This is a genomic window from Flavobacterium sp. LS1P28 (assembly GCF_003970335.1).
In the GTDB taxonomy this organism is placed as follows: Bacteria; Bacteroidota; Bacteroidia; order Flavobacteriales; family Flavobacteriaceae; genus Flavobacterium.
The window spans coordinates 1-44,808 of sequence record NZ_RYDI01000023.1 but is presented as its reverse complement, the minus strand read 5'-3'; the positions used below and the strand labels follow the sequence as shown (position 1 = coordinate 44,808).

At 35.5% G+C, this 44,808-nt stretch carries 46 protein-coding genes, 2 pseudogenes and 1 riboswitch; of the genes and pseudogenes, 22 read left to right on the top strand and 26 right to left on the bottom strand.

The genetic code is table 11. The features are described 5' to 3' along the window. Window positions 1-265 precede the first annotated feature (265 nt). Window positions 266-1,549, top strand: a complete 1,284-nt coding sequence (gene rocD, locus EKL97_RS14150) for an ornithine--oxo-acid transaminase (protein WP_126556038.1) — start codon at window positions 266-268, stop codon at window positions 1,547-1,549. A gap of 11 nt (window positions 1,550-1,560) precedes the next feature. Next, window positions 1,561-2,523 (top strand): arginase, encoded by a 963-nt coding sequence (locus EKL97_RS14145; RefSeq protein WP_126556039.1) that lies wholly within the window; start codon window positions 1,561-1,563, stop codon window positions 2,521-2,523. Window positions 2,524-2,648: 125 nt separating this feature from the next. On the opposite strand, the pseudogene EKL97_RS16140 reads toward EKL97_RS14145, so the two are convergent. The 6 genes and pseudogenes from EKL97_RS16140 to EKL97_RS14115 form a co-directional block, all read right to left on the bottom strand. After that, window positions 2,649-2,771, bottom strand: a pseudogene (locus EKL97_RS16140) (FAD-dependent oxidoreductase); the annotation flags it as partial. Window positions 2,772-2,898: 127 nt separating this feature from the next. Then, window positions 2,899-3,993 (bottom strand): ACR3 family arsenite efflux transporter, encoded by a 1,095-nt coding sequence (gene arsB, locus EKL97_RS14135; RefSeq protein WP_126569134.1) that lies wholly within the window; start codon window positions 3,991-3,993, stop codon window positions 2,899-2,901. A gap of 2 nt (window positions 3,994-3,995) precedes the next feature. Next, complete coding sequence (locus tag EKL97_RS14130; protein WP_126569133.1) at window positions 3,996-4,628, bottom strand: low molecular weight phosphatase family protein; 633 nt, start codon at window positions 4,626-4,628, stop codon at window positions 3,996-3,998. Window positions 4,629-4,643: 15 nt separating this feature from the next. Next, entirely contained in the window at window positions 4,644-5,114 is a 471-nt protein-coding gene (locus EKL97_RS14125) for a DUF6428 family protein (RefSeq protein WP_126569132.1), read from the bottom strand. A 19-nt stretch (window positions 5,115-5,133) separates the two neighbouring features. After that, the gene (locus EKL97_RS14120; protein ID WP_126569131.1) at window positions 5,134-5,466 is read right to left on the bottom strand and encodes an ArsR/SmtB family transcription factor; all 333 of its coding nucleotides are present in this window, start codon (window positions 5,464-5,466) and stop codon (window positions 5,134-5,136) included. Window positions 5,467-5,569: 103 nt separating this feature from the next. Further along, complete coding sequence (locus EKL97_RS14115; protein ID WP_126460711.1) at window positions 5,570-5,830, bottom strand: heavy-metal-associated domain-containing protein; 261 nt, start codon at window positions 5,828-5,830, stop codon at window positions 5,570-5,572. Between the two features lie 1,003 nt (window positions 5,831-6,833). Between EKL97_RS14115 and EKL97_RS15620 the strand changes: the two genes are divergently transcribed. From EKL97_RS15620 to EKL97_RS14085, 7 genes are all read left to right on the top strand, one after another. After that, the gene (locus EKL97_RS15620) at window positions 6,834-6,971 is read left to right on the top strand and encodes a hypothetical protein (protein WP_158614851.1); all 138 of its coding nucleotides are present in this window, start codon (window positions 6,834-6,836) and stop codon (window positions 6,969-6,971) included. A 423-nt stretch (window positions 6,972-7,394) separates the two neighbouring features. Further along, on the top strand, window positions 7,395-8,294 hold the full coding sequence (locus EKL97_RS14110) for a MerR family transcriptional regulator (RefSeq protein WP_197037229.1): 900 nt from the start codon (window positions 7,395-7,397) through the stop codon (window positions 8,292-8,294). A 39-nt stretch (window positions 8,295-8,333) separates the two neighbouring features. Continuing rightward, window positions 8,334-9,815, top strand: coding sequence for a phytoene desaturase family protein (locus tag EKL97_RS14105; protein WP_126569130.1), 1,482 nt, complete (start codon window positions 8,334-8,336; stop codon window positions 9,813-9,815). Continuing rightward, window positions 9,812-10,651 carry a phytoene/squalene synthase family protein gene (locus EKL97_RS14100; RefSeq protein ID WP_126569129.1) on the top strand — a complete coding sequence of 280 codons (840 nt, stop codon included), beginning with the start codon at window positions 9,812-9,814 and terminating at the stop codon, window positions 10,649-10,651. The genes EKL97_RS14105 and EKL97_RS14100 overlap by 4 nt, the downstream gene beginning before the upstream one ends. Window positions 10,652-10,694: 43 nt before the next feature. Then, on the top strand, window positions 10,695-11,135 hold the full coding sequence (locus EKL97_RS14095) for a sterol desaturase family protein (protein WP_126455542.1): 441 nt from the start codon (window positions 10,695-10,697) through the stop codon (window positions 11,133-11,135). Between the two features lie 166 nt (window positions 11,136-11,301). Continuing rightward, window positions 11,302-11,763, top strand: coding sequence for an SRPBCC family protein (locus tag EKL97_RS14090; RefSeq protein ID WP_126561743.1), 462 nt, complete (start codon window positions 11,302-11,304; stop codon window positions 11,761-11,763). Then, entirely contained in the window at window positions 11,763-13,058 is a 1,296-nt protein-coding gene (locus tag EKL97_RS14085) for a cryptochrome/photolyase family protein (RefSeq protein ID WP_126569128.1), read from the top strand. Before EKL97_RS14090 ends, EKL97_RS14085 begins: the two co-directional genes overlap by 1 nt. Before the next feature lies 1 nt (window position 13,059). Here the strand turns inward: EKL97_RS14085 and EKL97_RS14080 are convergent, their stop codons facing one another. From EKL97_RS14080 to EKL97_RS14040, 9 genes are all read right to left on the bottom strand, one after another. Beyond that, entirely contained in the window at window positions 13,060-14,478 is a 1,419-nt protein-coding gene (locus EKL97_RS14080; protein ID WP_126569127.1) for an SDR family oxidoreductase, read from the bottom strand. A gap of 262 nt (window positions 14,479-14,740) precedes the next feature. Then, window positions 14,741-15,352 (bottom strand): GTP cyclohydrolase I FolE, encoded by a 612-nt coding sequence (folE, locus tag EKL97_RS14075; RefSeq protein ID WP_231507417.1) that lies wholly within the window; start codon window positions 15,350-15,352, stop codon window positions 14,741-14,743. Window positions 15,353-15,509: 157 nt separating this feature from the next. Next, on the bottom strand, window positions 15,510-16,193 hold the full coding sequence (locus EKL97_RS14070; protein WP_126563960.1) for an SDR family NAD(P)-dependent oxidoreductase: 684 nt from the start codon (window positions 16,191-16,193) through the stop codon (window positions 15,510-15,512). A 56-nt stretch (window positions 16,194-16,249) separates the two neighbouring features. Beyond that, window positions 16,250-16,534 carry a TIGR03643 family protein gene (locus EKL97_RS14065; RefSeq protein WP_255416352.1) on the bottom strand — a complete coding sequence of 95 codons (285 nt, stop codon included), beginning with the start codon at window positions 16,532-16,534 and terminating at the stop codon, window positions 16,250-16,252. A gap of 51 nt (window positions 16,535-16,585) precedes the next feature. Beyond that, window positions 16,586-18,070, bottom strand: coding sequence for a cryptochrome/deoxyribodipyrimidine photo-lyase family protein (locus EKL97_RS14060; protein WP_126569126.1), 1,485 nt, complete (start codon window positions 18,068-18,070; stop codon window positions 16,586-16,588). A 7-nt stretch (window positions 18,071-18,077) separates the two neighbouring features. After that, window positions 18,078-19,382, bottom strand: coding sequence for a DASH family cryptochrome (locus EKL97_RS14055; protein ID WP_126569125.1), 1,305 nt, complete (start codon window positions 19,380-19,382; stop codon window positions 18,078-18,080). Continuing rightward, window positions 19,358-19,492 carry a DUF2256 domain-containing protein gene (locus tag EKL97_RS14050; RefSeq protein ID WP_126455555.1) on the bottom strand — a complete coding sequence of 45 codons (135 nt, stop codon included), beginning with the start codon at window positions 19,490-19,492 and terminating at the stop codon, window positions 19,358-19,360. Before EKL97_RS14050 ends, EKL97_RS14055 begins: the two co-directional genes overlap by 25 nt. Then, on the bottom strand, window positions 19,492-20,799 hold the full coding sequence (locus tag EKL97_RS14045; RefSeq protein ID WP_126569124.1) for an ABC1 kinase family protein: 1,308 nt from the start codon (window positions 20,797-20,799) through the stop codon (window positions 19,492-19,494). The genes EKL97_RS14050 and EKL97_RS14045 overlap by 1 nt, the downstream gene beginning before the upstream one ends. Continuing rightward, on the bottom strand, window positions 20,799-21,458 hold the full coding sequence (locus EKL97_RS14040; protein ID WP_126515757.1) for a TetR family transcriptional regulator C-terminal domain-containing protein: 660 nt from the start codon (window positions 21,456-21,458) through the stop codon (window positions 20,799-20,801). The genes EKL97_RS14045 and EKL97_RS14040 overlap by 1 nt, the downstream gene beginning before the upstream one ends. Window positions 21,459-21,576: 118 nt before the next feature. Here EKL97_RS14040 and EKL97_RS14035 point away from each other — a divergent pair, with 118 nt between their 5' ends. Beyond that, window positions 21,577-22,491, top strand: a complete 915-nt coding sequence (locus EKL97_RS14035; RefSeq protein ID WP_126460760.1) for a TIGR01777 family oxidoreductase — start codon at window positions 21,577-21,579, stop codon at window positions 22,489-22,491. Window positions 22,492-22,493: 2 nt separating this feature from the next. Here EKL97_RS14035 and EKL97_RS14030 read toward each other — a convergent pair whose 3' ends face one another. The 5 genes from EKL97_RS14030 to EKL97_RS14010 all read right to left on the bottom strand — a co-directional run bounded on the left by EKL97_RS14030 (window position 22,494) and on the right by EKL97_RS14010 (window position 29,109). Continuing rightward, on the bottom strand, window positions 22,494-23,033 hold the full coding sequence (locus EKL97_RS14030; RefSeq protein ID WP_126561751.1) for a YceI family protein: 540 nt from the start codon (window positions 23,031-23,033) through the stop codon (window positions 22,494-22,496). 174 nt (window positions 23,034-23,207) lie between these two features. Further along, the gene (locus tag EKL97_RS14025; RefSeq protein WP_126455565.1) at window positions 23,208-23,753 is read right to left on the bottom strand and encodes an acyl-CoA thioesterase; all 546 of its coding nucleotides are present in this window, start codon (window positions 23,751-23,753) and stop codon (window positions 23,208-23,210) included. Then, on the bottom strand, window positions 23,754-24,119 hold the full coding sequence (locus EKL97_RS14020; RefSeq protein WP_126563964.1) for a 6-phosphogluconate dehydrogenase: 366 nt from the start codon (window positions 24,117-24,119) through the stop codon (window positions 23,754-23,756). Between the two features lie 23 nt (window positions 24,120-24,142). Continuing rightward, a complete protein-coding gene (gene rmuC, locus EKL97_RS14015; RefSeq protein ID WP_126569123.1) occupies window positions 24,143-25,495 on the bottom strand; it encodes a DNA recombination protein RmuC in 1,353 nt (450 codons plus the stop codon). A 200-nt stretch (window positions 25,496-25,695) separates the two neighbouring features. Continuing rightward, window positions 25,696-29,109, bottom strand: coding sequence for a T9SS-dependent choice-of-anchor J family protein (locus EKL97_RS14010; RefSeq protein WP_126569122.1), 3,414 nt, complete (start codon window positions 29,107-29,109; stop codon window positions 25,696-25,698). Between the two features lie 465 nt (window positions 29,110-29,574). Here EKL97_RS14010 and EKL97_RS14005 point away from each other — a divergent pair, with 465 nt between their 5' ends. Both EKL97_RS14005 and EKL97_RS14000 read left to right on the top strand, forming a co-directional pair. Further along, window positions 29,575-30,159 carry a pseudouridine synthase gene (locus EKL97_RS14005; protein ID WP_126561754.1) on the top strand — a complete coding sequence of 195 codons (585 nt, stop codon included), beginning with the start codon at window positions 29,575-29,577 and terminating at the stop codon, window positions 30,157-30,159. Window positions 30,160-30,182: 23 nt separating this feature from the next. Further along, the gene (locus tag EKL97_RS14000; RefSeq protein WP_126455575.1) at window positions 30,183-30,638 is read left to right on the top strand and encodes a tRNA (cytidine(34)-2'-O)-methyltransferase; all 456 of its coding nucleotides are present in this window, start codon (window positions 30,183-30,185) and stop codon (window positions 30,636-30,638) included. Here the strand turns inward: EKL97_RS14000 and EKL97_RS13995 are convergent. The 3 genes from EKL97_RS13995 to EKL97_RS13985 all read right to left on the bottom strand — a co-directional run bounded on the left by EKL97_RS13995 (window position 30,635) and on the right by EKL97_RS13985 (window position 33,676). Next, window positions 30,635-31,420 (bottom strand): ABC transporter ATP-binding protein, encoded by a 786-nt coding sequence (locus EKL97_RS13995; protein WP_126563967.1) that lies wholly within the window; start codon window positions 31,418-31,420, stop codon window positions 30,635-30,637. The two genes, EKL97_RS14000 and EKL97_RS13995, sit on opposite strands and share 4 nt — an antisense overlap. A gap of 80 nt (window positions 31,421-31,500) precedes the next feature. Next, entirely contained in the window at window positions 31,501-32,532 is a 1,032-nt protein-coding gene (locus EKL97_RS13990) for an iron ABC transporter permease (protein WP_126460775.1), read from the bottom strand. Window position 32,533: 1 nt separating this feature from the next. Further along, window positions 32,534-33,676 carry an ABC transporter substrate-binding protein gene (locus EKL97_RS13985; RefSeq protein ID WP_126569121.1) on the bottom strand — a complete coding sequence of 381 codons (1,143 nt, stop codon included), beginning with the start codon at window positions 33,674-33,676 and terminating at the stop codon, window positions 32,534-32,536. 94 nt (window positions 33,677-33,770) lie between these two features. Here EKL97_RS13985 and EKL97_RS13980 point away from each other — a divergent pair, with 94 nt between their 5' ends. The 7 genes from EKL97_RS13980 (at window position 33,771) to EKL97_RS13950 (ending at window position 40,263) form a co-directional block, all read left to right on the top strand. Beyond that, window positions 33,771-34,148 carry a DUF5522 domain-containing protein gene (locus tag EKL97_RS13980; protein WP_126455583.1) on the top strand — a complete coding sequence of 126 codons (378 nt, stop codon included), beginning with the start codon at window positions 33,771-33,773 and terminating at the stop codon, window positions 34,146-34,148. 1 nt (window position 34,149) lies between these two features. After that, entirely contained in the window at window positions 34,150-34,659 is a 510-nt protein-coding gene (locus EKL97_RS13975; protein WP_126455584.1) for a bifunctional adenosylcobinamide kinase/adenosylcobinamide-phosphate guanylyltransferase, read from the top strand. A gap of 3 nt (window positions 34,660-34,662) precedes the next feature. Continuing rightward, a complete protein-coding gene (locus EKL97_RS13970; RefSeq protein WP_126460781.1) occupies window positions 34,663-34,830 on the top strand; it encodes a hypothetical protein in 168 nt (55 codons plus the stop codon). 70 nt (window positions 34,831-34,900) lie between these two features. Further along, window positions 34,901-36,577 (top strand): nicotinate-nucleotide--dimethylbenzimidazole phosphoribosyltransferase, encoded by a 1,677-nt coding sequence (gene cobT, locus EKL97_RS13965; protein ID WP_126569120.1) that lies wholly within the window; start codon window positions 34,901-34,903, stop codon window positions 36,575-36,577. Window positions 36,578-36,643: 66 nt separating this feature from the next. Continuing rightward, window positions 36,644-37,420 carry an adenosylcobinamide-GDP ribazoletransferase gene (locus EKL97_RS13960; RefSeq protein WP_126569119.1) on the top strand — a complete coding sequence of 259 codons (777 nt, stop codon included), beginning with the start codon at window positions 36,644-36,646 and terminating at the stop codon, window positions 37,418-37,420. Next, window positions 37,405-37,929 carry an alpha-ribazole phosphatase gene (gene cobC / locus EKL97_RS13955; protein ID WP_126569118.1) on the top strand — a complete coding sequence of 175 codons (525 nt, stop codon included), beginning with the start codon at window positions 37,405-37,407 and terminating at the stop codon, window positions 37,927-37,929. Before EKL97_RS13960 ends, cobC begins: the two co-directional genes overlap by 16 nt. Window positions 37,930-37,969: 40 nt before the next feature. Continuing rightward, a riboswitch (cobalamin riboswitch) is annotated at window positions 37,970-38,239 on the top strand. A gap of 98 nt (window positions 38,240-38,337) precedes the next feature. After that, a complete protein-coding gene (locus EKL97_RS13950) occupies window positions 38,338-40,263 on the top strand; it encodes a TonB-dependent receptor plug domain-containing protein (protein ID WP_233588604.1) in 1,926 nt (641 codons plus the stop codon). A gap of 72 nt (window positions 40,264-40,335) precedes the next feature. Here EKL97_RS13950 and EKL97_RS13945 read toward each other — a convergent pair whose 3' ends face one another. Together EKL97_RS13945 and EKL97_RS13940 are read right to left on the bottom strand one after the other, a co-directional pair. Continuing rightward, window positions 40,336-40,956 (bottom strand): N-acetylmuramoyl-L-alanine amidase, encoded by a 621-nt coding sequence (locus tag EKL97_RS13945; protein ID WP_126460793.1) that lies wholly within the window; start codon window positions 40,954-40,956, stop codon window positions 40,336-40,338. A 66-nt stretch (window positions 40,957-41,022) separates the two neighbouring features. Further along, window positions 41,023-42,474 (bottom strand): S41 family peptidase, encoded by a 1,452-nt coding sequence (locus EKL97_RS13940; RefSeq protein WP_126569117.1) that lies wholly within the window; start codon window positions 42,472-42,474, stop codon window positions 41,023-41,025. 112 nt (window positions 42,475-42,586) lie between these two features. On the opposite strand from EKL97_RS13940, the pseudogene EKL97_RS15925 reads away from it, so the two are divergent. From EKL97_RS15925 to EKL97_RS13930, 3 genes and pseudogenes are all read left to right on the top strand, one after another. After that, a pseudogene (locus EKL97_RS15925) lies at window positions 42,587-42,688 on the top strand (RNA polymerase subunit sigma-70); the annotation flags it as partial. Beyond that, window positions 42,675-43,172 (top strand): hypothetical protein, encoded by a 498-nt coding sequence (locus EKL97_RS13935; RefSeq protein WP_126569116.1) that lies wholly within the window; start codon window positions 42,675-42,677, stop codon window positions 43,170-43,172. The pseudogene EKL97_RS15925 and the gene EKL97_RS13935, both read left to right, overlap by 14 nt. Window positions 43,173-43,213: 41 nt before the next feature. Then, on the top strand, window positions 43,214-43,780 hold the full coding sequence (locus EKL97_RS13930) for a DUF4252 domain-containing protein (protein ID WP_126569115.1): 567 nt from the start codon (window positions 43,214-43,216) through the stop codon (window positions 43,778-43,780). Window positions 43,781-43,952: 172 nt separating this feature from the next. On the opposite strand, the gene EKL97_RS13920 is transcribed toward EKL97_RS13930, so the two are convergent. Further along, window positions 43,953-44,459, bottom strand: a complete 507-nt coding sequence (locus EKL97_RS13920) for a tetratricopeptide repeat protein (protein WP_126460805.1) — start codon at window positions 44,457-44,459, stop codon at window positions 43,953-43,955. Window positions 44,460-44,808 lie beyond the last annotated feature (349 nt).

Below are 44,808 nucleotides of genomic sequence, written 5' to 3'. Positions count from 1 at the left end.
AAAGGTTTGCTAATCCATCTATTTGGAAAAATTGCAGCAGCTTTTATTAGCTTAATTTTTTAACCCTTGATTCGCATTACTTATTTTTATTTATATTGGAATAGTTCTATTATTTGAATTTTATATTTAAAAAATGACTTTTTTTAATGTAAATTAAGTAATTTATTTAAAATAATACTTTTAAAAAAGTCAAAATATTTATTTTTATTGTCAATTTAAAAAAAATCTGTAGTTTTGTACTTTGTAATATCAAAATAGGAATATCATGACACACACAGAACAAAACCTTTCTTCAAAATCGGAAGCGTTAATAGCTAAAGAAAATCAATACGGAGCACACAATTACCATCCTTTACCTGTGGTTTTAGAAAGAGGCGAAGGGGTTTATGTCTGGGATGTAGACGGAAAAAAATATTATGATTTTTTATCGGCCTATTCTGCCGTAAACCAAGGGCATTGTCATCCAAAAATTGTGGATGCAATGATAAAACAAGCACAAACATTGACCTTAACTTCACGTGCTTTTCATAATGATCAACTAGGACCTTTTGAGGAATATGTGACTAAGTATTTTGGTTTTGATAAAGTGTTGCCCATGAATACAGGTGCTGAAGCAGTGGAAACTGCTTTGAAATTGTGTAGAAAATGGGCCTATGAGGTAAAAGGAATTCCAGAAAATCAAGCACAAATCATTGTTTGTGAAAACAATTTTCACGGAAGAACAACAACAATCATTTCATTTTCGAATGATGAGAGTGCCCGTAAAAACTTTGGACCATTCACTGCTGGATTTATTAAAATTCCGTACGATGATGTTGACGCCCTAGAAAATGTATTAAAATCAACCCCAAATATTGCTGGATTTTTAGTGGAACCAATTCAAGGAGAAGCGGGAGTGTATGTTCCTGCCGAAGGATATTTAGCAAAAACAAAAGCGCTTTGTGAAGCACATAACGTTCTATTTATCGCAGATGAAGTGCAAACAGGAATTGCACGCACGGGAAGATTATTAGCAACTTGCGGAAATTGTGACTGTAAAAAAGGATGTGAAGGCAGACCGGAAGTAAAACCAGATATCCTTATTCTAGGAAAAGCTATTTCGGGCGGTGTGTACCCAGTTTCGGCAGTTTTAGCGAATGATCCCATTATGAATGTGATTAAACCAGGACAACACGGTTCCACTTTTGGAGGAAATCCTGTTGCAGCGGCTGTGGCTATTGCTGCACTGGAAGTAGTGAAAGAGGAAAATTTAGCACAAAATGCGGCGTACTTAGGCGAAGTTTTAAGAACAGGACTTAACGAAATTGCTTCCAGAAACCCATTAATTACGTTGGTCAGAGGAAAAGGATTACTGAACGCCATAGTTATCAACAGTGGTGAAGAATCTGATTTAGCCTGGAATATTTGTATGAAATTTAGAGATTATGGATTATTGGCAAAACCAACACACGGAAACAAAATTCGATTTGCACCACCATTAGTAATTTCAGAACCTCAAATACAGGAATGTTTGGGTATAATTGAGCGAGCTCTAAACGATTTCAAATAATTTTAAGTACAATGGGAAAATCTATAAAATTAATAAAGAACAGATCCGATATAGGTGCTGGTACACGAGGATCCGACTTAGGGATTGATGCTATCGAAATTGCGGCAATCAATCAAAACAGTGATTATTTTAATCAGTTTGAGTTTGAAGATGTCAAAACGCACAACGAATCCATATATGATAAAAACCGAAGTTCTTCGGCTAAACGAATTGAGCATGTAGTGGAGCAATGCACCAGAGTTTGTAATGCAGTACAGAAAAATTTAGCAGGAAATTATTTTCCAATTGTTTTATCAGGTGATCATTCTTCGGCATTAGGAACATTAAGTGGTATAAAAGCAGCTTTTCCGGAACAAAATATCGGGGTGTTTTGGATTGATGCCCATGCGGATTTGCATTCACCTTACACTTCGCCATCCGGTAATATTCATGGAATGCCACTATCTGCGGCTCTTGCGGATGATAATTTGAGTTGCCAGAATAACGAAGTGCCTCCGGAAACCCAACAGCACTGGGAAGACATGAAAAATATAGGTTGTAAGGGACCGAAAGTTTTGGCAGAAAACCTGGTATATTTTGGCGTTCGGGATACCGAAGAAGAGGAGGATAAGCAAATTGAAAAATTGCAAATCAAAAATTATAAAGTTGATGAAGTGCGGTATCGCGGTTTACGAAAGTGTGTCGCGGAAGCATTAACTAAACTATCGCATTGTGAAGTGCTATATGTTTCTTTTGATGTGGATTCTATGGATTGTGATATGATTTCTTACGGGACTGGAACACCGGTTTCCAAAGGTTTTGATCAGTATGAAGTAATAGCGATCATCAAACAAATTGTTCAAACCAAAAAAGTAGTTTGTATCGAATTTGTCGAGATTAACCCATTATTAGACACCAAAGGAAATAAAATGGCAGAAACTGCTTTTGAAGTTTTAGAAGCCATTACCTCAGAACTGGTTATTCCTGCAGAATAATTTTTTTTAGCGTGTATAAAAAAGCCCGAAATCAGTTTTAGATTTTTTGGCATCAACCAGCCGGGCAATGAATTGTGTTCGGCAGGAGAAAAAAGCGTTAGGCTATCCCCAACATGTTGCCAGGTACCACCGCATTTTTCTTCTTTATCCAGGAGAGAAACGTTTAATTTATTGCGTTTTAAATAATATCCGCAAGCCAATCCGCTTTGTCCGCCACCAATGATAATGACATTTTTAATTTCATTCATTCTGTTTTGAATCTGGATTAAATTCTATTTTAGTTTTTTAGATTACCACAGATTCACTGTTTTAAAACAAGTTTAAAACAAAAGAGAGTCTGTGATAAAATAGTTGAGTTCTCTAGTAGCGGAACATTTAAGAGGTTCCAGTTTTTGGGTCTAATTCGGGTTTTGTATAATATTTTTTTCTAAACCAAAAAGCGACGTTTACCAATGCAATTAGCGCCGGAACTTCAACCAGTGGGCCAATAACGCCGGCAAATGCTTGTCCGCTGTTGATTCCAAAAACGCCAATTGCAACTGCAATAGCCAATTCAAAATTGTTTCCGGTTGCCGTAAAAGCGATTGCGGTAGATTTAGAATAATCAGCACCAAAATACTTTCCGAGAAAAAAACTGATCACAAACATTAAGGTGAAATAAATGACAAGAGGAATAGCTATCCGAACTACATCCAGGGGGATTTGCACAATTAATGCGCCCTTCAGACTAAACATTAATATTATGGTAAATAACAAGGCCACTAAAGTAATAGGAGAAATAAAAGGTATATACTTGTTTTGAAACCAAGTTTCGCCTTTGAGTTTTATAAGACCATACCGGCTGATTATTCCCAAAGCAAATGGAATTCCTAAATAAATACCTACGCTTTCTGCAATTTGACCAATACTGATTGTCACATCAAAACCGGTATAGCCAAAATACGGTGGCAAAATGGTTATGAAAACATACGCATATACGCTGTAAAGCAATACCTGAAAAATACTATTCAAAGCGATTAATCCAGCGGCATATTCTCTATTACCGTCGGCCAGATCATTCCAAACCACTACCATCGCAATGCATCGGGCTAATCCGATCAAGATGACTCCAATCATGTATTCCGGATATCCATTTAGGAAAAGTAAGGCTAATGAAAACATGAGGATTGGGCCTACCACCCAATTCAGGAACAGGGAAGCACCCAATACTTTGGTGTTTTGGAATACGTCTCCCATTTTACTATAATTCACTTTGGCTAATGGCGGATACATCATTAAGATTAAACCAATGGCGAGTGGGATATTAGTTGTTCCGCTGGAAAAAGAGTTGATAAAATTCCCACTGGAAGGGATGAAATTCCCTACAGCAACACCAAGTGCCATTGCAAGGAAGATCCAAAGGGTTAAAAATCGATCTAGGAAACCTAGTTTTTTTCTTTCTGCTGCGGGAAAACAAGTAGATGCTGACATATTTATAATTTTATTTGGGAGAAGACATAAAACATTTCGGTGGCAATCTGTAAACTTCGCTCCTGATATTTTTCGGCTTGTTGTGGAGTGTTGTCAAATGCTTTTGGATCTTCAAAAGTAATTGGGATACGTTTTTCAGCACCAGCGATAAAAGGACAGCCTCCATCTGCTTGAGAGCAAGTCATAATCGCTGCAAATTCATTTTTCGGATTAAAATCATCATCGTAGGTCTTGGAAAAACCAATAATAGGAGGCTCATTTTCTCCATATTTTATGGTGTAAATGGGATTATTTCCTGCTGTGATTGCTTTGATTTTGAATCCTGATTGTACTAAAGTTTGGGCAACCATAGGAAATAAAGCAGTTGCTTCGGTCCCACCAGAATAGCAAAATACATTTTTTACATTGAAATGTGCTGCGGCTGTTTGTGCCCAAACTTGTGCCAGATGACTTCTTCTGGAATTGTGTGTGCAAATCAAATTCAATCTGATCTCTTGTTGATGGGCTACTTTTGTCTGAATAAAGTCAATTAGCGGTTGCAAAATAATTTTGCGTTCAACTGAAATATCTTCAAAACCAAAGGCAGTTATTTGTGTTTCTATTTCTGGAAACAAGTTTGTTTTGATTAATGTCATATCTTAGTTTTAAAATTAACAACAGCCACCACCAGGGGTGCAAGTATTGGTTTGACTTGGAATTTCGGATAATTTTACTTTTTGTTTCTCGGAAGGAATTCCGCATTGATCCTCTGCCAAACAAGCCGTTTGCTTGTTGATTAAGGTAAATGCTGTTCCGTTGAAACTAATGTCGTATTTCCCAATAGTTTCTGATTGGAATTCGACTTCTACTTCATAATCTTCAATGCCCAGTATTTTTTCTGAAAGCGCAATAATTTCTAAAAGTTTTTTTGGTTTTAGGCGGTGATCAAAGTCATTGGCATCCCATAATTGAAAATTTACCACAGTTTCTTTTCTAACTTTTCCACCGCAGTCAATAAAATTTTTAGTGATCAAACCCACTTCAGTTACATGGAAATGTTCAGGAACAAAGGTTCCGTTTGGTAATACAAAAGCAACATTGTCTAATGTGATCAACTCTTTTTTAATTTCGGATAGTTTCATTATTTTTGTAATTTAAAAATTAACAGCATTGATTTTTCTTGTTTTCTAAATAAGTATTGATGTGCTGAAAAAAGCCTTTTATTTTATTAAAGCCTTCTTCGTTTAGGCAATAACAAATTGCATTTCCTTCAAAATTGCCTTTTATGAGTCCGGCATTTTTAAGTTGCTTCAGGTGCTGCGAAACCGTAGGCTGGGCTAGAGGCAGTTCGTTTACAATATCACCGCACACACAACTATCTACCTTGATGAGGTGTTGAATAATAGCAATACGTGCAGGATGGCCTATGGCTTTGGCTAAAGTTGCCAATTCGTTTTGCTCGTCTGTGAAATGGTCTGATTTAGTAATTCCCATCGTTATATATTTATATTGCAATATTACGATATAGATTTGAAATAAACAAATGATATTGATTTTTTTAAAGATAGTGTTGATTTTTAAAAGTTACCTTTAAAAATTAAAGTTCAAATACTTCTTTTGGGATGGCGTGAAACCCCACTGATCGTACTTGATCTTGAATAACACTTACAGGAATCATCTTGGAGGTGTGTATTGTAAATTCTCTAGGGAAAAGATCAGTATTCAAAAGGACGTCTATTATTCCGTCTAACTTCAGCAGACTTGCTTTAATTTCTAATAAATCTAAATCTTTGATCGCATTGGTACCAAAAATTTTACCATGATTTCCTGGAATTACATTGTCAGTGAGTATGCTCATGATTTTGTGTTTTAAATTAGTTGTTTTTAGGTGTCTAAGTATTTTAAGATTAGTTGTTTATACTTTTTAAAACGAATAAACAATCATTTTTAAGTTTTAAAATGCAATAGGTTTACTAAGAAAAAATACGAATACACCGGAACGGTTTGAAAAAGGATATCGCTACTCTAGTGTTAAATAAATTTGCGTAAGATTACGCTTTATTCACCTGTCCGATTGTTATTTTATACTGAAATAAGCAGCATGAAAGATATATTGTCGCAATTATTAAAAAGAGTTTTGTCATAGATTTGAAGGTTTAAAACGATTTTTAAAGCTAAATGACGAATTAATTTGTGTTAATCTGTGAAATCGGTAGTAAAGAAATTTAGAGTTTTAATAAAATACGATATTAAATTGTAGCTATTATTTTTTAGTACATGACAAAAATATATTTTAATAAAAATCGATACAATAAATAATAATTAATCAGTAAAAACACTGAAATTTAGTATATTAAAGAATTATTACCAGATAATATTTCTAATGAGAAACATCAGTCTTGAGAGTAAAGATACAGCGTTAATTTCAGTTTTGCAAATTCATTTTAAAGTCAAACTCGATCTAGTTAGGGTCAGGGTCAAGCTTATTTGTTTATTTATAACCGCTTTTTGTCATGTAAGTAAGTCGAAAGTTTAAAAGTCGTAAAGTCAAAAGAATTAACTTTAAGTAAAACAGCTTTAAATCAGATTTTTACATGATTTTATCCTGATTTTAAAATACGACATTATACCATGGTGATTACTTATTTAAAATTGATTCAGTAGAATATTTTGATTCCGTGTCTTGTCCATTAGCTCCTGAAGGTCGAGGAAGTTACCTCGAATTAATAAGTACCACTCTGGATAATAATTTAGCTTCAAGTTGGGTAACTGCCACCGCTGACGGGCTCTTAACTCAATCCTATCACTACTATTTTGAAGATTCAGAGTATTACTCCCATCAGAGGCATTAAAGTATTAATATGTTAGGCGCTTTAGTTCAAGAGATCAAAGTAACTTTGGAAGCGGCAAGTATGGTTTTAAGTTCTTATTCTAGTGAGATGTATTTTATTACGGTCTATAATCAGGACGACATCACCCGAACAATCATAAAAAAATAAATTTAATAAATAATAGGAATCATTATTAAGAAAAGTTGCGAAAAAGGTCAGATTTTCACACGGCTTTTCTTATGTTTAAGAGAATAAAATGGAGCAGTAGTTTTTCTAAAGCTTTTTTTAGTGCTGTTTTTCTTTTGAAAATAGTTGAAAATCAGAAAGTAATTTTAAGTGCAGCCATTTAATAAGAAGGAAACTGCGGCTTATTATTATTAAAAGGGATTGATTATTTGCTATTCAATGTTTAATCCCAAAAAAAGTGTGTATTAGTTTTATAATCAGCTAGTAGCATTCGAGAAATAATCAGTTTCAGCAGTGTACCGTTTTATAGAATCTTGGGGTGTTTTGAGTTTAAAAAAAGTTTCGGTGTGATCATAAGAGTTTATAATTAAATTTATTTTACATTTGTTCATTAAATTTCGATAAATGATAAACAATGTAAAAAATGTGTTCAGTATAAAAGATCTTGAAAATCTTTCAGGTATAAAAGCGCACACCATACGAATCTGGGAAAAAAGATACAATATTTTGCAACCCATGCGTACCGACACTAATATTAGATTGTATGATTTAGTGAGTTTGCAAAAACTGTTAAATATTACATTGTTACACGATTATGGCTATAAAATCTCAAAAATAGCAACCTATCCTCAAGAAAAAATACCCTCTTTAGTACGTGAAATAATTTCGAGCAAAACAGCAAAAAGTCATGCCATAAGTGAATTTAAAATGGCCATGATGAATTTTGATCAGGAGCTGTTTTTTAATACTTATAATTGGTTAATTGCAGAAAAATCATTTAAGGAAGTATTTCATCAAGTCTTTATACCATTAATGAATGAACTGGGATTATTATGGCAATCGGACACGATAACTCCAGCCCACGAGCATTTTATCAGCTACTTAATTAAACAAAAATTATTAGTTAACACCGAAAAACTTCAAGTTTTAAAGCAAACAAAAGTAGATAAAGTTTTTGTCCTGTCACTTCCTATGAATGAAATTCATGAATTAGGTCTGATGTACCTGAATTATGAGATTTTATTGCATGGCTACAAAACTATTTATTTAGGAGAAAGTATGCCTATTGAAAATCTGAAAGACTTGAAAAAACATTTTGATTCCATTATTTTTGTTTCCTACCTTACAGTACAACCAGAAAGATGTCAACTCGATGGATACATTCAAAAAATGTCCGATGAGTTGGTGGATGATACGACTGAATTATGGTATATTGGTCGTATGATTGAGTTTATAAAAGAAGAGGAACTTTCAGATCGAATTACTCTTTTTAGTTCAATTACTGAATTGGTAGATTGGATCTAGTTGTTTTTTGTTTAAACATTTTGTATATTTGCTAAACAAATGAAGAATATAAAAAAAATTACAATTATAGGTTCTGGATTCTCGGCTTTAGCCGCTTCCTGCTATTTAGCAAAAAGTGGTCACGATGTGACTGTATATGAGAAAAATGCAACAACCGGAGGGAGAGCACGACAATTAAAAAAAGAAGGTTTCACCTTTGATATGGGCCCAAGTTGGTACTGGATGCCAGACGTATTCGATCGCTTCTTTGCTGATTTTGGAAAGAAAACCACTGATTATTACGAATTAATAAAATTAGCACCAGCCTATCGCGTGTACTATGGAGTTGATGATTTTATTACCATAGCAGATAATTTAACGGATATTACAATCGCTTTTGAAGCCATCGAAAAAGGAAGCGGCAGCCTGTTAAACGAATTTATGGCTGAGGCCAAAAGTAATTATGACATCGCCATCAAAGATTTAGTGTATCGCCCCGGGATTTCTCCACTGGAATTAATAACAGTAGAAACAGCCATGAAAGTGGGTCAGTTTTTTAGTACTATCAGTAAAGATGTTCGTAAGAAATTCAAAAACGAAAGATTGATTCAAATTCTGGAATTTCCGGTTTTATTTCTTGGAGCCAAGCCATCTGATACCCCGTCATTTTACAGTTTCATGAATTATGCTGATTTTGGTCTGGGAACTTGGCATCCTAAAACAGGAATGTTTGATGTAGTTCGGGGTATAGAAAGTTTAGCAAGAGAGTTGGGAGTGAAATTTCAAATGAATTCCAACATCGAAAAAATCATCGTAGTGCATAAAACAGCCAAATCAATTCAGGTAAATGGAGAAATCATTACCTCTGATGTAATTCTAAGCGGAGCCGATTACCATCACACGGAAACATTGTTGGATATGGAGCACCGTACTTATTCTGAAAAATATTGGGACAGTCGCGTTTTTGCACCATCATCATTATTGTTTTATGTTGGTTTCAATAAAAAAATAAAAAACATTTCACATCATGCCTTATTCTTTGATGTTGATTTTTATCAGCATGCCAAAGACATTTATGATGAACCACAGTGGCCAAAAGAACCCTTGTTTTATGCTAATTTTCCATCAGTGACAGATGAAACTGCAGCTCCGGAAGGAATGGAATCAGGGTTTTTTCTAATACCTTTAGCTCCCGGAATCAACGATACTGAAGCACTCCGAGAAGAATACTTTGAAAAAATAATGGATCGTTTCGAAACTTTAACACAACAAAAAGTACGCAATACTATACTATTTAAACAATCCTTTTGTAAAAATGATTTTGTATCAGAATACAATTCATACAAAGGAAATGCCTACGGAATGGCAAATACATTATTGCAAACTGCCTTTTTGAGACCTAAGTTAAAGAGCAAGAAAGTGAAAAATTTATATTTTACCGGTCAATTGACCGTACCCGGACCAGGTGTTCCACCAGCATTGATTTCCGGAAAATTAGTGTCGGAGTTAATTAATAAACAATTTTTAGCACAACAATTATGAAACAATTATTTGATGATGTATCTTTTAAATGTAGCAAATTAGTCACTAAAAACTACAGTACCTCTTTCTCTATGGCGGTTTATATGCTCTCGCCCAGTATTAGGGATGCCATTTATAGTATTTATGGTTTTGTCCGTTTTGCGGATGAAATTGTCGACACTTTTCATGGTTTTGACAAAGAAATTTTAATCACTGAGTTTGAGGATGAATACTACAAAGCGATTGACAGAGGGATTAGTTTAAATCCCATCTTAAATTCTTTTCAGCAAACGGTGAAGAAATACAACATCTCTGATGATCTCATTCAGGCGTTTTTGAAAAGCATGAAATTAGATTTAATCAAATCGGATTATCACAGTAAAGCAGAGTATGATGATTACATTTATGGATCGGCTGATGTGGTGGGTCTTATGTGTCTCAAGGTTTTTGTTGCCGGAGATCACAAACGATATGAGCAACTGAAAAACGAAGCCATGCGACTGGGATCTGCGTTCCAGAAAGTGAATTTTCTTCGGGATTTAAAAGACGATAATCTTGTCCTGAACCGGAATTATTTCCCAGGAGTCGATTTAAATTCTTTCGATGAAAATGCTAAATCGGCTATCATTAATGAAATTGAAGCAGATTTTAAAGTAGCATATGAAGGAATTGTAAAACTTCCTATTGAAGCTAAGTTTGGCGTATACACCGCTTTTGTGTACTACAAAAAACTATTAAAAAAGCTAGAAAACACTCCGTGCCATGAAATTGGAAGTGCGAGAATCCGAGTTTCTAACTATACCAAAGCCGGATTACTGGCAAAATCTTTTGTCTCTTATAAATTGAAGTTAGTTTAAGTTACAGCTTGTTTTAAATATTTTTAATTAAACATAAAATAAAATGATATTTTTTTTGATATTTATAGGTACTTTTTTAATAATGGAATGTGTCACCTGGTGTACCCATAAATTCGTTATGCATGGCTCAATGTGGTACTTTCATGCCGATCATCACCAACCAAAATACGCTAATGTTTTTGAACGAAACGATATTTTTTTTATCATTTTTGCCATCCCAAGCATCCTGCTTTTCTATTATGGTGTAGAAGGAGGATTGAATTATAAATTTTTTCTCGGACTGGGGATTATGTTTTACGGCTTTTGCTATTTCATGATACATGACGTCCTAATTCACCAACGTTTCAAATGGTTCAAAAACACAAACAACAAGTATTTAATAGGATTGCGAAAAGCCCATAAAGTACACCACAAACACTTAGGCAAAGAGCACGGAGAATGTTTTGGCATGCTGTTCGTTCCTTTCAAATACTACAAAATATAAATTTATTTTGGGCGTTACCGCGCTTTTAGTAGTGTTATGGCGGGGTCGGGCTATCCGTTCCCGCTTTTTTATACCAGACAAAAAAGCCAGCTACAAAAAGAGCTCCACTATTATCCCTCACACGAAAACAGTGTCCCATGAAGGCATTTATCTTTAAAATATAACCATGAAAATATACAAACAAGAAACCGTACAGCACGTGAATGCAACTGTTCAAGAATGTTGGACTTTTTTTTCCAATCCAAAAAATCTTCAAAAAATCACACCAGAAGGAATGGGTTTCCAAATCACAGATTTCGATAATAAATCTATGTATCCCGGGCAAATCATTCAATATAAAGTAACGCCACTTTTTGGGATTACCTTGTCGTGGATGACGGTAATTACACAAGTAAAGGAAAATGATTATTTTATTGATGAGCAGCGTTTTGGTCCCTATAGTTTCTGGCACCACAAACATTTCTTTGAGACCACACCAAATGGAACAAAAATGACCGATGTGGTCCATTACGGTTTACCACTTGGTATATTGGGACGAATCATGAACACCTTAATCGTGAAAAATAAATTGAAATCCATTTTTGCGTATCGTGTTGCAAAAGTGGACCAAATGTTTAATTCAAAGTAATGAGCAAGCAAGAAATTTCTGTTTTTTGGTTTAGACGCGATTTGCGTCTGGAAGATAACGTTGGATTGTTTCATGCTTTGAAGTCTGAATATCCGGTTATTCCGTTGTTTATTTTTGATGATTCCATCTTAGATACTTTACCTAAAAACGACGCTCGAGTCGGTTTTATTCACGAATCACTTTCTAAAATAAATAGACAATTACAGGAAATTGAAAGTTCACTTTTGGTTAAAAAAGGAAAAACTATCGCTGTTTGGCAATCTTTATTAAAAGAATTTGATGTCAAAGAAGTCTTCTTCAACAAAGATTACGAACCGTACGCGATACAACGTGACTCTGCAATTTGTGAATTTTTAGAAACTAATAAAACCATTTCTTATTCTTTTAAAGACCAAGTCATTTTTGAAGAAAAAGAAGTTACTAAAGCAGATGGATTGCCCTACACGGTGTATACACCGTTTAAAAATAAATGGCTGGAGAAATACAAGTCAATGACTCCAGTTCAAGAATATGATACTGCTGCTTATTTTGCTAATTTCTATAAAAACAGTTTTGCTTTTCCCACTTTGGAACAAATAGGTTTCGTAGAAAGTCTTATCAAAGTAAAACCACATAACCTTAAATTCATTGCAAATTACCAAGATATAAGAGATTTCCCAGCCTTAGATAAAACCTCTTATCTTTCGCCACATCTGCGCTTTGGAACGGTAAGTATCCGGAAATTAGTCAATTGGGCATTTAATAAAAATGATGTGTTTTTGAGTGAACTAATTTGGAGAGAATTTTTCATGCAAATCTTATTTAGTTTTCCAAAAGTCGGTACGCAAAACTTCAAATCAGCCTATAATGGGATTCAGTGGCGCAATAATGAAGAAGATTTCAAGAGCTGGTGTACCGGAACAACTGGCTATCCTATGGTTGATGCCGGAATGAGGCAACTCAATGAAACCGGGTATATGCACAACAGAGTTCGCATGGTTGTCGCGAGTTTTCTATGCAAGCATTTATTGATTCAGTGGCAATGGGGTGAAGCCTATTTTGCCGAAAAATTATTGGATTATGAGATGTCTGCCAATGTTGGCAATTGGCAATGGGCTGCAGGAACTGGCTGTGACGCTGCACCATATTTCCGAGTTTTCAATCCGGAGATCCAGCTAAAAAAATTCGATGAAAAAGGAATCTATATCCGCAAATGGATTAAAGAATTCGATTTAGGATACAAACAACCAATGGTAGAACATGCAATGGCTAGAGACAGAGCTATTGCGACGTACAAAGCCGGAATTCTGAAGTGATTTATTTTATTAATTTGTTCAGCATGCCATTAAATATAAACCCGTGAAACGGCAAAACAGAATACCAATATAAATTTCCCCAAATCCCTTTTGGGAGGAAAGTAGCCGATTGGTACAGCGTATTTCCTATTATTTTGAATTCCAGCCACGCTTCACCAGGTAGCTTCATTTCGGCAAATAAGATTAATTTTCCTTCTTGTTTATTGGCATATAGTACGCGCCAAAAATCCAAAGCATCACCAGAATGAATCTCGTGTCTGTTGGTTCTTCCTCTTCTACTACCTACACCTCCGTATAATTTATCAATAAAACCTCGTAAACTCCAAAGCCAATCGGCATAATACCAACCGGAATCTCCACCAATGGACCAGATTTTATTTATAGTGTATTCTCGGTCTATGATTTCCATTTTGCGTCGGTCTATAAAGCAATCTTTTTTTGGAACCTTCAAATATTCTGACATGTTACTGTTGAAACGGCCGCTAATGAGGGAATCTTTCCAGCTCGAAGCTACTTTGTCTTCATCTACTTTTATCAAAGCACGGGAAAGTGCCTTTTTGTAGGTCATTGGCGTAACATGCAATAACTCATTGATTTTATTATCACTGCAAACAACTTCTACTTTCATGCTGCTGACCAGTGCTGAAGCCAGTCGATAAGATGTTGAGGTTACAAAATACAACCAATAGGAAGATAATTTTGGCGTCATTATAGGAACAGTAAAGATCCATCGTTTTAGCTTTTTGGCTTCTGCAAAACCCAAAAGCATCTCTTTATACGTTAAAATATCAGGTCCGCCAATATCAAAACTTTGATTATAAGTAACGGGGTTTAATAATGATTTGGATAAAAATTCAAGAACATCCGGAATTGCAATGGGCTGGCATTTAGTATTCAGCCATTTTGGGGTAATCATTACAGGCAGTTTATTGATTAAATCCCGAATTATTTCGAACGAAGCACTTCCAGAACCTACAATAATTCCTGCTCTTAGAGTAGTAGTGGGAAAAGTACCGGTATTCAAAATTTCTTCTACTTTTTTTCGCGACGATAAATGTTTGGATAATGATTTATCGTTGATAATTCCACTCAAATAAATTACTTGTTTGGCTTTGGTTTTATTCAAGCGATGCACAAAATTTAGAGCCGATTCACTTTCCAATTCATCAAAATTAGCAGCTGAACCTGACATGGAATGAATCAGATAATACGCCGCATCAATAGTTTCTGGAATAGCTGTCAATGTTTCTTGATTTAGGAAATCTACCTCAATTATGGTAACATTTTTTTGATATTCGACCGGGCAATTAAATCTGTTTTTATCTCTTACACAACAGATTATATCGTGCCCTTGTCCTGATAATAGGGGTAAGAGTCGTTTCCCGATGTAACCTGTTGCGCCTGTTAAGAGAATTTTCATAAGTTTTTATATTTTGCCATCATATCGTAAAGATACTACCTTACCGCTTTAATTGATCCCATTTTAATCTTTTCAGGTTTAATTCCTTGAAGCTCTACTTCTATTTTTTTTTGCCACAGATTCACAGATTAAAAAGATTTTTGAAAATCTGAGACAGTTATTTAGTTAATACCTCTGGGGCTATGCACCGAGGTAGTTTATTTTGGGTTTTTGCACTTTTTTAGCCACTTTTAATATGTTTAATTAGTTGTAAAAATTAAATTTAACTAAGTTTAGTAGAAATCAAACTAATAAATTCTCTTCTGGTTTTATTTTTTTCGAACGCACCTGTAAAAGAGGAAGTGGTGGTCACTGAGTTTTGTTTTTGAATCCCTCTCATCTGCATACACATGTGTTGCGCTTCAATTACTACCGCTACTCCAAGCGGATTCAGAGCTTCCTGAATGCAATTTTTTATCTGATCTGTCAATCGTTCCTGCACTTGCATCCTTCTGGCAAAAGCATCTACCACTCTTGGTATTTTACTCAAACCAACAATTTTACCATTAGGGATATAAGCAACATGCGCTTTTCCAAAAAACGGCAACATGTGGTGTTCACACATCGAATATACTTCAATATCTTTTACCACAATCATTTGATGGTGGTCTTCACTAAATAATGCCGATTTTAATATTTCTAATGGATCTAGTCCGTAACCGTGCGTAAGGTATTGCATGGCTTTGGCTACACGTTCCGGTGTTTTTTCAAGTCCTTCTCTGGTTACATCTTCACCCAAATCACTAATTATGGTTTTATAATTTTCAGCTAATGCTTCGGTTATTTCTGCATCATATTGCTCGACTTTCTCGTAACTTCTCATTTCTTTTATCATGGTATACTGTATTTCAATTTTAATTTTGGCTATTTTTTTTTGGGATTCTTGTTTAAACAAACCATTTATAGATTTAAAAAAAACAATCATTCTTTATATATAAGCTTAATTTTTTAATGGTTAATTTTTCTTTTTTTTGTGGTTAATAATAACTTGTTTAGATTTTAAAAGTCACTATTCCGTAATCCATTTCGAATACCTGACCTGAAATTGATTTTGCATTTTCAGATATCAGGAAGTCTGCCATGTGTGCTACTTCTTGAGGTTTCAAATAGCCTTTCATCGGGTGGCGTTCTATCATATTCTCTTTCATACGGTCATTTCTCAAAATTCCTGCGGCTAGTGTCGTTTCCGTAATTGTGGGAGCAATGGCATTGATGCGCACTACTGAAGCTAGTTCTGCTCCTAATGATTTCACTAATCCTTCTACACCCGCTTTTGCAGTAGCAATGCTCGCATGAAACGGCATTCCTAATTTTGCAGCAACCGTACTGAACAAAATAATGGATGGATTGGTTCCTTTTTTCAAAACAGGCAAATATTTTTGGATCGCTTTTACGGCACCAATAACATTAATTTCAAAATCTGTTCTGAAATCGTCAATACTAAGACTTCCTATGGGTTTCAAGTTGATAGAACCCGGACAATAAATTAATGTATCTATCGCTTCAATTTCCGGAAGTGTATCTTGTAACACATTTACTGAAAAATGTTTCAGATTGGGATGTGTGATCTCTGGTGCATTTCTGCTGATGTTATACACCATGTTTGTCTCTAATTGCTGCAACAAAATGGCATTGCCAATTCCTTTGCTTCCGCCAATGATTACGATATTTTTCATGTTATTTGGTCAGTTATTTAAATTCTATTTTGATTTTGTCGTTTATTGAATCCAATTTATCGTTTGGAAATCTTATTGTTATTAATCTGTCTTTGCATGGTACATTTAAAGCGGCCTTCGCGAAAATCTCTTAATTTTTCATGTTTTGTTTTACGACCTTGCACTCTTTCGCGCCACATTCTAAAACTGGATGGTTTCATCTCGGTGCGCATCAGGTCAATTACTTCTTGCTCTTTTAATCCAAATTGCATTAAAATTGCATCAAAAGTCGTGCGGTCCTCCCAAGCCATTTCTATAATACGGTCTTTGTCTAAATTGGTAAGTTCTTTTTTTATATTCACAATATGTTATTTAAAAGTGGTATTGATTTCTTTGTGCTTATCGCTGAAAAATTATTCGCTATCGCCAATATCAGTCATGGTATGCAGTTTTAATATCCGGGAACTTTCCTCTTTTACTAATGGATTTTTCTTCATTTTCCATAATAAATCGCTAGCATATTTTCTTGTTCGTTCCATGTTTACAATTTGTTTTGGATAGTGAATGCCCACTTCAAACTCATTAAATTTTTGATCTAAATAGGTCATTTTATTTGGTTCGTGCATAAATGCCCTTGGTAAGTTTCGCAATTCTGGAACCCATTTTTTTATAAACTCACCATCAGGATCGTGCTCATAGCTGTTTTTTATGGGATTATAAATACGCAACATATTGATTCCGGTCTCGCCAGCCTGCATTTGCAATTGAGGAAAATGAATTCCGGGTTCAAAATCAAGGAACATTTGCGATAAATGTTCTGTAGCGTTCTGCCAAGGTTGCCATAAATTATGAGTAAAAAAGGAAACTAACATCGCACGCATTCTAAAGTTCAAATACCCTGTTTCGTTCAAACAACGCATGGAAGCATCGACTAATGGAAATCCGGTGTATCCCGTTTTCCAAGCTTTAATATAATTTTCATTCACTTTCTTTTGCAACGAATGGAATCCTTTATTCACACTTTCAAACTCCATGACTTCTTCCATTTCAAATTTTTGAATGAAATGTGCCTGCCAAGTCAGTCTGGATACAAACGAATCAATTTGTTTTTTGTCGCTGCAGTTTATTCGGAACGAAGCTGCCTTTTGCAAAACCTGTCTTGAAGATAGATTGCCCCATGCAATATATGGGGATAATCTACTGCAACTTTTTCGAGCTAGTAATGGTTTTGAAATATGAGAACTGTAATTGTGATACCGTTCCTCAAAAAATGTTTGTAAATACTTTCCAGCCATACTGCTACCTCCTTTTTGGAAAATAGTATCGGGAATGGTTTCGAGATTAGTTTTTTCTAGTGCTTTTTCAAGCTCAAGAATTGCTGCTGTATTAAGGAAATTCTCTTCTTTAGAATCAAATATAAATAGGGGTTCATTCATGTATTCTTCCCATTTAGAAACCCAGTTGGTCCTGTCTCTTAATGCCCTGAAAATTCCGTTATTGATATTTTCAACCCAATTAATCTGATTGTTTTTACAAAATCGTTTGAAGGTTTTGTCTCTTTCGTAAGTTATTTTTAACCCGGTTTCCTGGTGCGAAAAAACGGTGTCAATTTTGTATGTTTCTTCAAGGATATTGAAAACTTGCAGCACCTCTGAGGTTACTGCTAAAACCTGCGTGTTTGATTGTTCCAACTGTTTGTTGATGTCAACAAGCGATTGCTTGATGAAATTCCAATGTCTCGGGCTGTAATGTGAATCATTTTCTAATGACTTTTCAAACACATAAAGCAACAGAGTAGGTGTATCTGTTTTTGTGGCATTAAAGATTGCTTCGTTATCTTGCAAACGAAGATCTCTTTTTAACCAAACTACATTGATATTTTTTTTATTTGTATTCATTTATTTTTTATAATAATTGTTGTTGCAGCCATAATTTTTGAAATTTTGATTGTCCGTCGTAATTCGTGGCTTGTAATTTAATATTAAATTTTCGATCTCTGGGATCGTTGCCTACTCCTGAAACATACATCCAGTTTCCATAATTGCTGTGAACATCGTAATCAATAAGCATTGCTTCAAAGTATGCCGCTCCTATACGCCAGTCCAATAGCAGATCTTTTGCAAAATACGACGCTACATTTTGTCTGCCGCGATTGCTCATCCAACCTGTTTGTTGTAATTCAAGCATATTTGCATTTATAAAAGGTTCTTCAGTTGCACCATTTATCCATTTATTGACGGCATATTTGTTTCTTTTCCAATCGTATTTTTTGTTTAAAATTCCGCCAATCTTAAAAATTGAATTTCCATTTTTTAACGAAATATATTTAAAATAATCTCTCCAAATTAGTTCAAAAACCAACCAGTATGTTGAGTCATTCTTCTCGATTTGTTGTTCATATTTCAAAATTTCCCAATAAATAGTTTTTGCAGAAATTGATCCATTAGACAACCAAGGTGAAAATTTCGAACTAAAATCAGTTCCAATTAATCCGTTTCGAGTTACTTTATAAACGCTCAGTTTTTTGGTTTTCCAAAAATAATTTTGCAAACGTTTCATTGCTTCATCTTCACCACCACCAAAAGGAAATGCCGTTCTGGAATCTATTTCAAAATCAGTAAAACCTAAATTTTTTATCGTAGGAATAACAGTTTGGCCTATGGTGTAATTATCAATTGACAACGGTTGAACTGAAAACTCAGGTCTGACTTTTGTCGTTTTTTCACATTTATTTCTGAATTGTGTAAAAACATTTGGAACCGCTTCAATAGCAAACGGTATTTCTTCCGGATGAAATAAGAACTGATTATAACTACTTTTAAACGCTACTGAATTTGGAACCTGAGTTTTTATGTTATCGGAAACTATCATTTCCTCAGAAGTCCATTCTTCTTGAAAATAGATCGAACTAATTTCGTTTTGAATGACAATCGCTGGAATACAGTCTTCTGGCTTTTGGTGATAAACCAATAAAGAAACATTCAACTTTTTTAGATTTTGTTTTAAAGCCGCTACCGATTCCAATAGAAATTTAGCACGGAATTTTTCTGTTTTTTTGAAACCATATTCATTTTCTTCAAAATGTCGTGGGTCAAAGCAATAAATTGCAATTACATGGTCATTTTCTTCCACCGCAGTAGATAGAGACTCATTATCATGAACTCTAAGATCATTCCTAAACCAAATTAACCCTTTTTGTTTCTTTTGCATTTTTCACTACAATATTTAACTTCGTTCCAAACTTTTTCCCATTTTTTCCGCCAGCTGAATGGTCGGTTGCAGACCATACACATTTTTGAAGGCAGATTTTCTTTTTTCACTACTTGTATTTTTCAAATTCATTGACAACTATTTTCGCTTTTAAATCAAACATTAAATTGTACAATCCAAAAAAAGTTCTGTTCATATATATAAAATGTTTAGATCCACGATTTCCATTCATTTTACGAATATTGGTGTCTTTTGAAAATCGTTCCCCTAATTGTGCTATATTTTCAAAAAAACTTTCATCCGAGAAATCGAATATTTTCTCTTGAAAAGGTTTGGTAAACAACGATAATAAATCATGAAACAGTTCTGTGAAATAGGCTATTTCTGCATCAGAATCATCAGCACGTAAAATTTCTAATTCAAATAATTTTGAATTGAATATTTTAGTATCGTTAATTACATCTTTACTTACCAGCTCAAAATAGGGGGTGTAAAATTCTGTTGGAATTTGTTTCATACAACCAAAATCTAATGCTACTAATTGGTTTGCATCGTTGACTAAGAAATTTCCAGGATGTGGATCAGCGTGTACTTTTCTTAAAATATGAATTTGGTACATATAAAAGTCCCATAAAGCCTGACCAACTTTATCTGCTACTTCCTGATTGGTATTTGTTTTTGTAAATTCAGAGAGATGTTTGCCATTCATCCAGTCCATTGTGATGACTTTGTCAGTTGAAAAGGCAGGGTAATATTCCGGAAAAACCAGATTTTCTATTTTTTTGCAGGCTTCAACTACGTCTTGACTTTGTTTTAATTCTAAAACATAATTAGTTTCCTCAATCAATTTGTCTTCAACTTCCTTGAAATATTTATCAGAGTCTTTTCCTTGAAGGTTGAACATTCTGATGGCAATAGGTTTCACCATTGATAAGTCAGAGGAGATGCTGTTAGCCACTCCGGGATATTGAATTTTTACAGCTAGTTTTTTACCGTCTTTCATGGCAACATGTACCTGACCAATACTGGCGGCATTTTTCGATGTAGCATTGAATTCATCAAATATTTCATAAGGTGTTTTCCCAAAATTTGTTTTGAAGGTTTTCAGTACTAGCGGAGCTGAAAGTGGTGGGACAGAAAATTGGGATAGTGAAAATTTTTCTACATAAGCCTGAGGCAAAAAACTTTTATCCATACTCAACATTTGTGCTACTTTGAGCGCACTTCCTTTAAGGCTTTTGAGTCCGTCGTAAATATCCTCGGCATTATCTTCGTTTAATTTTTCACGAGTCAAATCAGAATTGACTATTTTTTCACCGTAATATTTTAGGTAATTTACGCCAACTTTAGCACCGGTTTGTACCAGCTTAGTTGCTCTTTCAATTTTTGATGTTGGAATATAATCTATAGTTTTCATTATTTGTTGTATATTTTTTCTTTGAAAATGAATTTTCCAAAGTCGATTAAACTGTCTATCGGTGCAATATTCATTAACTCAAAAGTTACTTTAACAGATTTTTCAATGTAAATGTCTGTTTTCTCAAAAGCAGCTGAGGCATCATCCAGCCAAAACTTTAGCGTTAATAAAAGTTGAATCCAGGAAGCTTCTTGAAAGGATTTCTCTTGAAAGTTTTGCAGTTTTTCCTGTTGTGTTCTAAATTCATCTGAGATTATTTCAGATAAATAATTTCTGAAACTGTTTCTGAGTCCAGAGAGTTGCATTAGTTTTTTCAACTGATTGTTGTGCTCCTTTAATACAAGAACAACGTAACTCCTGTTAGCAGTCAGGATCTCAAAAAATGTAAAGTAAAAACTTAACATTTTACTTTTCATGTCATACATTTCGTATTCCTTATTTTTGTTCAGTAAGTCAGTAGTTTTTTCTACAAACATTTTAAAAATTTCTTTCTCAATACTTTCAATTGTACCAAAAAAAGCATAGAATTCAGTTTCTGTAAAATCATTTATTTTTGTAAAATGATATACTGACTTTGGTTTCTCGCTGTATTCAAGAACGTAATTCATGTACAGTGAAACTATTTTGTCTTTTGTTACGGTTGTTTTTTTAGTTGCCATTTTTACGATGTTTCAAATTAGAGTATAAAGGTAGTGAATGTTTAAACATATATCAATAAAGTTAAACAAAATTTAATATAATTTTAGTATCAATATAAATCAGTAGCTTTACAGTATTATGAAAAAGAATGTTTTAATAAGCGGAGGTTCGGGATTTATCGGAAAAAATTTAACTGCTTTGTTGGTCGCAAAAGGGTATACAGTTTCCATTTTGAGTAGAAGTGAAAAGCGTAATACAGAAGCTGTGTTTTATTATAAGTGGGATGTAGTAAATCACACAATTGATGAAGCGGCAGTTTTGAACGCCGATTATATTGTACATTTAGCTGGCGAGAATATTGGGGAGAGGCGCTGGACGGCCAAACAAAAAGCGGCCATTATTGATAGCAGGGAGCAATCTGTTCAGTTGCTTTATACGGTTCTAAAAAAGCATGATAAAAAAGTAGAAGCGTTTATTTCCGCTTCGGCAGTAGGTATTTATGGTGCTGTCAATGGCGAAGAAATTTGTTCAGAAACCATGGCTCCTGCCAATGATTTTCTAGGATATACTTGCCAGAAATGGGAAGATGCCATAGACTTTATAGAGAATTTAAACATACGTACCGTAAAAATACGTACCGGATTAGTGTTAGGAAAAAATGATGGTTTTTTAATGAAACTCACTCCTTTATTCAAGTATCGATTGGGTTCTGGATTGGGATCGGGAGAGCAGTACATGCCTTGGATTCATATCGATGATTTGTGTGCGATCTACTTTCAGGCAATTGTCAATCCCAATATGGCTGGGCCGTATAATGCAGCGATTACTGATAATACTACAAACACCGTTTTTTCTAAAACCTTGGCATGTGTTTTTGGATATTCAATATGGTTGCCAAATGTACCTGCTTTTGTATTGAAATTAGCGATGGGGAAAATGGCGGTAATTGTACTAACGGGACGAAGGGTTTCTTCGGATAAAATAACTCAAACTGGGTTTAAATTTAAATTTAAAAATTTAGAAGGAGCTTTGAGAAATTGTTTAACAAAATAGATTTAATATAAGACACAAATGATTTTTGTGTTCACATTTTTGGATATTTTGCTGCGAACAATGAACGGAATTTTAATCTTGAAATCATCCGTATTTAGGGGAAATGTGGCATATAGCTCAATTCCCTGATCTACTTTTTTTAAGGTTCCGTTAAAAAGGAGCCTTTTAGTTCTTCCACGAATGGTTATTTTTCCATTTATTGGGTATTCTCCTATAGTAGTATTTATGTTTTTTAAATCGAATTTAGCAATTTTCCCTTTAAAAATGGCTGTTGGAAAACGGTTGCTCTCCATATAATTATTGTTAAAATGTTCTTGCATCATTTTTTTTTTGAACTTAAAATCTTTGATGCTAATCCAACAAATGATCTGACCTGTCTTAGTGATTAAAATACAGGTTGTTTTCTCGTTGATTGCGTTCACTTCTTCAAATAATGGGATTGAAGCCTCAAAATTAATGATTCCGGAATAGGATACCATTTTTTCTTGAGCAGTGGTTGCTATTACAGTAAAGAGCAGCATTATTTGTATAATTTTTTTCATAATGATTTATGAATTAAATTACTTAAAGTTACAAAATAAGCAGTAAATATAAAATTATTGTTTGCTTGAAATAACAACTGGATAAGTTAATTTATCTGTTCTTTTTTAATAAGAAATTAGAGGTTTATTGTCCAAAAGAACAGCTGGTCTTTTGGATAATAAGTGTTTGCAACATTATAATTCTACCCGAACATTATATTTTTTTATATTTTCTAGTGCTTTTTCTGAACGGTAATCAAACGCTTCTTTATGGAGATTTTTTTCTTCTTTTAACGCTATTAGTTTGATGCAATTATAAAAACGGCGTACTTCATTGAGATTCGTGAGGATCAATCTGGGAACAAGGGTACTGTTGCCTTCCTTATCTTTGGCAACCATTGTGAAATAGGAGGAATTACAATGTTTAATTTTTCCGGTTTGAATGTTTTCGGCTTCTACCCGAATGCCAATAATCATAGAGCTTTTCCCTACATAATTCACGTTGGCTTTCATGGTTACCAATTCACCCACTTCAATAGGTTTAAGAAAGTTAACCGTATCTACCGATGCCGTTACGCAGTAATTTCCTGAAAATTTTGAAGCACAGGCAAAAGCAATTTGATCCATTAGGGATAAGATATACCCACCATGAATCTTGCCACTGAAATTAGTGTTTGAGGGTAACATCAATTCTGAAATACTAATGTCAGATGATGCTACTGTTTTAAAAATGCTGTTCATTTATTTGATTTTAAAGGGAGAATTAACTTTCTTGACATTAGTAATAAAATAGTGTGAATCGCCCCACCATGGATATGTTCTATAACGTTCCATATAAGTTACTTGGACATATTGTCCTTCAAATTTCTTTAAATCCGTAATTACTTTTTCCGCACTGTCCATTACCGAAAAAGAAAAAATTTGCGCACCGGAAATGCCTTGACTAATTTCGCCCTCCCAAGTTTTGAATACAACTCCCTTGCGACTCACTTTTATTAATTCGCCGGAGCGAACTCCTTCACTGTACGTGGCATTGTATATAAAAGTGAAATAACCCGTAACAGTTACTACAAGCAATACGGAAAGGATTAGTATAAATTTTTTCATTAGGATTTAGTTTAAAGTTAATTTTAGTTTTTTTCGGCTCGGTTTATAATGCTTTCGGGAAGTGCTTTTTTCGCTTTAGCGCCCATTTTTTTTAATTTTTCGACACTCACAATTAGATTTCCTTTTCCTTCTACAAGTTTATTCATCGCACCGCTGTATTCTATTTTGCTCTCGTCTATTTTTTTTCCAATTTTGATTAGGTCTGCCACAAAACCTTCAAATTTATCATACAATGCGCCAGCTTGACGTGCAATTTCGAGTGCGTTTTCCTGTTGTTTTTGATTGGTCCACATGCTGTCAATTGTTCGCAGGGTAGCCAGAAGAGTTGCTGGAGTAACAATGACAATGTTTTTCTCGAACGCTTTGTTGTATAAAGACGTATCCTCATTGAGTGCCATGGCAAAAGCAGGTTCAATAGGAATAAATAACAACACAAAATCAGGACTTTCTATTTGGTACAAATCATGGTAGTTCTTATTGCCAAGTTGCTCTACGTGGCGTTTGATGGAACTGACATGCTCTTTTAGATAGGCAATTTTCAGTAGATCATCTTCTTCATTGATATATTTTTCATACGCCGTCAAAGAAACTTTAGAGTCAACTATCATTTTTTTACCCTCCGGCAGATTGATCACAACATCAGGAAAAACACGATTTCCATCTTCGGTTGTAAAGGCTTGTTGCACCTCATATTCACGGCCTTTCTCCAAACCTGATTTTTCAAGAACGCGTTCTAATACTAATTCGCCCCAATTTCCCTGCATCTTACTGTCTCCTTTCAAAGCCTTAGTTAGATTAATAGTTTCCCTGCTCATCTGGATATTCATTTCGCGTAAGCCCAGAATTTGTTGGCGTAATGCCGCATGATAATCAATACTTTCTTTGTGGGTGTCTTCAACTTTTTTTTCAAACAATTGAATTTTATCCTGTAATGGTGTCAGGATATTTTTCATGTTTTCCTTGTTCTGTTCCGTGAATTTATTGGACTTTTCTTCTAATATTTTATTGGCAAGATTCTCAAATTCCTTGGTGAATTTTTCTTGTAGTTTTTCCACTTCTTCTTTTTGTTCTTTGTTGCGTTCCCAAAGATTCTCAAAATCAACTTCTTTTTTTGAAAGCTGAATGGCTAAACTGTCTTTTTCGTTCCTGATGCTTTCTTTTTGGGAATGGGTGTTTTCCAGTTGCTTTTCAAAAGTTATTTTGTCTACAATTAGTTGTTCTTTCAGTTGATTGAATTGGGTGGAAAATGCAATCAGTTTTTCTTCTAAACTAATTTTTTCCGATTGAAATCGAGCAGAGAAAATGAGCTTGCCAATGAAAACACCAATCGCGAGCGCAACAATAAAAATCAATAAAAACGGAAACATATCTGACATAGAATTTCTTTTTGAAACGTTGTAAAAATAAACAAAAGTTTCCTGATTTTCTTTCGGAAATCAAAATACTAATGCAAGTTTTTTTATAGAAAGTTATTAATTTTGATGACTCAAACAGGCGGAGTTTTAAAAACATATTAGATAAAAAAGCCAGATTTCAAAAATGAAATCTGGCTTTTTTGAATACTGAAATTAGTCGTTTACTTTTTTACTAATTTATCTTTGAAAACTACTTTAGTACCATTGGAAAGGGTATAAATATAAATTCCTACCGGTAAATGAGCCACATCAATTCTTGTTGTGTTATCGCTGTTAAAACCTTTTAATTCAATTGGAACTCCCACCGATCTTCCTTGAATATCATAAATAGTTAGCTTCAGGTCTTTTGTGTTTCCGGAATTAATTACGATAGTAAAAGATTCTGAAGCAGGATTTGGATACGTAACTACTGTTGATTTAGTAATCGAAATCAAATCATTAGTTGATAAGGTGGTATTCGTTTTAAGTTGGAAACGCGCAATGACCGGCCCATGATCAGAGGTGGTGTTGACATAATTAGCCACATCTAGTCTCGGATCGTAAACTGTTGTTGAATTTTGCACATACTCTGCCATTAATTCATTTGAAATGATAATATGGTCTAAGAAACCTCCAGAAGACAGGTAGCTGAAAGCTCCCGCTTTGCTGATTTCTAAAGTCAAAGGGTTGTAACGGGCCGTATCCTCAACCATTTTTTGGTACGAGGATGGGTTACCTGCAATTACAGATTCGTCGACATCATCGTTATAATCTCCTAAGAGGATTAAATTGGCCTCTGGATAATTGACATCTAAACTGTCTTTCAACAATTCAGCGTCATATTTCCTCATATTGTATCGTGCGATATCGCTGCCACTATTTGCTCTGGCGTGAATGTTAATGATTTTTATGTCTTTTTTTACACCGCCAATATTAGTTTCAATTTCAACCATTTGCGGTAAGCGACCAGAGGAATAAAAACTAGCGCTATTTCCGCCCGGGTAATTGGGTAAAGTTGCATTTCCTGCACGAATATCATCAAAAAGTTTGCTGAACAGTACTCGACTTTTTTTTACTGAGCTTGTTTGAGTATTGTAAAGAACCACTAATTTTTGAGCAGGGAAGTCAGGTGTAGGCGCATTGAAAGAATAGGACCAAGCAGGAGAAATCACTTTGGCAAAAGTTTTTCCGTTGATGCTTATTTTTTGGATTAATGTCTCTAAAGCCGCATCATCAGAAACCTCTTGTACGGCATAAACATCAGCATTCAACGTATTCATGACTTTTGCTACATTTTCAATTTGTAACGGATCATCAGTTGGACCAAATTCAGTTCCCGTTGCACCGATTACATTGCTTCCAAAAAATTCTACGTTGTACGTTACGATGTCAAATGTTTCTGTTTTAGGTAATGAGGATCCTGATAAAGATCCAATTTCTTGATTTAATCCGGTTCCAACAGCGGTCAAACGACCTGAAATACTCAATGCTTTTGAGGAAGGGAAAAAACGTGCATAAATTATTTTCCCAGCAACTCCGTCAGCAGCTGAAACCGCTACACTGGATTGAAAATTACTGTTGTCAACAGACAACTGGTAATCAGCAGGAGCTGTAACAGTGATATCGCTATAACCACCAGCCATGAAAACAAACGACTGGCTTGTTGATGCGGTATTTGGTGCTACTTCTCCAAAATTAAAATTAGGATTTGAAGCTAAAAATGACGCTTCATTAGATATTTTCACATCATCAACAGTCCATTCGGCGCTATCCGTACCGCCGGAAGTTGCAGCCTCATATACCCAGGCCACATAAGTATGATTGGTTTTATAGGCCTCGAGATTGATATATTGCGATTGTTTGAAAGTTCCTGTAGTACTTGGAAAATCGCCTTCAAGAACCGTCCAAGTGGCTGTTTCCGGGGTGCTTTTGCCATCATAATCTACTGAGACCATTAATTTAAGCGGTGTTCCAGCGAAAAATTTACGCGAATAAAAAGACAATAATGGGAATTTATCAAAAGTGTCCAAACGTAAATTAGGAGAAATTAACCAATCTTTACTGGCCCCTGTTTCTGAATATCCATTCATTTGTACAGCAGCAGGAGAACTGTTGAAACGGGTAGTTGTGCTCACCCATTTACTCTTGCCTCCTGCCACACTATATTCTGTCCAACCACTGTTTGTAAGTACATTTACATCATTAAAATTTTGAAAATAAGGATTTATTCCTGTTCCTGATAAAGACACCGTCTTTGTAGAAGCGCCAGTAGATTCATGAGTGATTTGACCTGAAAAAAGACCAGTTGCAGTAGGTGTAAATCGTACATAAACTGTAGGTGTTGTATTGTTATTGAAATCTTGGGAAGCAAAAACCAATGCCGTTTGAAAACCAGTACTTTGATTTTTAGAAATGATAAAGTTTCCGGATGTTGTCAGGGTTACTGCTCCAGTAAGATTAAGCGCTTCAATCTGGTAGTTTATTGCCGTTGAACTGAAATTTTGCTCCACAAAATTAAAATCTAATGCAGCTTTAGTAGTCGACAAAGAGGGAACAAGAACGCTGGAAGTTGTTATGTTTAATAGATTGCTTTCAGTTTGAGTATTACCAGTTGCATCTTCAGATATAGAATATAAAACATAATCAGTGCCTAACGATAATCCCGTTATGGTTTTTACAGACTCAATCGCGGCGTCCTTAATTTCCAGGATACCGGATTGTAAAGCGGGTGCATTGGTCGCATTTGTTCCTGCTTTTATTTGTGCACCGCTTGGGGTTGCACTTCCTGAAGGCAATAGCACAAAATAGGTTTTTCCGGGCTCGTCTAGTTTAGTCGAAAAATCAAATCCATCAGAAAGAATGCTGCTTATTTTTGGATATCCCACGGCATTTACAGGAGCTGTAACATCATTTATCACACTAATGTCATCAATGGCAAATGAGGGACGGGAACCACCGCCTGAAACTTGTCTTGAAATCCATCGGATCTGAACTACGTCTTTATTGTCGCATTCTATTGGCAGTACAACTTTTATTTTTTGAATGTTTTGCCCTATTGTTCCTGAAGTTTGTCCTGTTGTACCGCTCGAATACACCGTTGGGGATAAAGTAATAAAAGCATCAGCGGTGCCCACTCTGTATTGCAGGACGAACTCGTTGATCCGCGTATTAGAAGTTCCGTTATAGGGATTACGAATCACCATGGCATCATATTCTACGGTAATTCTAGATTTACCAAGTGTTTTGAAAGCAAATCCTAAAGTTAAATCCAATGAACCGGTATTTAGAAAACCAATTTTTCCATTGTAATTATGGAAATTCCCGCTCGTTGTTGCAGCGGTACTACTGGCCACTAATGGTTTGTCTGCAACAACTGCAGCTGCGGTATTAAATGTACTTCCCGGTGCTGTACTGGCTGTCCAGCCCTGAAATCCGGCGGGATATGTAGCAGAGGCTGCATCTAAAGTTGAAAAATCCTGTAAAAAAAGTAAATCTTGAGGAGCTGGCGCAGTTCCTTGGGCAAAAACAGAGGCCGTAAAGCAATAAAAAAAACTTAAAAAAGCCAGGATATGGCACAAATGGTACTTGTTTTTCATAGGTTTACGATTGAATTAGGAGTCAAAAATAACATTTCTTACGTTAACAGAATATTATAAATTCGTACTTCAGATTGTTTTTAAAGGAATTTATTATAAAAGAAAAGAGCTTAAGTAAAACGCAATTGTTCGCTTTTTTTCAATACGATGAATTCTTATTTTATCCAGTTTTATATTTCCTTCGATTTCAAAAGCTATACTTCAGAATTTATATTTTTGGGTGGATTTTAACTACTACTGCATACTTCATCTGTCAGTCGGCTTTTTCAAACCTAAAGCAGTTGTTTTTCTGCAATCTGTATTTTTAAAGTTAAGATAGCAACTTGTTGTAACAGTTCATCATTTATCCAAAGTAATTCTATTCGTTAATAAAATATTTAGTTTACACCAATAAATGTTTTCGGTTTTACTTTTTTAAACCCATTAAAAACTAAGCTATCTTTGTGCCAAAACAGAAAGTATAACATGTCTCATTCGCACTTTATCATACACAAACCATACGGCTATCTGAGCCAGTTTATTTATGAGCTCAAAAGGAAAAAGAAACTGCTGGGTGAATTGTACGATTTTCCCAAAGGAACGATGGCAATAGGACGTCTTGACGAAGATTCAGAAGGGTTATTGTTGCTGACCACGGACGGAATGATGAGCGAAATCATTAGAAGCAAAAAAGTCGACAAGGAATATTATGTACAAGTTGATGGTATTATTAATCAGGATGCCATTCAGCAATTGCAAAAAGGAGTCGAAATTGGTTTTAATGGCACTAAATACATCACTAAACCGTGTACTGCTTTTTTGATAAATGAAGTTCCCGCTTTTGGTGCCAGAGGGAAAAAAATACGGGACGAACGCCATGGTCCAACTTCCTGGGCTTCAATTACTGTCAATGAAGGAAAGTTTCGCCAAGTACGAAAAATGACCGCAGCGGTTGGGTTTCCTACCTTGCGATTGGTTCGAGTGCGGATAGGAAATGTTTTTTTACATGATTTACAGGCGGGAGAAGTTGTGGAAGTGTCTGATTTTGCAGTCCTTTCAAATGAAAAATAACAATAAAAAATACAATAGTTACAATGTTAAATATCGTTTTAGTAGAACCCGAAATACCAAATAATACCGGAAATATTGGCCGATTGTGCGTAGGAACCGAAAGCCGGTTGCATCTAATTCATCCTTTTGGTTTTGTGATCAATGATAAAAATCTAAAGCGTTCTGGACTCGATTATTGGGTGCATCTTGACGTTACCGAATATCAAAATATAGCCGAATGGAAAGTGCAGATTCCGGATTTGTCCCGCGTTTTTCTGATGAGTTCCCATTCTAAAAAATCGTATTTAGAAAATGATTTTCAAGAGGGTGACTGGTTGGTTTTTGGCAAAGAAAGCAAAGGGTTGAGTGAAGCTGTTTTAAACGAATTCCCCAATCATCTGACAATTCCTATGGCACCGCTGATCCGGAGTTTCAATATTGCTAATTCCGTGGCTTTTGTCATTGGCGAAGCAAAAAGACAAATAGGATTGCAGATTTAAGAAATAATAAACTTCCCTTTTTCAGCATCAAAAACAATATGCTCATCTTTGAACAGCGTATTGAAAGTTCCTTTCATAATCAAATTACAAGGTTGGTCCTGAACGACGGTTTCCGGAGTCATAATGATCATTTCATCACTTAATTGTATGGCCATTTCAATATCATGTGTAGAAAAAAGAATGCATTTTTGAGTTTCCGCTGTAAGTTTTTTTAGGAGTTTAAACAACACCACTTTGTGTAATAAATCTAAATGGGTCGTGGGTTCATCCAGAATGATTAACGGTGTGTCTTGTGCTAAAGCCCTTGCGATCAGAACGATTTGTAACTGTCCGTCACTGATTTCGTAATGTTTTTTTGAGACCAAATGACCAATTTGTGTGAGTGCAATTGCTTGGTTAATTTTAGCAATATCAGTGTCGGTTAATTTTCCAATCCAATTGGTGTACGGTTGCCTTCCTAAAGCGATGAGTTCCCAAACGGTCAAATTACTGGGCGGTAATTTTTCAGTTAAAACGATGCTTAAATTTTGTGCCAAGGTTAACGTATCCAGCTCTTGAATATTTTTGTTATTCAGCAAAGCAGTTCCTGAAAGGGGTTTCTGAATTCCGGTTATGGTTCGTAAAAGTGTAGATTTTCCAATTCCGTTAGCGCCTATTAAGGTAATGAGTTTTCCTTTATCTAAGTTTAAGTTGAGGTTTTCGGCAATACAAATAGCCGCACTTTTAGTTTTGTAACCAATGCTCAAATTGTTTGTTGAAAGGATGTTCTTAGTGGTACTCATTTTTCTTTTTTTGGAAAATTTAAACGTCGATTATATCGATTTTAAAAACAAATATAAATATAGGCACGCAATTTTTAATATTATCCCATCATTTTTCGTTTTCGGACAATCAGCCAGATAACTATAGGCGCTCCTAGTAAGGAAGTGATGGCATTTATTGGCAATGTGATATTCGTACCTGGCATTTGGGAAATTGCATCGCAAATGAGCATTATTGCTGCTCCTAAAAGGAGGGTGCTCCAGTACAATATAGAATGGTTGCTGGTTTGAAACAGTAATTTTGCTATATGTGGTACGGCTAAACCAATGAAAGCAATAGGTCCAGCATACGCAGTAATGCTTCCCGCCAAAATACTCGTTGCAATAATGATAATCAATCGTGTTCTTTTGAAATTCAGTCCCATACTTTGGGCATAATTCTCTCCTAAAAGCAAGGCATTAAGTGGTTTTACGCTGAATAGGCTTAATAATAATCCTATAACTACGCACACTGTCAAAATCAAAATCGAGGACCAAGAAAGGTTCCCTAAAGATCCCATAGACCAGAAAGTGAATTTTTGCAATTGTTCTGCCGAGCTAAAATAGGTCAGTACGCCCACCACAGCACTTGTAAAACTACCAAACATCAAGCCTACAATCAGTATGGTCATCGTGTCCCGCAAGCGTCTGGAAATTACTAAAATGGCAAGTAGAACGATAGAACTGCCAAGGGTAGAGGCAAGGACGACTCCGTAAGACGACAGTAAAATACCACTTAGAAATGGAGGTAATAATCCCGCACCCAAAATTACAAAGGCAACTCCCAGACTCGCTCCTGAACTCAACCCTAAAACATAGGGACCAGCCAGCGGGTTTCTAAAAAGGGTTTGCATTAATAATCCGCTGATCGAAAGTCCCATTCCCACTAAAACCGCAGTGATAGCCTTAGGTAAGCGGTAGTTGATGATAATGTATTCCCAAGTTGATCTGCTGGACTGACCACCGGTTAAACTCGTGTACACCTCCCGAAAAGGAATTCGTATCGAACCCAAACTGATGTTCAGAAAAAACAAGAAAAGAAGCCCTAAAGCAAGAGCGGAAAATAAAAGGATATTTCGGTTTTTATTGGCCAACTTAGTTCAGTTTTTGTGCAAAAGTAAAAGTATAATTTGGAAGCAATTCAGGGTGAAAAATTTTGATGTAGTCTTTTAAAATCAAATCCGGTCTGCTCGGTCCTGTTTCATAATAAATGGTTCCTCCTGTTGCTCCTAATTTGCTTTCGAAAGTATAAATATTTTTGGTAGAAAAAGCGTTAAACTGACTGTAATGGGGATTGCTTTTTTCTAATTCTGACAGGTTTTTAAATGACCCGGAAGCAATCCAGTGAGTCGCATTTTTTGCTTTATACAATACCTGTTCAAAAGAAAGTGCCTGGCTTCCTGTTCCTTCCAGATTTGCCCAGAGATACGTTGCTTTTGCATCTTTCATGAATTGTGCCACCCAGCTGTTTCCCTTGGCAACAAACCATTGATCTTGATACATTGAGCCATACAATACAGTAGATTCAGGCTGTTTGTCTGCAACTAATTGTACCGCTTCCTTGTAGTCTTTTGTAATCTGGTCAAAAAGTATTTTAGCTTCTTTTTCTTTGCCAAAAAGAGCGCCATAAAGTTTGAGCCATTCTGCTTTTCCAAGAGGAGATTGTTCCATCCAGTCGCCTTGAATCATGATTTTCAATCCGCTTTTTTGTAAGTTTTCAATCATCGGGTTGTTATTGTCGATGCCAAAAGTGACAATCAGGTCAGGAGCGATATCGATGAGTTGTTCCATGTTTAGCTTTTCATTTTGCCCCACATTTTTGACGGAACCCTTGTCAATTAAACGACGGGTTTTTTCAGAAGATACGTAATCAGTATGCGGAAAACCAACTAATTTGTTTTCGGCACCAATCATTTCCAGGAAAGGAATATTGGTTGTTGAGGTAACCACAATCGTTTCTAACGGCACTTGAATTATGAGGTTTTTTTGTAAAGTATCGGGAATAACAGCTCCTTTTTCTTTTAAGATGTAAGTGAAGTCTGTAGCAGCATTTGGCCATGGATTACTCACTTTTACCAGCGAGTACCCTTGATATTTGTAAATAGCCAGACCACTTGCATATTCAATTTCGTTGTTAGCGTTACTTATTTTTAGTGTTGCAGGGTTTTCGTTTTTTTTGCAACTGACGAATGATAAAAGTGCCACCGCAAAAAGGATTTTATAAAGATAAATTTTCATGATTCCATTTTCAATACAGGCAAAGGTAGGCCATTTATAAAATTTATTGTTTAATTTTTATAGTAAAAATTTCAACAAATACTATCTTTGACAAATGGATAGCCTAAAGATTAAAAACTGCTCCAGTTGTACAAAACCTTTTAACTGCGGGGACGATTTTCAAGGTAATAGCTGTTGGTGTGCTGATTTTCCTCCTGTTTTTTCTCCTTTAGATGGTGTGGATTGCCTTTGTCCCAGCTGTTTTGCTACGGCTTGTTCGATTAAAATTGAGGAGTATGTGGGCACAATAACCCCGGAAACGGCTAAAGGAAATAAAGCAGCAACTTTGCCTAAAACGGATCAGCTAATCGAAGGGATCGATTATTATATTGCACAAGGCAATTACGTTTTTAAGGCTTGGTTTCATTTAAAAAGAGGACATTGTTGTACTAATGGTTGCCGCCATTGTCCCTATGGATTTAAAAAAAAGTAGCATGATATATTTGATAACAGGTGGAGAACGCTCCGGAAAAAGCAGGTATGCACAGGATCTGGCAATGGAACTTTCGGCCAGACCCATGTATGTGGCAACCGCCAGAAAATGGGATGGTGATTTTCAAAAGCGAATTGATCGTCACCAACAAGAACGTGACGAGCGCTGGATAAATATCGAAAAAGAAAAACAGTGGAGCGAGATCGATTTTTCCGGTAAAGTAGCCGTGATTGATTGTGTGACCCTTTGGTTGACTAATTTTTTTGTAGACACTAAAAATGATGTCGCTTTATGTTTGGAACAAGCCAAAGCCGAATTTGAACAAGTGGCCAATCAGGAAAATACAACCGTTATTATTATCACTAATGAGATAGGCATGGGCGTACATGCTGAAACTCAAATTGGCAGAAAATTTACCGAATTACAAGGTTGGATGAATCAATATTTAGCTAAAAATGCGGATAAGGTGATTTTGATGATTTCTGGAATTCCGGTTACTATAAAACAATAAAAGATGAATTTTGTAAGTTCTTGGAGCGGAGGAAAAGACAGCTGTTATGCTGTGATGAAAGCTAGTCAAAACGGTTTTATTCCAAAGGGATTACTCAATATGATGAATGAAAACGGGAAAGTTTCCCGCTCACACGGATTGCCGTTGTCTGTTTTGAAGCAGCAAGCCTAAAAAATGCAGGTGGCTATTGAATCACTGTTTGTCCAAACTTTAAAAGTACTCAAAAACATCGTATTTCAAGATGAAAAACTTAGATGAAATTATAAAATCGCGCCGAGATACCCGTCATTTTACCTCGGAACCAGTCCCTGAATCTGTTATTGAAAAAGCATTGCAGGCCGGTCATTATGCTCCTTCTGTTGGATTGACGGATGCTACAAAATATTACCTCATTAAATCAGATGTCATAAAAAAAGCCATAAAAAATTTATTTTTGGATTTTGATAAAAAAGCAGCGAATCAAACTGACACGGCAGCACAAAAAACGCAGTATCAAGCTTTAAAATTAGAGGCAATAGAGGAAGCACCGCTTGGATTGGTGATTTGTTATGATCGTTCGGTTTTGAATAATTTTACCATCGGCACCGTGGGAAGTAATGAAGCCATCAAATTTAGTGCGGTTTGTGCTGCGCAAAATATTTGGCTTTCCCTAACCGAACAAGGGTATTCCATGGGCTGGGTTTCTATTTTGAATTATAGTCAGTTCAAGGAATTATTGGGTTTGGGAGAAAACATGGAGCCTTTAGGGTATTTCTGTGTGGGAAAACCAGCTACTGATTACGACAACCAACCCATGTTACAGCAATTGAATTGGAAACAAAAATCAGAAAGTCCATCTGTCGAAGAAATTACGAAAGTGCATCAAAAAGATAAAATTTCGGTGCCGGAATTTAAGACTGCAATTCTAGATACAATCCATTTATCTGAAGCACTGCAGTATAAAATCGATCAGAAGACCAAGCCAACAGGTTCATTGGGTGTTTTGGAAGTTTTAGCCAAACAAATTGGCGAAGTTTTTCAAACATTGGAACCAAAAATTTTAGAACCTACACTTGTTGTTTTTGCTGCAGATCACGGAATTGCTGCCCACGGTGTTAGCGCTTATCCACAAGATGTTACCAGACAAATGGTGGCTAATTTTCTGGACGGTGGAGCTGCAATAAATGTGTTTTGTAAACAAAATTCCATCAAATTAGCCATAGTTGATGCAGGAGTAAATTATGATTTTTCGATGACGAGTACTTTGATTTCGGCCAAAATTGCCAAAGGAACCCAGTCGTTTCTGCAGGGTCCTGCAATGAGTCTTACCGAATTGCAGCACTGTTATACCAAGGGGAATGAAATTGTTACTGCTATTGCCAAAACGGGAAGTAATTGTATTGGTTTTGGAGAAATGGGTATTGGGAATACATCAACTGCTTCAGTTTTGATGAGTGTAATTACTGGAATTGCAATTGAAGATTGTATCGGAAAAGGAACGGGAGTTAGCGATGAAAGACTACTTCAAAAACACCGCTTACTCAAAAAAGCTATTGAGGATTATCAAGGCTCGCCAACATTAGAAGATAAGTTAGCTCATTTTGGTGGCTTTGAAATTATGCAAATGGCTTCTGGAATGCTCACAGCGTATCAAAACAAAATGCTGCTTCTCGTAGATGGATTTATTTGCAGTGTGGCTTTTTTGATTGCCTATAAAAAAAATCCACTGATTCTAAAAAATGCTGTTTTCTGTCATTGTTCTGCAGAACAGGCGCATGCTAAATTATTGGATTATTTAGGTGTAAAAGCCCTGCTCCAACTTGACTTGCGCTTGGGCGAAGGAACGGGTTGTGCGGTGGCTTTTCCAATTATTCAATCGGCAGTTGCTTTTTTGAATGAAATGGCCAGTTTTGACAGTGCCGGTGTGAGTACAAAATAATAATTTTTTCAGTCCAAATTCATAAATAGAGCACTAAAAACGACATAAAATCCAGATTGCATTCACATGAAAAAAGAACTACACATATTTTTTACCGCATTGATGTTTTACACCCGAATTCCCTGTCCTAAAAACATCGATCATAACCCAGATTATTTAAACAAGGCATCTCGTTATTTTCCTTTAATTGGTTGGATTGTAGGTACTATTAGTTTTATAGTCTATGATGTATCGGTTGGTGTTTTTACCCCTGAAATAGCGATTGTTCTCTCGATGATTGCTGGAATCCTTACTACCGGTGCTTTTCATGAAGATGGTTTTGCTGATGTTTGTGATGGTTTTGGTGGGGGTTGGACCAAAGAAAAAATCTTGGTGATAATGAAAGATAGTGCCATTGGAGCTTATGGCGCCATAGGTTTGGTACTGCTGTTTTTATTGAAGTTTCAGGCTGTTTCGGAGGTACTTACTACTTCTTCATTACAGAATTTATTGCTTTTTGTTGCAGCACATTCCGTGAGTCGTCTGGCAGCCATTTCTATTGTTTTTACGCATCAGTATTCCCGTGAAGATGCTTCGAGTAAAAGCAAGCCCATTGCACAAAGTTATTCCTGGCGTGAGGTGATTGGGGCGTTCTTTTTTGGGTTGTTACCGCTTATTGTTTTGTCTTTTTTTCATTGGCAAATGCTGTTGGTGTTAGTGCCGGTTTTTATCACCCGCTTTTTTCTGGCTCGTTATTTTCAAAAATGGTTAGATGGCTATACGGGGGACTGTCTTGGTGCTACACAGCAAGTTTGTGAAATTATAATCTATTTATCTTGTATTGCTTTATGGAAGTTTATTTAGTACGCCATACTGAAACCGTTTGTGAAAAAGGAATTTGCTACGGGCAAGCTGATGTGGCATTGTTGGAACCTTATATACAACAATTTGAAGCTATAAAAGCACAAATTCCTGCTGAAAGTCTCGTGTACTCTAGTCCGTTAAATCGATGTGTGGAGTTGGCACACTATCTGTCAGTAGCAAAAATACAAATAGACTCCCGGTTAATGGAAATGAATTTTGGCGATTGGGAATTAAAAAATTGGGATAGCGTTCCGGTTATCGATTTGACCCATTGGATGAATGATTTCGTTCATGTTCGTGTACCAAATGGGGAGTCTTTTACAGACCTCCATGATAGAGTTAGCGATTTTTTAGATCATGAACTTCCTAAAAAGACCATTAAACCTATTGTGATCGTGACCCATGCCGGAGTGATTCGAAGTGTTTTGTGTAAAATTACAAAGTTGCCACTACGAGATGCGTTTCAAAATAAAGTGAACTTTGGAGCGGTGATTAAAATTGAAATATAAAATTGAGAATAGTGTAGGATAATAACGTAATATAATTTTATCTTTGCCGCCGTAATGAGGTTGCTGTTTTGTTTTTCATACCAGCATTAAAAGGGAATCAGGTAAGCGATTACAGATTTCAGTATTCAGATTAGAGAGTTTACATCCTAAATCAAGAATCCTAAATCAAGAATCAAAAATCCTGGGCTGTACCCGCAACTGTAAGCTATAAAGCTTGTTGTTATCTACAAAACCACTGTTCGTCTTTGCGAATGGGAAGGTAAACAACAAGACGCGAGCCAGGAGACCTGCCTGTTACATCGAGTATCAAACTTTCGGGAAAAAAGGTTTGGGTATGGGTAATTCTATGCTTTTCTCCCATTTATAGTCATGTGGCAGTACCATAAAACTGCTATTAAATGTTTCAAAATGAACAAGAAAATCGTTCGTATTAGTGCGCTCTGCGTGCTGATGACTTCGTGTGCTTTCGCACAACAAAAAGACACCATTGCATCCACAAATCAATTGGATGAGGTCGTAATTTCCGATTCTAAATTTGCTTTGCCAAAAGAAAAGTCCGGAAAAGTAATCGTAAAAATTACAGCCGAAGATTTAAAGAGAAGACAAGGGCAAACTGTAGCTACCATTTTGAGTTCAGTAGCCGGAATTGAAATCAACGGAAACCAAAGCCGGAATGGAAAGGATTTAGGGGTTTACATTCGTGGGGGACGAAATCATCAAGTGCTAATTCTTATTGATGGTGTTCCGGTTACCGATGCTTCTGGAATTAGCTTATCGTATGATTTGCGCTTGCTGCCCGTTGAACAAATAGAAAGTATTGAGGTGATGAAAGGCGCTTCAAGTACTTTATACGGATCGGGTGCCGCTGCCGGAGTTATTAATATTACGTTGAAAAAAGCTTCCAAAAAAGCGATTGCAGCAAATGCATACCTTAATGTGGGCACCCAAACGATTGCCAATCAGGAAAATTATAGTATAAATGACTACAGCCAAGGGGTTGCTTTGAACGGAAGCGCTGAAAAAATTAATTATTATGCTTCCTTAAACAGCACCGAAACCACGGGAATTTCTGAGGCAAAATCACCTAATGACGCTGTTTTATTTGAAGCTGATCGTTTTTCCAGAGTGAACTCAGTGGTGAAAATTGGTTTCAAGCCAACAGCTAAATTAGATTTGGATTTCTTTGCAAACTACGATAAAATAAAAAGCGATTTTGATGCAGGATCTTTTGCGGATAACGATGAAAACGGCAGTGCCTCTGAACAATTTAGAGTTGGGTTTTCACCAAAATACAAATATAAAAAAGGAGAATTTGTAATCAATTCAAGTGCTAATTTAATTACAAGATCCATTTTTAATTATGGAACAATGTTGGATTATAAATCCAGAAGCGTCAATGCAGATGCGTTTAATAAATATGAAATTTCACCTGAATTGTTCCTGGTAACAGGTGCTCAATTTCAATTTCATGAAATGTCTAATGAAAGTCCGTATGAGGCCATTGCAAATGAATTGGCCAAATTTAATATGATTGATCCCTATGTGACGGCGGTTTACAGCTCTGAATTTGGGTTAAACCTGAATTTGGGAGCTCGTTATAACATGCACAGTAAATACGGAAATAATTTAGTTTACAATGTAAATCCTTCTTTTTCATTTCCTAATTTACCATTGAAACTACTAGCTTCTTACAGTACGGCTTTTGTAGCCCCTAGCTTGTATCAATTGTATTCTCCTTATGGTGATTTGAATTTATCCTCAGAGAAAGATAAAACATTTGAATTGGGTTTTGAAACAACGATGATTGATAAAAAATTGGTTCTGAATGCTTTGGTTTTTCAAAGAGAGGAAGAAAATGCGATTGGGTTTGATTTAGTGTCTTACAAGTATTTTAATGTTGCGGGTCTAAATAAAGCCAAAGGTTTTGAGACCATGATTTCGTATGCTTTGACGGCTAAAATAAATTTGACTGCCAATTATGCGTTTACAGAATTAGAAAAACAATCACGAGTGCTGAATCCAAAACACAAAGCGAACGCCGCAGTTGATCTGCAAGCAACGCCTCGTTTGGCTTTTAATGCAACATATCAATTTGTTTCGGATCGTTATTTTGAGTATACAACATATCCGGCACCCACTTTTGATCCAGTATTGAATTCTGAAATACTGAAAGATTACCAGCTGATCAACATGAATGTACGGTATGAGTTGATCAAAAATCGAATGAATATTTTTGCAGCAGCAGATAATATTTTAGATAAGGATTTTGTTGAAACAAGAGGGTTTAGTACCAGAGGACGAAATTTCAAAGTAGGTTTGAATATCAAAATGTAATACCATTGCATTATTCCATAAAAAAAAGAGGCTTTCATCACTGAAAGCCTCTTTTTAGTTTATAAAATATTGTTACTTCAATTCTGAAATGAATGCTACGATAGTTGCGGCAATTTTATTTTGTTCCACATCATTGGTTAAATATTCTCGGTCACCAAGGTTAGACATATAACCCAATTCAACAAGTACAGCCGGGACTTCTGATTTTTTTAAAATGTAGAAGGGAGCTTTCTTTATTTCTGATGATTTTATAGTAGTATTGCGGATAAATTTGTTGCGAAGTTCCACCGCAATCTCATTTGACCTTTCATTCGCAATTGATTCTGTGGCAATATAAAATTCCATTCCTGATTTTGATAGATTTAAATTTTGATTGACATGAAGTGATAAAACTAAATCGGGTTTGATCTTGTTGATCAACGCAGAACGGTCACTCAAAGAAAGAAATTGGTCTCCAATTCTTGTAAGGTGTATGGTCACTTTCTCATTTTTGTTCAAAAATTTGATTTTGTCTGTGATTTTCGCTACAATTTGTTTTTCAGTAGCACTACTGGAAGTTGCTCCAAAATCAGATCCACCATGTCCGGCATCAATAACAATATTTATTTGTTCGGATGGGATAGTATTCGGAATTACAAATGCAAAAGAGACGACGGTGGCAAGAGTTAGAAATAACGAAATTGCTTTTTTCATGTGGTTTTGTTTAATTTGTTATTCAATTGTAACTTATAAAAATAAGAATTATTGTGTAACTTTATTCTATTCCAAAGCTCTCAAAAGACCTTCTGGTGCTTTCTCAATGTACATTTGGTTTTGGATTCCTTTTATTGATTTGGCATCCGTGAAAAACTCAAAATCTTGTCCGGGACTTTGTCGCAATACGCGACCAGTTCCAGTAATTTTGCGAATGGCTGTACTTAATAACGGTTCTGTAGAATCGCCAAGGATTCCCAGATTGCTCAATGTTTCTTTTTGTAGAAAATCAGGTTGTAACCCACTGAAGTAATCCCCAAAACCCACTGAATTGACAATTTTTAACACGATTGGCTGCATGGCATATCTGTGATTGGGATTCCTGCTTTGAGCTCCAAAAGTCGGGGAGTCATAAAGCGTTACGGATCCTACGTTTTTTCCTACTGTAACATCCCCAATTTGTATAACTTGAATGTGAGGTTCTAGCCCGTTGATTACTAACTCGCTTGCTGATGCAGAGCTTTTCGTAGTTAAAATATAAATTTTAGTCAATCCTAAACTATTGATGGCTGTGCTTCCTATTTTATCGGTAAAATAATTGAATAATGCTTCGGGATTTTCAGCCTCGAAATAAGCATTAATTTTTGCATTCCATTGTTGTTTAGCAAAGACTTTTCCTTTAAATTGTCCGGTAATCATACTTGCCAATCGTGTAGCCGTTTGTACAGAACCACCGCCATTGTAACGTAAATCTAAAACCAAGTCCGTAACTACTTGTGATTTTAGAGATGCAAAAGCATCGTTTAATTGAGTGTCAAAATTAGCATAAAAGCCATTGTACATCAAATAGCCTATTTTGTGAGAGCCGGAGGTGATTACTTTATTGATTAAAATTGGATTTTCGGATAGGACTGTTTTTGTCAATGCCACTGATTTACCGTTGCTGACAATTGTAGTTCCGTTAAAATCAGCAAGATTTAGTGTGTAATTTTCGTTTGAACCAAAAAGTAACGATTCATAATTGCTTAAAGTCAGCTGTGTACCATTTACGGCAGTAAAAAAATCACCACGTTTTATAGCTTTACTGGAGGCGTCTGAGTTTGCAATAATATAACGAACGTAACCAAATATTTCAGTTGTACTACCCGGTTTATAACTTAAACCAAAATCGATACCATTGTTTTTAGTAGTGCCCTGAAGCGTTCCTTCAAGTTCTAAATAATCGCTTACAATCCAACTAAATCGATCCGTAGAAGGAGTAACCCGCAACGCATCAAATAAATCCTCAGGCACCGGATATTCTCTTAAAAAAGAGTTTAGTGCAGTTTGATCCGCGAATCGGTTATCGGCTAAATTTGGAACATCAGCTTGCCACAAATAGTACAGATTCATTCCTTTCCAAATAAAATCCTGAATCTCCAGACTTGCAGGTGGTGTCACGTCATCATTGTCCTGACAGCTTTGTAAAGTGAAAGTAGCTATGAAAAATAAAAGTGTAAATTTGAATACTGTTCTCATAATTGTATTTTAATACTTTATTAACGTAAAAATACTAACTTTAGTTTTATTTTATGTTTTTTTGTTGCAAAAATAAATAGGATTCATCTTAATAGTATAACTCGTTTGATTTTTAATGGATATGAAAGAGTACGCAATCCGGGTGTCACTTTCCCGGGCACGAAAAACGATTAAAGAATTTATGATACAAATACACAATTATGGAATCAAATAAAGTCGAGGGTTTATTAGAAAAACACTTTCAGGGAGCGACCACTTTAGTCCAAGAAAAAGAGTTACGGGATTATTTTTCGTCTCAGGATGTTGCTTCGCATTTACAACAGTATGCTTCATTATTTGACTGTTTTGCTGTTGCAAAAGAGCAGCAGAATATGAATAAAACTCCAGTATTTGAAGTTGTTATGGCTAAAAACAAGAATAAAAAAGGGAATTTAGGCTGGGTTTCTATTGCAGCTTCAGTTGTTGTTTTGATGGGAATAGCAACGTATGTCCTTTTTGATTTGGATGCTACAAAAGAAAACACAAATTTAGGAACCTATGAAGATCCTGAAGCCGCTTTTAGGGCCACTCAAAAAGCATTGTCATTATTATCCAAGAATGTGAATATTGGCATAAAAAGTGTACAATACATTGAAGAATATCAAACCGTTAAAAACAGGGTTTTTGTAAGCGCTAAAAAAGAGTGGAAAAGATCCTAAAAATCAAACTAAGAATACTAACAATAAAATAATTAAATAAAATGAAAGCAACCATTCAAAAAAGTATCAATAGGAGTTTTAGCAAAAAGTGTCTGATCACTTTAGTATTTCTAGTTATTTCGAGTCCATTTTTTGCGCAAGCAGTCTTTGACAAATTTGACGGACAAGATGATGTTACGTCCATTATAGTCAATAAAAAAATGTTCGACTTGATGAGTAAGGTCAAAGTAGATGCTTCTGATAAAGAAACGCAACAGTACCTGAGTTTGATAAAAAAATTGGACAACCTAAAAGTTTTTACTACAAAAAGTACCAGAGCAGAGGGAGAAATGAAAGCTGCTGCAGAGAAGTACATCAAAACAGCGGGATTAGAAGAGTTGATGCGCGTGAATGAAAACGGAAGGAATATAAAAATTCTGGTAAAATCAGGAACATCAGATTCTCAAATTAGAGAATTGCTGATGTTTATTGAAGGAGCTAAAAATGAGGATACAGTGCTGATGTCATTGACAGGAAATTTTGATTTGAATGAAATTTCAGTTCTTACCGATAAGATGCGAATTCCAGGAGGTGATGACTTAAAAAAAGCAACTAAAGACAGAAAATAAGAGGAATCCAACCAGCGTAATGATTATGATGAGCGTATTGCACCAATCGAACATTGATTTAGAACAATTGAAGCCGCTATAGCAGTTCATGAAATAAACAGAGTTATATCTATAAAAAAAAGCGTCTTGATGTTGTAATCGAGACGCTTTTTTTATGCCTATTTCAAGAATATTATTTGCAAAACATTTTTTTGTTTTTAACGGCACTTTGGCTTCCTAATTTAATGGCTTTGGTGAAATCAGCGCACGCATTTTTTTTATTTTGAATGTGAATATTAGATAACCCTCTAAGATTATAGGCAATGTAGTCTTTAGGATTTAACGTGATAGATATCGTGCAATCTTCAATGGCTCCCGTATAATTTTTAGCCTTGTAATTGATGTCAGCCCTGGTGGTATAAGCATCTCCTTTTTTAGGTTCAATGAGGATGGTTTTATTGACATCATCTAACGCCCCTTTTATATCGCCTGATTTTTGTTTCAAAAGGGCTCTGTTTAAGTAGGCTTCAGCAAACAATGGATCAGCTCGTATGGCTTTAGTATAATCAGCAATAGCGCCTTTTAGATTGCCTGTTTCTGCTTTTTTTAAAGCTTGGTCAAAAAAATCGTAGGCAATTGGACTCTGACTCCAGCCAGTTAAGGAACTTAATAATAATGCAAGAAAAATTAATTTTTTCATAAAAATAGATTGCAGGGTATTGGGCTTGTTAAGAACTCGGGTAAAGAATAAAATTGCACTATAAAGGTACTATTTTTTAGTTAGATATTAAATTAACGCATTTAAATGTAATTTATTTTACAAAATGAAACCAATAAAAAATCACCAATGGACTTGCTAACTTTACCCGCATAAAAAGTTAAGAATAAAAACCTTAATTTTAAATTATAAAAAAGAATCGAAAAATTTTAAAAATGTTGATTAACTAATACTGCAGGATTTATTTGCATATCCAAATCCCTCTTTAGTTTGAATATAGGTGATATCAGAAACCCAAACTTTTGAAGGCATTTTGACAACAAACTCCCTA

Excerpts from the sequence above, each read along its gene's own strand:
- EKL97_RS14125 (WP_126569132.1), bottom strand. The coding sequence starts at position 5,114 with ATGAAACTATCCGAAATTAAAAAAGAGTTGATCACATTAGACAATGTT.
- EKL97_RS14130 (WP_126569133.1), bottom strand. The coding sequence starts at position 4,628 with ATGACATTAATCAAAACAAACTTGTTTCCAGAAATAGAAACACAAATA.
- EKL97_RS13930 (WP_126569115.1), top strand. The coding sequence starts at position 43,214 with ATGAAAGCAACCATTCAAAAAAGTATCAATAGGAGTTTTAGCAAAAAG.
- EKL97_RS14010 (WP_126569122.1), bottom strand. The coding sequence starts at position 29,109 with ATGAAAAACAAGTACCATTTGTGCCATATCCTGGCTTTTTTAAGTTTT.
- EKL97_RS13960 (WP_126569119.1), top strand. The coding sequence starts at position 36,644 with ATGAAAAAAGAACTACACATATTTTTTACCGCATTGATGTTTTACACC.
- EKL97_RS14080 (WP_126569127.1), bottom strand. The coding sequence starts at position 14,478 with ATGAAAATTCTCTTAACAGGCGCAACAGGTTACATCGGGAAACGACTC.
- cobC (WP_126569118.1), top strand. The coding sequence starts at position 37,405 with ATGGAAGTTTATTTAGTACGCCATACTGAAACCGTTTGTGAAAAAGGA.
- EKL97_RS13920 (WP_126460805.1), bottom strand. The coding sequence starts at position 44,459 with ATGAAAAAATTAATTTTTCTTGCATTATTATTAAGTTCCTTAACTGGC.
- EKL97_RS13970 (WP_126460781.1), top strand. The coding sequence starts at position 34,663 with ATGAATTTTGTAAGTTCTTGGAGCGGAGGAAAAGACAGCTGTTATGCT.
- EKL97_RS13945 (WP_126460793.1), bottom strand. The coding sequence starts at position 40,956 with ATGAAAAAAGCAATTTCGTTATTTCTAACTCTTGCCACCGTCGTCTCT.
- EKL97_RS14145 (WP_126556039.1), top strand. The coding sequence starts at position 1,561 with ATGGGAAAATCTATAAAATTAATAAAGAACAGATCCGATATAGGTGCT.
- EKL97_RS14115 (WP_126460711.1), bottom strand. The coding sequence starts at position 5,830 with ATGAGCATACTCACTGACAATGTAATTCCAGGAAATCATGGTAAAATT.
- arsB (WP_126569134.1), bottom strand. The coding sequence starts at position 3,993 with ATGTCAGCATCTACTTGTTTTCCCGCAGCAGAAAGAAAAAAACTAGGT.
- folE (WP_231507417.1), bottom strand. The coding sequence starts at position 15,352 with ATGATAAAAGAAATGAGAAGTTACGAGAAAGTCGAGCAATATGATGCA.
- EKL97_RS13975 (WP_126455584.1), top strand. The coding sequence starts at position 34,150 with ATGATATATTTGATAACAGGTGGAGAACGCTCCGGAAAAAGCAGGTAT.
- rmuC (WP_126569123.1), bottom strand. The coding sequence starts at position 25,495 with ATGTCAGATATGTTTCCGTTTTTATTGATTTTTATTGTTGCGCTCGCG.
- EKL97_RS14120 (WP_126569131.1), bottom strand. The coding sequence starts at position 5,466 with ATGGGAATTACTAAATCAGACCATTTCACAGACGAGCAAAACGAATTG.
- EKL97_RS14110 (WP_197037229.1), top strand. The coding sequence starts at position 7,395 with ATGATAAACAATGTAAAAAATGTGTTCAGTATAAAAGATCTTGAAAAT.
- EKL97_RS14005 (WP_126561754.1), top strand. The coding sequence starts at position 29,575 with ATGTCTCATTCGCACTTTATCATACACAAACCATACGGCTATCTGAGC.
- EKL97_RS14085 (WP_126569128.1), top strand. The coding sequence starts at position 11,763 with ATGAGCAAGCAAGAAATTTCTGTTTTTTGGTTTAGACGCGATTTGCGT.
- EKL97_RS14040 (WP_126515757.1), bottom strand. The coding sequence starts at position 21,458 with ATGGCAACTAAAAAAACAACCGTAACAAAAGACAAAATAGTTTCACTG.
- EKL97_RS14030 (WP_126561751.1), bottom strand. The coding sequence starts at position 23,033 with ATGAAAAAAATTATACAAATAATGCTGCTCTTTACTGTAATAGCAACC.
- EKL97_RS14100 (WP_126569129.1), top strand. The coding sequence starts at position 9,812 with ATGAAACAATTATTTGATGATGTATCTTTTAAATGTAGCAAATTAGTC.
- rocD (WP_126556038.1), top strand. The coding sequence starts at position 266 with ATGACACACACAGAACAAAACCTTTCTTCAAAATCGGAAGCGTTAATA.
- EKL97_RS14000 (WP_126455575.1), top strand. The coding sequence starts at position 30,183 with ATGTTAAATATCGTTTTAGTAGAACCCGAAATACCAAATAATACCGGA.
- EKL97_RS14105 (WP_126569130.1), top strand. The coding sequence starts at position 8,334 with ATGAAGAATATAAAAAAAATTACAATTATAGGTTCTGGATTCTCGGCT.
- EKL97_RS13940 (WP_126569117.1), bottom strand. The coding sequence starts at position 42,474 with ATGAGAACAGTATTCAAATTTACACTTTTATTTTTCATAGCTACTTTC.
- EKL97_RS14070 (WP_126563960.1), bottom strand. The coding sequence starts at position 16,193 with ATGAAAAATATCGTAATCATTGGCGGAAGCAAAGGAATTGGCAATGCC.
- cobT (WP_126569120.1), top strand. The coding sequence starts at position 34,901 with ATGAAAAACTTAGATGAAATTATAAAATCGCGCCGAGATACCCGTCAT.
- EKL97_RS14060 (WP_126569126.1), bottom strand. The coding sequence starts at position 18,070 with ATGAATACAAATAAAAAAAATATCAATGTAGTTTGGTTAAAAAGAGAT.
- EKL97_RS14090 (WP_126561743.1), top strand. The coding sequence starts at position 11,302 with ATGAAAATATACAAACAAGAAACCGTACAGCACGTGAATGCAACTGTT.
- EKL97_RS13935 (WP_126569116.1), top strand. The coding sequence starts at position 42,675 with ATGGAATCAAATAAAGTCGAGGGTTTATTAGAAAAACACTTTCAGGGA.
- EKL97_RS14035 (WP_126460760.1), top strand. The coding sequence starts at position 21,577 with ATGAAAAAGAATGTTTTAATAAGCGGAGGTTCGGGATTTATCGGAAAA.
- EKL97_RS13950 (WP_233588604.1), top strand. The coding sequence starts at position 38,338 with ATGAACAAGAAAATCGTTCGTATTAGTGCGCTCTGCGTGCTGATGACT.
- EKL97_RS14020 (WP_126563964.1), bottom strand. The coding sequence starts at position 24,119 with ATGAAAAAATTTATACTAATCCTTTCCGTATTGCTTGTAGTAACTGTT.
- EKL97_RS14095 (WP_126455542.1), top strand. The coding sequence starts at position 10,695 with ATGATATTTTTTTTGATATTTATAGGTACTTTTTTAATAATGGAATGT.
- EKL97_RS13985 (WP_126569121.1), bottom strand. The coding sequence starts at position 33,676 with ATGAAAATTTATCTTTATAAAATCCTTTTTGCGGTGGCACTTTTATCA.
- EKL97_RS13980 (WP_126455583.1), top strand. The coding sequence starts at position 33,771 with ATGGATAGCCTAAAGATTAAAAACTGCTCCAGTTGTACAAAACCTTTT.
- EKL97_RS15620 (WP_158614851.1), top strand. The coding sequence starts at position 6,834 with ATGTTAGGCGCTTTAGTTCAAGAGATCAAAGTAACTTTGGAAGCGGCA.
- EKL97_RS14025 (WP_126455565.1), bottom strand. The coding sequence starts at position 23,753 with ATGAACAGCATTTTTAAAACAGTAGCATCATCTGACATTAGTATTTCA.
- EKL97_RS13995 (WP_126563967.1), bottom strand. The coding sequence starts at position 31,420 with ATGAGTACCACTAAGAACATCCTTTCAACAAACAATTTGAGCATTGGT.
- EKL97_RS14045 (WP_126569124.1), bottom strand. The coding sequence starts at position 20,799 with ATGAAAACTATAGATTATATTCCAACATCAAAAATTGAAAGAGCAACT.
- EKL97_RS14055 (WP_126569125.1), bottom strand. The coding sequence starts at position 19,382 with ATGCAAAAGAAACAAAAAGGGTTAATTTGGTTTAGGAATGATCTTAGA.